Annotated in this window: 48 protein-coding genes and 1 riboswitch; of the genes, 19 read left to right on the forward strand and 29 right to left on the reverse strand. The window is 70.2% G+C overall.

The genetic code is table 11. The features are described from left to right. The first annotated feature begins 70 nt into the window (after nt 1-70). On the forward strand, nt 71-583 hold the full coding sequence (locus tag ACFO3J_RS29985; RefSeq protein ID WP_386436020.1) for an NUDIX domain-containing protein: 513 nt from the start codon (nt 71-73) through the stop codon (nt 581-583). Between the two features lie 122 nt (nt 584-705). Here the strand turns inward: ACFO3J_RS29985 and cutA are convergent, their stop codons facing one another. Next, nucleotides 706-1038 (reverse strand): divalent-cation tolerance protein CutA, encoded by a 333-nt coding sequence (gene cutA, locus ACFO3J_RS29990; RefSeq protein ID WP_386436023.1) that lies wholly within the window; start codon nt 1036-1038, stop codon nt 706-708. Nucleotides 1039-1143: 105 nt separating this feature from the next. Beyond that, complete coding sequence (locus ACFO3J_RS29995) at nt 1144-2073, reverse strand: pentapeptide repeat-containing protein (protein ID WP_386436025.1); 930 nt, start codon at nt 2071-2073, stop codon at nt 1144-1146. Nucleotides 2074-3341: 1268 nt separating this feature from the next. Here ACFO3J_RS29995 and ACFO3J_RS30000 point away from each other — a divergent pair. Further along, nucleotides 3342-3965, forward strand: a complete 624-nt coding sequence (locus tag ACFO3J_RS30000; RefSeq protein ID WP_386436028.1) for a hypothetical protein — start codon at nt 3342-3344, stop codon at nt 3963-3965. Between the two features lie 636 nt (nt 3966-4601). Here the strand turns inward: ACFO3J_RS30000 and ACFO3J_RS30005 are convergent. From ACFO3J_RS30005 to ACFO3J_RS30020, 4 genes are read right to left on the reverse strand one after another with little or no spacing between them, the layout of a single operon-like run. Continuing rightward, the gene (locus ACFO3J_RS30005; RefSeq protein ID WP_386436031.1) at nt 4602-4931 is read right to left on the reverse strand and encodes a MazG-like family protein; all 330 of its coding nucleotides are present in this window, start codon (nt 4929-4931) and stop codon (nt 4602-4604) included. Further along, complete coding sequence (gene tmk / locus ACFO3J_RS30010; protein ID WP_386436034.1) at nt 4928-5587, reverse strand: dTMP kinase; 660 nt, start codon at nt 5585-5587, stop codon at nt 4928-4930. Before tmk ends, ACFO3J_RS30005 begins: the two co-directional genes overlap by 4 nt. Further along, on the reverse strand, nt 5584-7077 hold the full coding sequence (locus ACFO3J_RS30015) for a B12-binding domain-containing radical SAM protein (protein WP_386436037.1): 1494 nt from the start codon (nt 7075-7077) through the stop codon (nt 5584-5586). The genes tmk and ACFO3J_RS30015 overlap by 4 nt, the downstream gene beginning before the upstream one ends. Further along, nucleotides 7046-7867: a hypothetical protein gene (locus tag ACFO3J_RS30020; protein WP_386436040.1), complete on the reverse strand. Its 822-nt coding sequence runs from the start codon at nt 7865-7867 to the stop codon at nt 7046-7048. Before ACFO3J_RS30020 ends, ACFO3J_RS30015 begins: the two co-directional genes overlap by 32 nt. Before the next feature lie 490 nt (nt 7868-8357). Here ACFO3J_RS30020 and ACFO3J_RS30025 point away from each other — a divergent pair, with 490 nt between their 5' ends. Continuing rightward, nucleotides 8358-9131 carry an aminotransferase class IV family protein gene (locus tag ACFO3J_RS30025; RefSeq protein WP_386436042.1) on the forward strand — a complete coding sequence of 258 codons (774 nt, stop codon included), beginning with the start codon at nt 8358-8360 and terminating at the stop codon, nt 9129-9131. 122 nt (nt 9132-9253) lie between these two features. Continuing rightward, nucleotides 9254-10159, forward strand: a complete 906-nt coding sequence (locus ACFO3J_RS30030) for an SUMF1/EgtB/PvdO family nonheme iron enzyme (RefSeq protein WP_386436044.1) — start codon at nt 9254-9256, stop codon at nt 10157-10159. 591 nt (nt 10160-10750) lie between these two features. Here the strand turns inward: ACFO3J_RS30030 and ACFO3J_RS30035 are convergent. The 5 genes from ACFO3J_RS30035 to ACFO3J_RS30055 form a co-directional block, all read right to left on the reverse strand. Continuing rightward, complete coding sequence (locus tag ACFO3J_RS30035) at nt 10751-10975, reverse strand: hypothetical protein (RefSeq protein ID WP_386436046.1); 225 nt, start codon at nt 10973-10975, stop codon at nt 10751-10753. Between the two features lie 661 nt (nt 10976-11636). Continuing rightward, nucleotides 11637-12041, reverse strand: a complete 405-nt coding sequence (locus ACFO3J_RS30040; RefSeq protein ID WP_386436049.1) for a hypothetical protein — start codon at nt 12039-12041, stop codon at nt 11637-11639. A gap of 396 nt (nt 12042-12437) precedes the next feature. Further along, on the reverse strand, nt 12438-12830 hold the full coding sequence (locus tag ACFO3J_RS30045; RefSeq protein ID WP_386436052.1) for a hypothetical protein: 393 nt from the start codon (nt 12828-12830) through the stop codon (nt 12438-12440). 484 nt (nt 12831-13314) lie between these two features. Further along, on the reverse strand, nt 13315-13860 hold the full coding sequence (locus ACFO3J_RS30050; RefSeq protein ID WP_386436054.1) for an NUDIX hydrolase: 546 nt from the start codon (nt 13858-13860) through the stop codon (nt 13315-13317). A gap of 7 nt (nt 13861-13867) precedes the next feature. Beyond that, a complete protein-coding gene (locus ACFO3J_RS30055) occupies nt 13868-14989 on the reverse strand; it encodes an adenosylhomocysteinase (RefSeq protein WP_386436057.1) in 1122 nt (373 codons plus the stop codon). A 438-nt stretch (nt 14990-15427) separates the two neighbouring features. On the opposite strand from ACFO3J_RS30055, the gene ACFO3J_RS30060 reads away from it, so the two are divergent. Both ACFO3J_RS30060 and ACFO3J_RS30065 read left to right on the forward strand, forming a co-directional pair. Further along, nucleotides 15428-15940: a DUF6879 family protein gene (locus ACFO3J_RS30060; RefSeq protein WP_386436404.1), complete on the forward strand. Its 513-nt coding sequence runs from the start codon at nt 15428-15430 to the stop codon at nt 15938-15940. 6 nt (nt 15941-15946) lie between these two features. Next, nucleotides 15947-16801 (forward strand): helix-turn-helix domain-containing protein, encoded by an 855-nt coding sequence (locus ACFO3J_RS30065; protein ID WP_386436059.1) that lies wholly within the window; start codon nt 15947-15949, stop codon nt 16799-16801. A gap of 182 nt (nt 16802-16983) precedes the next feature. On the opposite strand, the gene sigJ is transcribed toward ACFO3J_RS30065, so the two are convergent. Beyond that, the gene (sigJ, locus tag ACFO3J_RS30070) at nt 16984-17922 is read right to left on the reverse strand and encodes an RNA polymerase sigma factor SigJ (RefSeq protein WP_386436062.1); all 939 of its coding nucleotides are present in this window, start codon (nt 17920-17922) and stop codon (nt 16984-16986) included. 158 nt (nt 17923-18080) lie between these two features. On the opposite strand from sigJ, the gene ACFO3J_RS30075 reads away from it, so the two are divergent. After that, nucleotides 18081-18710, forward strand: a complete 630-nt coding sequence (locus ACFO3J_RS30075) for an LUD domain-containing protein (RefSeq protein WP_386436065.1) — start codon at nt 18081-18083, stop codon at nt 18708-18710. Between the two features lie 99 nt (nt 18711-18809). Here the strand turns inward: ACFO3J_RS30075 and ACFO3J_RS30080 are convergent, their stop codons facing one another. Further along, complete coding sequence (locus ACFO3J_RS30080) at nt 18810-19376, reverse strand: dihydrofolate reductase family protein (protein WP_386436068.1); 567 nt, start codon at nt 19374-19376, stop codon at nt 18810-18812. Between the two features lie 152 nt (nt 19377-19528). Between ACFO3J_RS30080 and ACFO3J_RS30085 the strand changes: the two genes are divergently transcribed. Next, nucleotides 19529-19714: a hypothetical protein gene (locus ACFO3J_RS30085; protein ID WP_386436071.1), complete on the forward strand. Its 186-nt coding sequence runs from the start codon at nt 19529-19531 to the stop codon at nt 19712-19714. Between the two features lie 19 nt (nt 19715-19733). On the opposite strand, the gene ACFO3J_RS30090 is transcribed toward ACFO3J_RS30085, so the two are convergent. Together ACFO3J_RS30090 and ACFO3J_RS30095 are read right to left on the reverse strand one after the other, a co-directional pair. Further along, entirely contained in the window at nt 19734-20909 is a 1176-nt protein-coding gene (locus tag ACFO3J_RS30090; protein WP_386436073.1) for a UDP-N-acetylglucosamine--N-acetylmuramyl-(pentapeptide) pyrophosphoryl-undecaprenol N-acetylglucosamine transferase, read from the reverse strand. A gap of 141 nt (nt 20910-21050) precedes the next feature. Next, nucleotides 21051-22097, reverse strand: a complete 1047-nt coding sequence (locus ACFO3J_RS30095; RefSeq protein WP_386436076.1) for an aldo/keto reductase — start codon at nt 22095-22097, stop codon at nt 21051-21053. 217 nt (nt 22098-22314) lie between these two features. Here ACFO3J_RS30095 and ACFO3J_RS30100 point away from each other — a divergent pair, with 217 nt between their 5' ends. Next, nucleotides 22315-22872, forward strand: a complete 558-nt coding sequence (locus tag ACFO3J_RS30100; protein WP_386436079.1) for a TetR/AcrR family transcriptional regulator — start codon at nt 22315-22317, stop codon at nt 22870-22872. A 44-nt stretch (nt 22873-22916) separates the two neighbouring features. Here the strand turns inward: ACFO3J_RS30100 and ACFO3J_RS30105 are convergent, their stop codons facing one another. Then, complete coding sequence (locus tag ACFO3J_RS30105) at nt 22917-23864, reverse strand: 2-deoxy-5-keto-D-gluconate 6-phosphate aldolase domain-containing protein (protein WP_386436082.1); 948 nt, start codon at nt 23862-23864, stop codon at nt 22917-22919. Between the two features lie 309 nt (nt 23865-24173). On the opposite strand from ACFO3J_RS30105, the gene ACFO3J_RS30110 reads away from it, so the two are divergent. Then, nucleotides 24174-24596: a hypothetical protein gene (locus tag ACFO3J_RS30110; RefSeq protein WP_386436084.1), complete on the forward strand. Its 423-nt coding sequence runs from the start codon at nt 24174-24176 to the stop codon at nt 24594-24596. 238 nt (nt 24597-24834) lie between these two features. Further along, nucleotides 24835-26478, forward strand: a complete 1644-nt coding sequence (gene tmpA, locus ACFO3J_RS30115) for a 2-trimethylaminoethylphosphonate dioxygenase (RefSeq protein WP_386436087.1) — start codon at nt 24835-24837, stop codon at nt 26476-26478. A 98-nt stretch (nt 26479-26576) separates the two neighbouring features. On the opposite strand, the gene ACFO3J_RS30120 is transcribed toward tmpA, so the two are convergent. The 5 genes from ACFO3J_RS30120 to ACFO3J_RS30140 all read right to left on the reverse strand — a co-directional run bounded on the left by ACFO3J_RS30120 (nt 26577) and on the right by ACFO3J_RS30140 (nt 34012). Beyond that, a complete protein-coding gene (locus tag ACFO3J_RS30120; RefSeq protein WP_386436090.1) occupies nt 26577-27347 on the reverse strand; it encodes a GntR family transcriptional regulator in 771 nt (256 codons plus the stop codon). Between the two features lie 182 nt (nt 27348-27529). Further along, nucleotides 27530-29560 carry a phosphocholine-specific phospholipase C gene (locus ACFO3J_RS30125; protein ID WP_386436093.1) on the reverse strand — a complete coding sequence of 677 codons (2031 nt, stop codon included), beginning with the start codon at nt 29558-29560 and terminating at the stop codon, nt 27530-27532. Nucleotides 29561-29588: 28 nt separating this feature from the next. After that, complete coding sequence (locus ACFO3J_RS30130) at nt 29589-31388, reverse strand: hypothetical protein (RefSeq protein ID WP_386436096.1); 1800 nt, start codon at nt 31386-31388, stop codon at nt 29589-29591. Nucleotides 31389-31565: 177 nt separating this feature from the next. Further along, nucleotides 31566-32321, reverse strand: a complete 756-nt coding sequence (locus ACFO3J_RS30135; RefSeq protein WP_386436099.1) for a YhjD/YihY/BrkB family envelope integrity protein — start codon at nt 32319-32321, stop codon at nt 31566-31568. A gap of 179 nt (nt 32322-32500) precedes the next feature. Further along, nucleotides 32501-34012, reverse strand: coding sequence for an alpha/beta hydrolase (locus ACFO3J_RS30140; RefSeq protein ID WP_386436102.1), 1512 nt, complete (start codon nt 34010-34012; stop codon nt 32501-32503). Between the two features lie 306 nt (nt 34013-34318). Here ACFO3J_RS30140 and ACFO3J_RS30145 point away from each other — a divergent pair, with 306 nt between their 5' ends. After that, nucleotides 34319-35218, forward strand: a complete 900-nt coding sequence (locus ACFO3J_RS30145; protein WP_386436105.1) for an alpha/beta fold hydrolase — start codon at nt 34319-34321, stop codon at nt 35216-35218. A 42-nt stretch (nt 35219-35260) separates the two neighbouring features. Here ACFO3J_RS30145 and fxsT read toward each other — a convergent pair whose 3' ends face one another. From fxsT to ACFO3J_RS30175, 6 genes are all read right to left on the reverse strand, one after another. Next, a complete protein-coding gene (gene fxsT / locus ACFO3J_RS30150) occupies nt 35261-39229 on the reverse strand; it encodes an FxSxx-COOH system tetratricopeptide repeat protein (protein ID WP_386436108.1) in 3969 nt (1322 codons plus the stop codon). After that, complete coding sequence (fsxC, locus tag ACFO3J_RS30155; RefSeq protein ID WP_386436111.1) at nt 39226-40557, reverse strand: FxsC protein; 1332 nt, start codon at nt 40555-40557, stop codon at nt 39226-39228. The genes fxsT and fsxC overlap by 4 nt, the downstream gene beginning before the upstream one ends. Nucleotides 40558-40564: 7 nt before the next feature. After that, entirely contained in the window at nt 40565-41218 is a 654-nt protein-coding gene (locus ACFO3J_RS30160; protein WP_386436114.1) for a TIR-like protein FxsC, read from the reverse strand. Further along, nucleotides 41211-42041 (reverse strand): aminoglycoside N(3)-acetyltransferase, encoded by an 831-nt coding sequence (locus ACFO3J_RS30165; protein ID WP_386436117.1) that lies wholly within the window; start codon nt 42039-42041, stop codon nt 41211-41213. Before ACFO3J_RS30165 ends, ACFO3J_RS30160 begins: the two co-directional genes overlap by 8 nt. 6 nt (nt 42042-42047) lie before the next feature. After that, a complete protein-coding gene (locus tag ACFO3J_RS30170; RefSeq protein ID WP_386436120.1) occupies nt 42048-44201 on the reverse strand; it encodes an FxsB family cyclophane-forming radical SAM/SPASM peptide maturase in 2154 nt (717 codons plus the stop codon). Between the two features lie 472 nt (nt 44202-44673). Then, nucleotides 44674-45069 (reverse strand): hypothetical protein, encoded by a 396-nt coding sequence (locus ACFO3J_RS30175; RefSeq protein ID WP_386436122.1) that lies wholly within the window; start codon nt 45067-45069, stop codon nt 44674-44676. A gap of 175 nt (nt 45070-45244) precedes the next feature. Between ACFO3J_RS30175 and ACFO3J_RS30180 the strand changes: the two genes are divergently transcribed. Beyond that, nucleotides 45245-45745, forward strand: coding sequence for a SigE family RNA polymerase sigma factor (locus ACFO3J_RS30180; RefSeq protein ID WP_386436125.1), 501 nt, complete (start codon nt 45245-45247; stop codon nt 45743-45745). Between the two features lie 112 nt (nt 45746-45857). Beyond that, complete coding sequence (locus ACFO3J_RS30185) at nt 45858-47120, forward strand: hypothetical protein (protein ID WP_386436127.1); 1263 nt, start codon at nt 45858-45860, stop codon at nt 47118-47120. A gap of 153 nt (nt 47121-47273) precedes the next feature. Here the strand turns inward: ACFO3J_RS30185 and ACFO3J_RS30190 are convergent, their stop codons facing one another. Beyond that, the gene (locus tag ACFO3J_RS30190; protein WP_386436130.1) at nt 47274-50480 is read right to left on the reverse strand and encodes a glycoside hydrolase family 2 TIM barrel-domain containing protein; all 3207 of its coding nucleotides are present in this window, start codon (nt 50478-50480) and stop codon (nt 47274-47276) included. Between the two features lie 361 nt (nt 50481-50841). Between ACFO3J_RS30190 and ACFO3J_RS30195 the strand changes: the two genes are divergently transcribed. The 3 genes from ACFO3J_RS30195 (at nt 50842) to ACFO3J_RS30205 (ending at nt 53686) form a co-directional block, all read left to right on the forward strand. After that, on the forward strand, nt 50842-51690 hold the full coding sequence (locus ACFO3J_RS30195) for an SDR family oxidoreductase (protein WP_386436133.1): 849 nt from the start codon (nt 50842-50844) through the stop codon (nt 51688-51690). A 98-nt stretch (nt 51691-51788) separates the two neighbouring features. Next, nucleotides 51789-52811: an alcohol dehydrogenase catalytic domain-containing protein gene (locus ACFO3J_RS30200; protein ID WP_386436136.1), complete on the forward strand. Its 1023-nt coding sequence runs from the start codon at nt 51789-51791 to the stop codon at nt 52809-52811. A gap of 197 nt (nt 52812-53008) precedes the next feature. Continuing rightward, the gene (locus ACFO3J_RS30205) at nt 53009-53686 is read left to right on the forward strand and encodes a DUF4240 domain-containing protein (RefSeq protein WP_386436139.1); all 678 of its coding nucleotides are present in this window, start codon (nt 53009-53011) and stop codon (nt 53684-53686) included. On the opposite strand, the gene ACFO3J_RS30210 is transcribed toward ACFO3J_RS30205, so the two are convergent. Beyond that, a complete protein-coding gene (locus ACFO3J_RS30210; RefSeq protein ID WP_386436406.1) occupies nt 53659-54264 on the reverse strand; it encodes an N-acetylmuramoyl-L-alanine amidase in 606 nt (201 codons plus the stop codon). The genes ACFO3J_RS30205 and ACFO3J_RS30210 overlap by 28 nt on opposite strands. A 602-nt stretch (nt 54265-54866) precedes the next feature. Next, a riboswitch (cyclic di-AMP (ydaO/yuaA leader) is annotated at nt 54867-55003 on the forward strand. A gap of 12 nt (nt 55004-55015) precedes the next feature. Between ACFO3J_RS30210 and ACFO3J_RS30215 the strand changes: the two genes are divergently transcribed. Next, a complete protein-coding gene (locus tag ACFO3J_RS30215) occupies nt 55016-56071 on the forward strand; it encodes a M23 family metallopeptidase (protein WP_386436141.1) in 1056 nt (351 codons plus the stop codon). 333 nt (nt 56072-56404) lie between these two features. Continuing rightward, a complete protein-coding gene (locus ACFO3J_RS30220) occupies nt 56405-56773 on the forward strand; it encodes a DUF488 domain-containing protein (RefSeq protein ID WP_386436144.1) in 369 nt (122 codons plus the stop codon). The last annotated feature ends 21 nt before the right edge of the window (nt 56774-56794 follow it).

The raw sequence follows: 56794 nt of genomic DNA on the forward strand, positions 1-56794 counted from the left end.
ATGACACGCGACGGGCCAGAATGCTGTTGCTCGCCGACATCATCCCGTCGCCCCGCGGAGGCACCCGGTCATGAGGCCCACCCCAGCCGACCCCGAAGCATGGAACGCCTACCTCGCCGAAGGCAACGCCACCCAGGCCCGCAAACGCGTCTCCGCCGACGTCCTCCTCCGCGACGAACAAGGCCGCGTCCTCCTGGTCAAGCCCACGTACAAACCCGGCTGGGACCTCCCCGGCGGCATGGCCGAAGCCAACGAAGCCCCCGACGACGCCGCCCGCCGCGAACTCCGCGAAGAACTCGGCCTCGACATCACCCTCCACGGCCTCCTCGTCATTGACTGGGTCCCACCCCACGGCCCCTGGGACGACCAACTCGCCTTCATCTTCAATGGCGGAACACTCAGCCGCGAGAAAGTCGCCTCCCTCCGGCCCCGTGACCAGGAGCTGTCCGAACTCACCTTCCTCGCACCCGACCAAGCCGTCCAGGCTCTCCACGATGGCCTCCGCCGCCGATTCCACGTCGCGATGGAGTCGTGGGGTGGCAACACACCTGTGTTTCTGCACGATGGAGCAACGACGAGTTAGCCGGCCGGCGCGGGCCTTCATCGACCGCCAGAGTCCCCCACGCGAGCTGCTGAAGCAGCTGGCCAGCGACCGGAGCCCGTGCGACGGAAGCCGTATCGGTTGCGGTCGGGGCGAGTTGACAACTACGAGGGCTCGGTCGGCTCCACGCTCTGCTCGACCCAGCGAAGGTACGCCGCCGACCCCGCCGCGATCGGTACGGCGGTCACCTCTGGCTTGTCCCACGGATGGTGCTCCACCAGGTGTGCCTCAAGCGCCGGATACCGCTCAGCGGTGGTCTTGAGCAGCAACTGCCATTCCTCCCCGGTCCCGAACTCCCCGAGATGCCAGAACACCGACGTCACCGGCCCCACCACCTGCGCCCCGGCCGCCAGCCGCGCCTGCACGACGGACTCCGCCAGCCGGACAGCCTGCTCCTGCGTTTCGGTAGCAGTGAACACCTGCACAAATTCGGCCATAATGCGATCTTACCTAACGATTGGACCGATTATCCCTCATTGAAAAATGAGACGGGAGCACATCTGCACTATCTGCAGATGAAAGATTGGTAGAGGAATCCGACATCAAGCCAGGCGCCTCCTCTGATCAGGTTCAGGAGGAGGGGCGCTTCCCATTTTAAATACTCCAGGTCGCACTTCGGTAGATACTCCGACGATCCACTCTTTCATTCCCGGTGGCCATTCTGTTTCAGAAGACCATTTTACGCCCTTAAGTCTACTGGAAATCCGGTGCTTATTGATCTTTGCTGTAGATAAGAGAGCTCCTGATAGGTCGGCTCCTTCCAGGTTTGAATTAACGAGAATCGATCCCTTCAGATCTGCGTTCCGAAGGTCCGCGTGGCTCAAGTCAGCGGCAGTCAAGTCTGCCTGAATGAGGATTGCGTTCGAAAGACGAACATGCCGCAGATTCGCGCATTTCAATGTGGCGTTGTTGAGAATTACGCCGGTGAGCGTTGCGTGAGTAGCAACTGCATGGGATAGATTTGCCCATGATAGACGAGCATCCGATAGTACGGCGCGCCTTAGATCTGAATTATCCAGAGCGACGTGTAGTAGGCTCGCGTCCATGAGTCCGGCGTTTGACAGATTGGCGTAGCTTGCCTTGGCTCCGTCAAGCAGGGAATGATTGAGGTTGGCTCTTCCTAGATTACAGTGAACTAGCTTAGCCCACCGCAGGTCAGCGCCGTGCAAGTATGCATCGCTCAGGTCTGAATTTGATAGATCAGATTTGCTGAGTCGTGTGTTCCTTAGATCCACTCTGGCTAGGTCACTGTTTGGGAGACTCGCAGATCGCAAGTCCAGGTTTCTAAGGTCATTCCTTTTGAGGTCGGTGAAGTCGAAATCGATAGTCCGAGGGTGATAGGCAAAAGTCGTACGTGCGAGAGCTGAGCGCACTTGCTCTAGATATCCCACCGGTGCAATCTGAATAGGTGGAGTGCTTGATAGTCCCGCGTGACTAAATGCGCTGAAATACTTGAAAATCTTAGAGCGCATGACTCTGCCCACCTGTTGCGTTGGCGGATTTCGACTGTGATGATTGGTCGCTCAGATGATCTGTCTCTGGGCGTAACGACTCGGCTAGGTCCAAATGGTGTTCGACAGTGGGGTGATTGAGGCCCCTGCGAGCTAACTGCTCCAGGATCTTGGGGGCCGCAACACCGGCGGCTACGGCGCCGACTGGGCCGGCAACCTGTTCGGAGGCGCCCAGTGCGGCAGCTAGACCGGCGCCAATGGCGAGACGGATCGCCACGGAGAGTATATAGGGGCCAAAGGGGATCTCTCCCTTCATTCTCCAGGGGTAGCTCTTCACACGACGGATAGCTGAATAAAGATCCAAGCCTTCAATGCAACCCGCCCCGGCTAACCCCCATAGCAGGGCAATCCACCAGTCCATGAGCCTCCGTCCGTGTAATACTCCAATCCTAGGTCCACACACCTCTTCTGGGGCCGGGTTGCACAAACGGAGTCCCACGCAAGCTGGGGCCGGTCGTGGAGCTGGTGCAGTGACGTCGTACAGGAGTTCCGCGCGTGAGAGGACGTGCCGGCACTCGGTGCTTCCCATCGGACCGGTCGACAACCCGCCACCCTGCGGCTTTCGAACGGCCGCCCACCGCTCACCACCGTCCGGCACGCTCTGACCAGGACTTCTAATCCCGAGTTGTGGGTTCGAGTCCGACACGGCCTACGAAGTTGACCCCTCTGCGGGGGGGGGCTGGACTGCGGGTTTGGGTACCCCGATCGCCTCACGGCAGCCGGGGCGCAGCGGTATCAGGCGGAGGTGCGTGAGCGCATGTATCCGGCCCAGACACTTGCGCGGGGGACAGTTGCTCGGCTGCGTATCTCAGCAGAAACGGGATCGGCGGCCGACTTCCTCTGCTTGCCAACTCTGCGCGTTGCATCTTGCCGGCCTCGTGTATGGCCCTGTTGACATTCACCTAACAGGGCATGGAAGGTCGCCGAGACGCGACTGGGCTCATGGACCGCTGGAGGTCTCCATCTCTACCGACTCTTCTGCGGGTGTTTCGCCAGACGATGGAGCGCCTGCATCGTCTGCCTCGCGTATGGCTCCTGACCCGGCATCAAGACGACGACGTCGCGTGTGGTGGCCTGGAGGGGCGCCCGCGGAGGCCGCCACCGTTACTTCACAGACACCTCGTGCAGTCGATACCTCTACAGAACCTTCAAGCAGCGCCTCACCCCGAGCGGCTTCCCACGAGTGGCTGTCATCACGCGGCACCTGGTTGGGTGGCCTGGCTGCGGCCGTGGGCCTGCTCTTCTCGGCAGCCTCGACCGCTTACACCGGCTTGGCGTTCAACGAGCAGACGACTCAGCAAAGACAACAAGCGACTGCTGATGCTAGCGCGCAAGCGGCTCAGGTTAACGTCTGGCTGGACGCACCCTTAGCCGCTCGTGCGGACGAGCGGGCCATCATCGACAACAACGCCACTCTTCCGCTGTATCAAGGGACCCTGTACTTCAAGGTAGGACTCCGTAACCCCAATGGGTCGAATAAATACGGGATAGTCAGACTGGCGTCTCTGGGGGTCATCGCACCTTGCACTCGAACGACGGTCAATCTTACCAAAGCCATATCAAAGGATGGGTACGGAAACCCGATTGGCACCCTCGACACTCTCGATGGCCTGCAGCTGAGCTTTTGGGATGCTGCTGGGCGTGACTGGCTGCGTGACACCGGCCTCGGACTGGCATCGATATATCAACCTAGATTGGTACGCGCTTCTTCGAAGCAGGCCAATTCCCTGAGCGGCAAGGACCGATGGGGTGGTGCGGAAATTCCCTCGGGTATAGATCAGTTGGCAAATTCATTGATTCTGGTGCAAGATGAGACCAGCACTACTAAGTCTACGCTGTGTGGGATGAACTAGACGCCTCGTCCATCCCCTTCACTGCGGTGGGTTGATCACTTGTCTGGGCTGGGTTATCTCGGTGGCCAGCGCGGCGGGTCCTCCTTACTGCCAGCCGTGCGTGAGCGATGCGTGAGCGGACGTGCTGGTACCTGGCCCCTTCCGATGGACAGGACGGCAACCTCGGCCCATCTGACCTGCGGCTTTCGGACGGACACCCACGGCTCACCACCCCCCGTCACGCCCTGACCAGGACTTTTAATCCATTGGTTGTGGGTTCGAGTCCCACACGGCCTACCGTCGGAGCCCTGGTCAGAGGACATGTGACCAGGGCTCCAGGTCTTTTCGGGGGCCGTAGAGATCGTTAGCTCGCACGCTGCTCGCACGAGTCCGGACCATCACGGGCGGGGGCGGCAAGGGTTTCGGCGTGAGCGAGACCCTTCGACCGGACCGGATTCTCAGACCTGCGGGCGAGACTGCTGTCCAACCCGGTCAGGGCGTCGCGCGGGATCCGGCGTACCTTACGGACCTCCACATCGGTGGAGATCACAGCGCCGGACGAGGTGGACCACTCGGATGGGATTCGCCGGACCCGCTGCCCCCGAACTGCGGCGCCCGGGGACGGGCACCGGCAGCGCCGCACCAGGGGTGTGGCCACTACGCAGATCCCTGTGGGGCCAGCGACCGCTCAGCGATGATGTCCACCCGCTTCTGGAATACGCCAGCCGCGTCGGGGGTGAGAGTCGCCAGCGCCACCATGCTGCTGAGGATGACGTCACACAGTTCGTTCTCGACGTCCGTCCACATGTGGCTGCGGCCTTTGCGGGGGTTGGCGGCCACCGCGCCCATTGCGGCTTGCGCGACCTCGCCCACCTCCTCCTGAATTTTCAGCAGACGCAGCAGACGGGCCTGCTCAGGCGTGGCGTTGTCCTTCTCGTCCAGCCACTGCCTCAGCTGCTCGATCGTCTTCCAGGTTTCGTCGGTCACGACGGGGACGCTCCTTGCCTACGGGCGGAATCCGGTTGCTGAGGGACAGTACCGAGGTCACTGATCACAAATCCGGCGATTCGCTCGGCTACCTCCTTGGGTGACGCCACACCGGTGTCGACCATGAGGACACGCACCCCCATGCCTCTCAGGATCGACACGGCCTCCTTGTACAGAGCCGTCTCACGGGTCGGCGCCTCAGGGTCGCGGTTGAACCGGTGGGTGGCCCCCCGCTGGGCGATGCGCCCGGCGATGTTGCGCGGATCCGCGGTGAGGATCACCGCGAGGTCCGGCATCCGCATGCCTGCGTTGAGGTCCACGAGGTACTGCTGCGGCACGCCGTCGAGGCGTTGCAGGACCAGCGAGGAGGCCACGTAGCGGTCGCAGACCACGGTGACCCCGGTGTCCAGGCGTGGCACGACGTCGCGGGCGAGGTGGTCGTGCCGGTCGGCGGCAACAAGGCACGCCAGCGTCGCCCCCTGGTACCGGTCGGCGTGCTCGCGCACGAACCGGCCGAGCTCGGAGTGAGACGGCTCGGCCGTCGTGTAGACCTGTTCCCCGTGGCTGGTGAGGAAGCCCGTAAGCGCCGCGGCGGTGGTGGACTTACCGACGCCGCCGGGCCCGTCGAGGGTTATGAACCGCCCGGAACCGGTCACGCGCGCACCGCCCCGGCGCCATTGCGGTCGTGCTGCTCGCGGGCGAGCTGTGCCAACGCAGCGCGCAATTCGGGTAGGGGCGTGCCGGAGAATTCGATGCCCACGCTGAAGTTGAACTCGTCGCGCTGCCGCATCGCCTCGCTGGCGCCCTGGTCGGTCAGGTCGACGTCGGCGTACGCGGTCATGGCGGCCGGATCGTAGCCGTCGGCGAGGAGCTTGTCCCAGATCGGCGACCCGGGGTACGGCCGGAACTCAAACACCGAGGCCCGGAACCGGCCGGGCAGACGGTCGGACAGCGCCCACAACTGCCGCACATGCGCCATCGTCGCCGCCAAGTCGTCGGGCTGCTCGCCCGGATACCCGAGGATGAAATAGCCCTTCACGCTGATTCCGCGCCGCATCAGCCGCTCGGCGACGCGCAGCGTCATCGCCGCGTCGATCCGCTTGTCCATCGACGCCAGGACCCGGTCACTGCCGGACTCGATGCCGAGAGCGACCTCGCGCATGCCGGACGCGGCCAGGGTGTCGAGCATCGTCTCGTCTTCGCGGTCCAGGACGTTGATCCGACCGGTGGCGTCCCAGACCCACCGCTCCCCGACCCGGTCGGCGGTGAACGCCTGCATCATCGGGTGGATGATGCGGCGGGCTCCGAGGAACAGGTCATCCACGAACCGGAACGCGCTGACGGCGTGGCCGTCGGCCAACTGGTGCATCTCGGCCAGGATGTTGTCCGGCGTGCGGGTGCGAATCGTCACGTCCGGGTTGGCGCTGACGGCCGCACCGCAGAACCAGCAGTCGTAGGGGCAGCCCCGCGCTCCGACGAGGTTCGCCTCGTGGCGGCCGTCGTCGGCCAGGTACGGGTCCTGCGGCAGGAACCTCCGGTCAACGAATGGCAGGGCGTTGATGTCCGGGCTCAGCCAGTGCCGGCGGGCCGCGTTGTCGTGCTCGACGCCCTCGGCGGTGGTGCCCAGAAGGCGGTCACGCCACATCACCCCGGGCAGGTCGGCCCGCCTGCCGGTGTCGCCGAGGAGCGCCGTGACGCGGGTCTCTCCCTCTCCGACGACCAGGGCCATCAGCCGGCGCATCCGCGGATCGGCGAGGACCGTCTCCGGCGCTGCCTTGGCGTGATGTCCGCCGACCATCAGCCGTACCCCCTCGTCGAGGCCTGCTGCGATCCGCGCGGACAGCTCGTACGTGGGGGCGAGGAGGTTCATCCCCACCCAGCGGGGCCGGGCTTCGTTCACGAGCTGCGTCGTCTCATCCACGCCCAGACCGTGGGCCTCGCCGTCGAGCACACCGACGTTGAAGCCCTCTTGGCGGGCGTAGCTGGCGATGTACCCCATGCCGATGACCGGCAGCGTGTAGTCGGTGAGCCGAGGGCGCAGGGAGTAGTCGCGAAGCGGCGCATTGACCAGAAGCAGGTCGAGGCCGCGGGCTCCGTCTGCTCCGGTGATGAGGTCAGGGGCGGTCGGTAAGTGGTGGTTGGGCATGGATCCCCCAGGCGAGTGTGTAGGTGGTGAGAGCGTGGATCTGGTGGCGGTCCGGTGCCCAGCGGCACCACAACGCCTCGAACTCCCGCGGTTCCTTGGGGAACGCAAGCTGCGGCGCGGCCTTGCGGGCCCAGGTGCGTACGGCCAGGTCGTCATGCGGGTACACGGAGTAGTCGCCGGTGAAGTCCGCAGCAGCGCAGGCGGCTGTCCACGGGCCGACGCCCGGGACTTCCTGAAGGGCCTTCACCAAGTCGTCGGCAGGCAGTTGGGCCCAGGTGTCGGCGTTGTCCAGGTAGGTGGTCGCGGCGGCCGGCAGCGCCCTTCGATGCAGCGCGGCACCGATCGCGGTGAACTGGGCATCGGTCAGGTCCAGGACTGCGCGAGGCGACGGCACGGTGTGCATCGGCCCCGTCGGCGTGGCGTAGACCGGGCCGTACGTCGTGGCCCACCGCTGGTAGAGGGCGCGGGCCTGCGGCGCGCGGATGATGCGGCGAAGCAGGCCGCTCGTGATCGCCTCCCACAGAGTGGGGCTCGACACCCGGCACACGGTGCCGAGGCCGGTGAGGGCTTCCGTCAGCTCGCCAGGTGCGGACGGCGGCAGGTCAGTGGTCTGGGTCTCGACCGGGATGGGAGCGGGCGTCAGGGTGCCCTCCAGGGCTGTGGCTGTCAGGCTGCCTCCGGTCCACGCCACGTGCCAGGCCCCGGTATCGGTGGTCACCAGCCGGGCCGGGGTGCCGTCGGGCTGCTCCGTCCACGCTGGGTGGTCGGTCAACAGGGTGATGGTGTTCATGGTGTCTCCGTCGTTGATCTGCGGCATAGCCCTACGGGTGTGCGTGGCGAACGAAGCCGCCGGTCGCGCACACCGCAGTTTGCTCGTTCCATGACGTGTCGCGAGGCATCTCGGCCGAAGCCGGAACCTGCCAGGACGACCCGGGAGCGGGAGCATCCGGGCCGCGACCCGTCGCCCGGATAATTCGACCCCTTCGCACAGCCAGCAATCACCGGTCACCCGCGGCTGTTCGTGCACGTCCCGTCATCTCCGGTCTTGGTTTGCAAGGTCTGCCCGCCGACCCTTAGCGGCAGCCGGGCTGTACCCGCCCCGGCAGCGTGCAGAGAACTGGAAGAATTCGCCGCTCTCAACGCCGAGTCACCAGAATGGCGCACAGGGTGACGTGCCGGGAATGTGGTTCCACTGAGGAGACCCTGAAGTTTCACCGCAGTTCGGGCGCATCGGCCGCCGATGAGCCGACCGGTCAGACGGCCGATGCCATGCTCGGCACATGGCCGAACTCAATGGACGTCCCGTCACCCTGGACGAACTCCAGACCCTCGCCCTCACCAACTACGGCTCCTTCACCAGCCTGCGGGTGGATGAGGGTCGTGTGCGGGGCCTGTCACTGCACATGGAGAGGCTGGTCCGTGACAGCCGTGCGCTTTTCGGCGTCGACCTGGACCCGGAGCGCATGAGGGGGTTCATCCGACGGGTCGCACCGATGTCCGGATCGGCCACGATCCGCGTCACTGTTTTTGATCCGGCAACTGACCTCGGCCACCCGGACCGTGCTGACGACCCTCACATCCTCGTCACTCAGCGGCCGGCCGGGGTGCTTCCCCTGCCTCCTCTTTCGGTCCAGTCCACCGTCTACCAGCGAGATCTGCCCGAGGTGAAGAGCGTGGGCCTCTTCGGCTCCCTCCACCACCGCAGAGCGGCCCAACTCGACGGCTATGACGACGCACTCTTCGTGGATGCTCAGGGCGTCATCAGTGAAGGCGGCACCTGGAACGTCGGCTTCTTCGACGGGGACCGGGTGATCTGGCCCGATGCCGAGGCGCTGCCCGGTGTGACCATGCTCCTTCTCCAAGAGGTCCATGAACACCGCATCGACAGGGTCGCGCTCGACGACCTGGGCGCCATGCAAGCCGCGTTCGCCACCAACGCCGCCATCGGGGTCCGTGGCATCGCGCGCATCGACGCCATCCGGTTCGCCGCGGACCACCAAGTGCTCGACGCCCTCCGCAAGGACTACACGGCCGTGCGGGGCGAGCCGATCTGAGCCGGAAGTCCGGGATGGCGCTCGTGGCTAGGGTTGAACGTGAGAAGGGCCGGTGGGGAGACGTGGCTACCGTAGAGCGCTGGACGGGCAGGGAAGCCAAGGCATTACGCACGGCCAAACGCATGAGCCTGGAAGCGTTCGCCGGTCATCTCGGCATCAGCGAACGCACCCTGTCCACCTGGGAGAGCCGCGGCGAGGACATCACCATCCGCGCGGTCAACCAAGCAGCCCTGGACACCTCCCTGCGGGCATCTGGCCCGGACGTCCACGAGCGGTTCCTCCGTCTGACCGACGCCTTCGAGACGGTTCTGCCCAGCCCGGACGGCGCAGCCGCGTACGGGCCTCCCGCTCAACGGCAGGCCCGCCACCCCCACGACGGCAAGCAGATGGCCCTCGTTGACGTCGGCGTCTTCCTCAGCGGGCCGCAGAACAAGCCCACCTGGGTCCCCGCCTTCTATATCGACATCTTCCCGGTCACGAACTCCGACTACGTCCGCTTCATCGCCGCCACAGGCCACCAGCCTCCGCAGCACTGGCCGAAGAGCAAATGCCCCGACGCTCTCTTCGACCATCCCGTCACCTTCGTCACCTGGCACGACGCCGCCTCGTACGCCTCCTGGGCAGGCAAGGGACTCCCCACCGCCCAGCAGTGGGAGAAGGCGGCTCGCGGTGTCCGAGGAGACGTCTATCCCTGGGGCAACCAGCCCACCCCGGCCAAGTGCAATTCCCGCGAGAGCGGCGTCGGCTCCACCAGCCCGGTCGGCCGCTACCACAGCGGCGTCAGCCCCTACGGCGTCTACGACCTGTGCGGCAACACCTGGGAATGGACCAGCACCCGCTCCACCCCGGGCCGCTACGAACTGAAGGCCGGCGCCTTCACCAGCCCCTTCGTCCGCGCCACGCCCTCGTCCTTCAACGATGCGGCCTCGACAATGCTCGACGACGACACGGGCTTCCGCTGCTGTACACCGGAGACCTCGATGCGAGATCTCCTGAAGCCGACCCTGGTCGTTGACACCGGTCAGTGACGGTGCGCCTGGCGGTCACGTCGGGCCTTGGAGATCGCTAGCTCGGCCGCGGCTCGGCCGAAATGCACATGATCATGGGCGCGCGACCAAGGGTTTGAGCGGGGCCCGGGCACGTGGGTTTGCCCAGAATGGCCTTCGGGTACACCAGGAAGGTCACGGATCGTTTGCCGCGGTGAACGAGACGCCATCCAGGGCGAACGAGGGAAGTGGCCTCCGTGACAAGTTTCTGGCGCACCGTGCGCCTTGCGCTCACCAGCAACGGCATGACCGCTCGACTGTGCATGATCCTGTTGACGCTCGCAGTCGTAGGACTGGCCTGGCGCTCATAACTCAACCGGCCCCGCCGGACCTTACGAACCTCCAGTCCCCAAGGGTGGGAGACGGCCCTACCGTTGGCCCGGGACGTGAAGCTTAGGGTGCGGCCAGCCGCCGTAACCCCTGCTTCCGCTGCGACCGAAGGCGGGTCGCAAGTGGGCGAGCGGGCAAGGGGCACCCGCAAAGCAGGTACCCGTGAGGTGTGGCCGAGTCGGACTCGGTCGCAACCACGTCCGTTGTGGCCGTGGTTGCCGAGGGCAGTGTGCTCTGGGCTTTTCAGCCTTGCCGTCGGCGCCGCCGCAGCATACCGGCAGTGCTGCCAAGGGCCACAGCCAGCGAGCCGCCCAGCACCCAAGGCAGGTTCGAGGTGACAGATGCTGCGGGGTGGTGCACGAAGACCATCAACGATCTTGCTTCCCCGAGTAGCCCGCCGGTCAGCGTGAACCCCCACATGATCAGAAGGATCGTCCAACCGTTCCGGGCACGCAGCCAGTCATTCACGCGGTCATCATGCACCCGGGAGACACAACTTCCGCAGCCCACCGGCCCGGATGACCGAGTCGGCTTCGGCCGCAACCGTGGGCGTTAACGACGCTGGCCAGCGACCCGGACTGCCACCATGGCAGTCCGCCGGCCATAACCGCCTCCCAGAGGGCGGCGGTACATCAAGGTCGGGCCAAGGGCGTCGGCACTCGTTACGCCCTTCTTCCGGTGATCCCACGAGAATGCAGGTCAGCGACCTGGACGTTCGTTACGAACGTCCAGGTCCCTGGGGCGATGATCGCTTTCGCGGCGCCGCGAAGCTGAAGACCGGGTCGTAGGCAGTCGTGGTCCAGAGGGCCGCGATTGGGTATCGCCGCAGGTCAGCCAAGTTACCCGACTGGATAAGCTCGCCCACCTGCGGAAACCTTCCCGGAGCCGGGAAAGTGGCGGGTCGAAGCTGGACCAGTAAGGCACATGCCCGTCTCCCGGGCGGAGGTTCTTACGGTTGCCCCGTGACAACCCAGGTCAGTCACCTGGAGGCGTGTCTCGCACCTTCAGGTCCAGGGGTCCGTATTGCTGAGGACCCTTTCTGTGCGGCACCGACCAGGCGGACCTTGCGGACCGCCAGCGCCGCAAGGGTGGGCGGCTGCGGCCCACCCCATGCCCCGGGGCGTGGTGGTCAGGGCAGGGCGGTGAAGGTGGCCTGGTAGAAGTAGCCGTACGAGGGCCCGGTCTGGTGGACGTTGTATGAGAAGCCGTGGCCGTAGCTGAGGACGCCCGAGAGCGGGTCGGGCTCCGTGACCACTCCGGACGGCGAGACCCAGGCGTAGCTGACGGTGTAGGCGGCGGGGACGGACCCGTCCCATGCGTAGCAGTAGAAGTCGATGGGATGTTCGGGAAGGTCCATCACGAAGCTCGGGGTGTCGGTGGTCAGGTAGACGTGATGCCGGTTCTGCGGATTGAAGTCGATGTCGTTGCAGGTGATGTCCGCCAGCTGTGTGTCCGCGGACGCGGCGGCCGCCGGTGCGACCAGCGGGACGGCGAGCGCGGCAGCGGCGGCGAGTAAGAAAACGGTCTTGCGCACAGGTACCCCCCAGGGACTGCGGACAGAACCTCCATCATCACGGGTGGACCGGACTGTCCGCACGGCGTCTTCCGGCCCATATCGGGGTGCCCGGCGACCGGCATCTCATCCGGCCGGCGGCTGTCCACCCTGCTGCCCGAGCCGCTCCCGCTCGGTCTCGGCGCTCTCCCCCGGATCCCGGTGCGCTCGGTCTCCGCGTCTCGTGGGTCGTCCGCACCGCATCGCAGATCGTGTCCGGCCGCCGCTGGGCCGAACCGCGCTTGCCGTGCGCGGCCGTTACCGGCCCGACAACCTGCGCCCACCCCGGCCGACCCCGAAGTCTGGAACGCCTACCTCGCCGAAGGCAAAGCCAGCCAGCCCCGCAAACGCGTCTCCGCGATGCCGCGCGGTGATCGGTCAGCTCTTCGGGCAGAGCGTGGCGCGCAAGGCGACATTGAGGAGCTTGCCCTGCTCGTCCGTCAGCGGGCTGGCATCGTTGCCGAACCGCTGCGCCGCAAGGTGATCGGGGTCGGCTGCGCCGCCGTTGAGGGACTGGCACTGGCTGCGGGCAGCGTCCACGGTCTTGTCCATATCTTCCGCCAGCCAGGGGTCGACCGATATGAGCGCGGAGAGGAGGAGCTTCCGTGCTTCGCCGTCGGGCGCGGACGGGATGCCGGCGGCGACCTTGATGCTGCTGATGTCAACCGAGGGCGCTGAGGCCACCGAGGCCTTGTCGTCGCCGGAGTCGCAGGCGGTCAGGGTCAGGAGCGCGGCAGCGGCAACAGCCGCGGCAGCGATACGGATACGCATGGGGCCAGCGTGGCGCACTGGATATCTCGGGGTGCTGCCTGTGACGAGGCTGTGACAGGACGACGGTCCCTGACTCACTGAGCGCGAGGCCTCACGGCCCTTTGTCCGGACATACGTCCGGTGTGCGCCGGGTGTCTCCGACGGGGGTCGTGTTCTGGCGGATTTCGCGGTGGAACCTCAGCCGGTTCCGGTTCGGGTTCCGGAACCAGGGGCGTCCGCCTCGACTTCCGGCTCGAACGAGAGGTGATCGTGGACACTGCGGCCGGCATCTGCGAGACGCTGGAGACTGAACTCGGAGAGCGGTGGTGGCGATGAGTGCGTACCGTGTCACGGCACGCCGCAGCGGCGATTGGTGGGCACTCGAAGTCTCCGACCTGCCCGGAGTCCACAGTCAGACGAAACGACCGGACCGCGCTGCCAGCGAACGACGAAGGGCCCGCACCGGACGCCTCGGGGGCGGGTGGTCCGGTGCGAGGGCGGGTCCTCAGGGCCGCAGAGTCATCAGCCGGCTCCGCAGCGCCCCGGGGGTGACCGCGTCAGCGGACAGCCACGAGGAGCCGGTGACCTCTTCCGCCTGGAGCTCGGTGACGTCGGCGGTGGTGCGGAACAGGAACCGGAAGTCGAAGTGCTGGTGGTCGGGTTCACCTTTCGCGGGGTTGTCGGGGATGGGATGGGTGTCGATGTGCAGCGGCACCACGCCGGCCGGCGCAACCTGATCGGGGCTGATCCCGGTCTCCTCGGCCAACTCCCGCAGCGCGGCTCCCATCAGCGTCGTGTCGGAGGCTTCGAGGTGGCCGCCCGGGAACAGCCATTTCTTCAGCGCCTTGTGCCTGATGGTGAGCAGCCGGCCGTCCGGGCGGAGCAGCACCGCCCCGGCGGTGACGTGGCCGCGGAAATCCTTACGGGAGGCGATCGAGTCGCCGGCCGCCTCGAGTACCTCGGTGAGAACGGCGAGCGAGTCCTTGTCCAGCGGGTGCTCCTCTACGTAGGCGGCGAGGGTCTCCCGTACGTGCTGGGCGGTGACGGGCATGGTTTCTTTACCGGTTGAAGTAGGTCAGCCAGGTGTCGGCGATCGCGCGGCGGTCCGCGGCGGTCGCCTCGTGCATACCGCTGGTCAGGCTGCCGTGGGCGAGCATGCGGATTCCGGCGAGTATCTCGGCCTGCACGAGGAGGATGAACGGCCCCACGCTCGCACCGTGCAGGAAGTTGACCGCGTTCCCGCCGTTGAGCAGGTAGAAGTAGTGGCCGGTGGTCTGGTACCGGGTGACATGTTCACCGTCTCGGGTGCGGGAGTACACGTCGGGCAGGCCGGCCAGGTCCAGCTCATCCTCGGACGAGGTCACCGTGGCGACGTAGGCGCCGTTGCGGAGCGCGGAGAAGTCCTCGTCGCGCAGGCTGATGGAGCCGGTGGCGCAGAGGACCAGGCCCGCGTTGTGCAGCGCGTCGTCCCGGTCCCGGGCGACGGTGAACCCCTGGCTCAGGGCCTGAGTGCGGCGGATCGGGTCGATGTCGAACACGGTGACCTGCACCCCCTTGGCGTGCAGCAGTCGGGCGATGGAGCCGCCGAGCTTGCCGAAGCCGATGACGAGTGCGGGCCGCCCGTGCATGATGTCGCCGCGCCCGCGCATGAGCGCCTCGGTGGAGAACACCACGGACTGACCCACCAGAAAGTCCTCCGGGTCCTTCAGCGGCGAGCGGGCGACCGATACGACGGGGCAGGGCAGTTTCTCGAACTCCGCGTAGCGCTTGTGGCCGTTCTCGGTGTCCTCGACCACGCCGAGGAGGCGGCCGGAGAACCGGTCGCACAGCTCGGCCAGCACCGGGGCGAAGTACCCGCCGACGTCCAGGAGGGCGACCTGCTCACCGCCGGCGCGGGATTCGAGGTATTCCAGGGCCCGTTCGGCGTCGGCGAACAGGTCGCGGGTGAGCGGGTCGCACTGGGTGAACCGTTCCACTTCGCGCCGCGCGGTGGGCGAAACCGACTTGGGCTTGGGCAGCACCGCGCGCAGGTCGGACGCGGAGGCCACGGCGCGGACGAATGCCGGGCGTTCGGGCAGCAGGTGCGTCACGAGTAACGACGCCGGGGGCCGCTCGGAGCGGAACTGTGCGGCGATCTTGTAGAAGTAGGCGTCCAGGCGGGCGCGCTCGAACGACTCCATGGATTCACCTCTGGGAGAGGGAACGGGGTGTGATGACCCTGCGGGTCCTGCCAGGCGCAGGCGATTCCGCTGTCCGCTCCGGACGGGGTACGCGGAAGGAGCGCACAGCCCTGTTGACGCTAGGCAGTGGCGTTCTCGCTGGCCATCAAGTTGCACAGAATTACATGGCAGTTGCTCCGGACAGGTCGTGGCCAGTACTCACTCTTGACCAGCGGACCAGGGAAGGGCGACGGTGGTGCAAATTACTGCAACTTGCCAGCGCAGGAGGTCAGCCGCTGTGAACATACGGTTCGTAGGGATCGACCCCGACACGGACGAAGACGGATGCCCAACGGTGTGGGTGGACACGGGCACGTCGGAATTACTCGTCCAGGGCTACACCGCCGACGAAGAGACCGCGGATGGCGCCGCTCATCAGGAAGGCGCTCGATGAACTCGATGAACTCGACCGACTTCAGTGAGCTGATCGCCGGCACCAGCTTGTCGGCCGTGCACCTGGAGACGCGGGACATCTACTTCAGCAATCCCCGCTTCGAGGCGTGGCGAGGCGGAGCGCGCATCGACTGGGAGGACCGCGGCGCCTGGTGGCGGCCCTTTCACCAGCAGATCGCCGATGCCGTCGCCCGAGGCGTCGTCGTACGCCGCGCCCGGGTCGTGTCCGAGCCGGTGACCGAGTACATCCGCTGGGAGCACTACCAGACCACTGCCAACGCGCTGGCCGGCGAACAGATCCGCTGGCTGCCCCGGGCGCAGGCACAGGGGCTGCTGCTGCCGGTGAATGACGGCTGGGTCTTCGATGACCGTCTCGTCAGGGTCCATCACTTCTCCGGGGACGGGGAGTGGACCCGGAGCGAAGTTCTTGACGACCAGGGGGTGGCTACCGCCTACGCGGATGCCTTCGAGAAGATCTGGGAACAGGCCACCCCACACGACGAGTACAGGATCAAGTAAGCGATCATGCCCCCATTCCCCACGTCCAGCGTGCAGGCGGCCCGTACGGCTCTGGCCGAACGCCTGCGGGAACTGCGGCTGGACGCGGGGATCACGGGCAAGCAACTGGCTGAGCGTTGCGGGTGGTCGGTGGCCAAGTCCTCCCGCATCGAGAATGCCCGGACGGCGCCGGCCGACGCCGATATCCGGGCCTGGTGCAGCGCCTGCGGGGCGGACGTCCACGCCGAAGACCTGATTGCCGTCAACCGCCAGGCCGGCTCCATGTATACGCAGTGGAGACGGCTCCAGCGCACTGGCATGAAGCATCTCCAGGAGGCGTCCACACCGCGCTACGAGCGGACCAAGCTCTTCCGCGTGTACGCGTCGCACGTCGTCCCCGGGTTCCTCCAGACGACCGGTTACGCCAGCGCCCTGATGGGCACTATTGCCGGGTTCCGAGGTACTCCCGACGATGTGAGCGAAGCTGTCGAAGCCCGGATGCGACGCTCCCGGGTCGTCCATGAGGGCGATCACCGCTTCGCAACGCTGATCGAGGAGAACACCTTGCTCCACCGCATCGGGGACGCGGAGGTGATGTCCGCTCAGCTCGGATCGCTTCTGGCCTCGATGGCCTTGCCTTCCGTGTCGTTGGGCATCATCCCGGCCGTCGCTCCGCGCGAAGAGGTCATGTGGCCGGTGGAACAGTTCATGGTCTTCGACGACGAGCGGGTCCACGTGGAGCTGCTGGCCGCCCGGGTCACCGTCACCGCGCCCGGTGAGGTGGATATCTACCTACGGGCGTTCGCCAAGCTCACCGAGTTGGCGGTGTACGGGGCGGAGGCGCGGCGCCTGATCGTGAACGCGATCGAGTCCCTGCGCTGAGCCTCAGGGCGCGCCCGGGGTTGTCTTCCCCGTGCCCCTTCGGGACGCTGGCCGCCGCGATTCGGTCGCGGCCAGCACCGGGGGTAGCCGGCGTCCATGAGGCCTGCGGGCCGCACGTCGGCGAGGCCGAGCCGATCGTGGCCAGCCGTTACGTGCGCCGCACGGTCGGGTCGGGACGCGCGTCAGCCCCTCGGCCAGTGGTGGAGTTTCTCGGGGTTGCGGATCACCCAGATGCGTCTGATCCGGGCGCCCGCGACGTCGAACGCGAACACCGTGACGGTGGCGCCGTTTTGGTGAGCCACCAGACCGGGCTGGCCGTTGACCGTACGTTCCAGGAAGGTCATGTCGGCGGGTCTGCGGCGGGCGATTTCGATCCAGGCGTGCGCGATTTGGTCGCCGCCCTCGATGGGGTGCGGGAAGGTCGTGGCGAGGCCGCCGCCGTCGGCGGTCGCTGTGGCGTCGGGGTCGAGCAGGGCGATGAGGGCGTCGATGTCCCTGGCTTCCCAGGCCCGCTTGAAGTCTCTTACGACGCTGGCGTGTTGGGCCGCGGGAGTCGCGGTAGGACGCGAGGCCCGGATGCGGCGGCGGGCCGAGGACGCCAGTTGGCGGCATGCCGCCGGGGTACGGCCGACGATCGCGGCCACTTCGGCGAAGGAGTGGCAGAAGACGTCGTGGAGGACGAAGGCGACGCGTTCGGCCGGGGTCATCGATTCGAGCACGACCAGGAAGGCCAGGCCGACCGACTCGTCCAGAGTGACCCGGTCGGCCGGGTCGACGGTGACGGCGTCCGGCCGCGCGGCGCTCCACTCCGTACGTTCGGGCAGCGGCTCGGGGATCCACGCGCCCACATAGGTCTCCCGCCGGGCCCGGGCGGAGCCGAGCAGGTTGAGGCAGATGCGGCTGGTGACCGTCGTGAGCCAGGCGCCGGGGGATTCGATGGCGTCCCGCCGCCGCGGGGTCATGGCGTACCAGCGGGCGTAGGCCTCCTGGACGGCGTCCTCGGCCTCGGCCAGGGAGCCCAGGAGCCGGTAGGCGATGTTGGTCAGCTGGCGCCGCTCGCCCATGATCGCGTCCAGGCCGGGATCGGGCCGGGCGGGTCCTGGCCCGGATCGGGTGGTCATGGTGCCGACGGCTCCCTCGGTCGCAGCTGCCCTCACCGGTCCGACAAAACAGGCCCCTGGATTGTGAGGCCGGGGCATCGCCTCACATTCCGGCGGGCTGTGGTGTCGAACCGACGAGACGAACACATCATCCGGCGAACAGGAAGCTCGGAGACATCATGACCACCCCACAGCTGGCCACACCCTTCGGCGACCCGGCGTCCGCCCAGCGCCTGGAGCGGGCTGCCGCCGCGCTGACCGCACACGGTTTCACGGTGGAGATCCTCGATGACGCGGGCGCCGCGCGTACCCGCGTCGGAGAGCTGCTACCGGAGGGCGCCAGCGTGTTCACCGCGGCCAGCGAGACCCTCCGCCTGTCCGGCATCGATGAGGACATCAACGCCGGCGGGCGCTACCAGGCCATCAAGCCACGCGTCCTGGCGATGGACCGCGGCACCGACGCCGACGACATCCGGCGGGTGCTCGCCGGCCCCGACGTCATCGTGGGCAGTGTCGCCGCGCTCACCGAGACCGGCTCCCTCGTCATCGCCTCGGGCAGCGGTAGCCAGTTGCCCGCCTACGCCGGCGGCGCCGCCCGCGCGATCTGGATCGTCGGGGCGCAGAAGGTGGTACCCGACCTGGGCACCGCGCTGCGTCGGGTCGACGAGCACTGCCTCCCCCTGGAAAGCGCCCGCACCCAGCAGGCCTACGGGTGGCCCAGCTCCGTCAACCGCCTGCTCATCCTCAACGCGGAACACCTGCCCGGCCGAGGCACCGTCCTGCTGCTCCGCGAAGCCATCGGGTTCTGAATCAACGGGGGGTGTCGGGCGCCGAGTCAGCGGGCCAGCGGTGGCGGGTGCCCCAGGGACGGTGCTCGGCCCGGCGGAATGCCGCCGGCCAGCCACCCCCTAGCGGGCCACGCGGTGGCGAAGGTACACGACTCCCGAGCGGAAGGTACGGGTCTCGACGAGTTCGAGGTCCACCCGGCGCTCGCGCCGGGGGAAGAACGGGATGCCGCCGCCGACCAGCACGGGGTAGACCCTGGCCCGGTACTCGTCGATCAGCCCCGACGCGGCGGCCTCGGCGGCGAGGGTCGCGCCGCCGATCGCGATGTCGCCCGCGCCGCCCGGCTCGGCTCGCAGACGCTCGATCTCCTCGGCCAGGCCGCCGGAAGCCAGCCGGGCATGGCCCCGCACCGCCGACAGGGTGGTGGAGAACACCACCTTCGGGAGCGGCTTCCAGAGCGCGGCCCATGCGAGCAGCGAGTCGTCGAGCGACGGGTCCTGGTCGGCGGTCTCCCAGTACAGCATCGTCTCGTACAGCCGTCGTCCCAGCAGGTGGACGCCGACCTCCTGGAACTGGTCGGTGACGAAGCGAAAGACCTCCTCGTCGGGCGCCGACCAGTCGAAATCGCCGTCCGGCCCGACGATGTAGCCGTCCAGGGAGACGCTCATCGAACAGGTCACGCCGCGCATCAGAAGTCCTCCTCGGAAACGGGACGGTCATCGAGGCCGACGGGGGGCGCGCCTGGTCTCGCTCGCCTGAACCCTGTCCACCGCACTGTCGCTGGAGCCGGTCATGCGTCCGCGTCCGTGTCCCCCTCCCTCCCCGGGGTAACCGGGCGGGTATGAGGCGGTGGGCGAAGAACACGGGCCTGGTGGCGGTGCTGTACGCGGTGGGGGTGCTGTCGGTGCATTGGCCGCGGCACAGCCGGCACGGGGCGTCGTGGCCGACGTCGTTCGCGATAGCGGCGGTGGTCCTGCCGGTGGTGCTCGCCTTCCAGTGGTGGAAGGACCGACCGCCGCGCGTATGACCAGGTGTCAGCGGCCCGCTCAGCCGGTTGCCGCGGACAGGATGACGTCCACGAGCCGGTCCGCCGCGTCCGGCCGGCCGTGCGCGCGGGCCTGCTGGGCCATCGCGGCCCGGCGCGCGGGGTCGGTCAGCAGCGGTCCGGCCGCGCCGCGCAGGTCGTCGGCGGTGACCGCGCCGAGCAGGGCGACAGCCGCGCCGGCGTCCTCCAAGTGCCGGGCGTTGTGGGCCTGTTCGTTGCCGGCCGAGGAGGCGAGCGGGATGAAGACGGCCGGTTTGCCGAGCGCGGTCAGCTCGGCGAGGGTGCCCGCGCCGCTGCGGGAGATCACGAGGTCGGCCAGCGCCAGGACGTCGGGAAGCTCCGGGCCGACGAATCCGGTCAGGTGGTAGCGCTGCGCCAGGCCCGGGTGCAGCAGGGCGCTGTTACGGCGCAGATCCTCGACGTTGGCGGGGCCGCACTGGTGGATGACGTTGGCGCGCTCCAGCAGCCAGGGGAGCGCGTCGCGGACGACGTCGTTGATCTGCTGCGAGCCCTGCGCGCCACCGGTGACGTACACGGTGGGAAGCCGCTGGTCGAAGCCTCGCAGCCCGAGGGCCTCGACCGCCTTGCCTGGGTGGCCGGTCAGCACCTCGGGGCGGATCGGGTTGCCGGTGACCACCGCGATGTCCCGTACGGACTCCGGCAGCAGCGGCAGCGACGACTCCGACGAGACGGCGATCCGGGTCGCCGAGCCGGCCAGTTTGCGGTTGGCCAGGCCCAGGCGGACGGTCTGCTCGTGCAGCACCAGCGGGCGGTGGCACAGCCGGGCCGCCAGCCCGGCGGGGACGGCGACGTAGCCGCCGGTGGCGAGTACGACGTCGGGCCGGAAGCCGGCCACGATCTTGCGGGCCTGCGCGACGCCGAGCGGCACCCGGGCCATGTCCCGTACGTTCGCCGGCGACACCATCTTGAGCGGGTTGCTGGACCGGCGGATCTTGCCCGTGACGACGGTCGCGAACGCGATGCCCTCGGCCGGGGCGACCCGGGCCTCCAGGCCGTCCTCGGTGCCGATCCACAGCACGTCCAGCGTGCCGCCGTTCCGGGCGAGCCGGGATTGCAGCGTCCGGATCGCGGTCAGGGCGGGATACGTATGGCCGCCGGTACCTCCCCCCGTGACGATGAGGCGGAAGGTACGCGGGAGAGGGGAGGCGTGGTCCATTTCGCGCACACTACTGGGTGCGCCCCCTTGCGCCCCTCTGCGCCCCGCCCGGACGGTGGTCGCGCCGGGCTCCGCCGGGTCCCGGTCGGCCTTCGGGCCTGGCGCGTCCCGGTCGGCCTTCCGCCCCGGCGCGGTGGTCGGCTACTCGTCGTCGTCCGCGGGCCGGATGCCGAAGCGGGCCGAGATGCGGGCGAGTTCGGCCGGGTCGGAGATGCCCTGGAAGTCGTTCCTGGGGGTGTACGGAGCCTCCAGCCGGGTGATCTCCTCGGCGGTCAGCTCGACATCGACCGAGGCGACCGCGTCGGCCAGGTGCGCCGCCTTCGTCGCGCCGACGATCGGCGCGGAGACGACCGGCTTGGACCGCAGCCAGGCGAGGGCGACCTGGGCCCGGGAGATGCCGCGTTCGGCGGCGACGGCGCCGACCGCGTCGATGATGGCGCGGTCGCTGGCGGCCTGGCTGTAGAGGAGGTCGGCGTAGGCCCCGTCGGTGCCCGAGCGGGTGGTCTCCTCGCCGGGCGGGCGGGTGAGCCGGCCACGGGCCAGCGGGCTCCAGGGGATGGTGCCGACACCCTCGTCGAGGCAGAGCGGCAGCATCTCCCGCTCCTCCTCGCGGGCCAGCAGGTTGTAGTGGTCCTGCATCGAGACGTATCTCGCCCAGCCGTTCTCCGTCTGGAGCCGCAGCGCCTTGGCGAACTCCCACGCCTTCATCGAGGACGCGCCGAGATAGCGGACCTTGCCGGCCTTCACCAGGTCGTGCAGTGCCTCCAGCGTCTCCTCCATCGGGGTCGTCGGATCGTGCCGGTGGATCTGGTAGAGGTCGACGTAGTCGGTGCCGAGGCGGCGCAGGCTGTGGTCGATCTCGGTGAAGACCTCCTTGCGGGACAGGCCCGATCCATTGGGCCCGGAGCGCATGACGTGCCGGAGCTTGGTCGCGATCACGACCTCGTCGCGGTTGGCGAAGTCCTTCAGCGCCCGGCCGGTGATCTTCTCGCTCGACCCTTGCGAGTACAGGTTCGCGGTGTCGAAGAAGTTGATGCCCGCGTCGAGGGCCTGCTTGATCATGGGGCGGCTGCGTTCCTCGTCCAGCGACCAGACGGGGTGGCCGCGATCCGGCTCGCCGAAGGACATGCAGCCCAGGGCTATCGGGGAGACATCGAGACCGGTGGTGCCGAGTTTGACGTAGTACAAGGTGGGTTCCTTACGGGGTGATGCCCTCCGTTACAATCGGAGAGGTCTCCTGATCGACATTAACGGAGACCTCTCCGGAAGACAAGTACGGTCACGGAGCGCCGCCGGGCGCCACCCGGTACCCCCGAGCCGACCGCCCGACCGCCCGACCGCCCGACCGCCAGCCCGACCACCCGGCCGACCACCCAGCCCGCCAGCGAACAGCACGGAGCAACCGATGCCCGACCCGAAACCGACCGAGATGCGGGTCGACGCCCGGCACAACCGCACCCGCATCCTCGACATCGCCCACGATCTGCTCGCCGTCTCCAGCGACGCCTCGCTGAACTCGATCGCCAAGGCGGCGGGCGTCGGGCCGGGCACGCTCTACCGGCACTTCCCCACCCGGGAGGCACTGGTCCTGGCGGTCTACCGGTACGACATCGACCGGCACATCGCCTCGGTGCCGGGACTGCTCGGCGAGCGGCCGCCGCTGGAGGCGCTGACCAGGTGGTTCGAGGACCTCTCCGCGCTGATCCGCATCAAGCACGGCCTCGGCGACGCCCTGGACGCCACCACCAAGGACACGATCACCCAGGAGACCACCGGGCCCGTCCTCGGAGCCATCACGCTCATGCTCAAGGCCGGGGAAGCCGACGGGACGATCAGAGCGGGACTCGACCCCGCCGATGTCCTGCTCCTCATGAGCTGCCTGTGGCGCACCCCGGACACGGCGGAGGGCCGGGAGCAGAGCCGGCGCCTTCTCGGGACCATCTCGCGCAGCCTGCGAGGCTGAACGGACGCGTGCACCCGACGGCGCCCACCGGGCCGCGCCCACCGTCAGCGGCGGGCCGCCCGCTCGTAGGCGGTGACGTAGTGGAGGTAGCGGTCGGCGATCGGCCGTACGGTCTCGCCCTCGGTGGCCTGGCCGGCCAGGTGGGCGGCGAGCGGGTCCTCCCAGATGCTCCGGCCGATCGCGAAGCCCTCGAATCCGGTCACGCCCGCCGCCAGCGACAGCCACCGGTCGAGCACGGGTGCGGGCGCGTCGCGGCCGAGGACGACGCAGCGCACCTGGTCGCGGCCGCCCTGCTGCGCGGTGGCCACGGCCCGGGCGGCGTCCTCGGCGCTGTCGAGGCCCTCGATCTTCCAGATGTCGGGTTCCACGCCCGCCTGTTGCATCTCGGTGATGACCTGCCGGGTCAGCCGTGGACGCAGCGCCGTGTCGTAGTCCTGTCCCTGGTCGGCGCTCTGCTCGGCGGTCGCCGGTACGAGCAGTTCGAGCAGCAGTGAGCGTCCGCGGTCGTGCAGCGCACTGGTGACGGCCGCCAGGTCGTCCTGCTGGGCGCGGCGCCGGCCGGGATCGAAGCCGGGGTTGTCGCGGACCAGGATCTTGACGTGGTCGGGGTCGAACGCCTCGACGTGCTCCAGCCAGCGGTCCTCGCCGAGGGTGCCGTACTCCAGGGTGAACCAGTCCTCCCCGGACCGTTCGATCGGCATGGCCAGGACGAGTCCGGCGTCGCGCGCCTGCCGGGCGACGGGGGCGCCGTACCGCTCGTCGACGAGTACTCCGGTCCTCGCCCGGTCGGCGCCGATGTCCAGGGCGGCGAGCAGGCCCTGGAAGACCAGCTGCTTGCCGGCGGAGATCAAGGCGGCCTGGGCGGAGGTGGGTTCGCCCTTGATGCCGTAGACGGTACGGGCCAGCGACGCGCGGTGGTCCATGGCCAGCAGGAACAGCGAGGCGGCACTGGACGGGGCGGGCGCTTCGGATACGCCGTTCGGGTCGGTCATCGAGCTGTCCTCTCCAGTGGCGGAGCGGCCCCCTGACCGGCCGCGGCCGGTCCCGCCCGGCGGCCGGTGCCCTGGCACGGTGCCGGTTGTGGCAGCCAAACACGGCGGAGGCACCGGCGCCACCGCGGCGCGCGGACACCGCGCCGATGCGGCGGGCCGGGGCCCGGCGGGTCGGGGAGGGGTCGGTCGGGGAGGGGCCGCCCGCCGCTCACGGCCGGTCGCCCGATGGCTGGAGTAGCGTGGTGTGAAAGGGTGCGGATCGGGACATATCCGCGCCGTGTGAGGACTTCGGAGGCGGAGGGATACCCGGTGGACGAAGAGCGAGTCGGCCGTCTGGTCTCGGAGCTGCAGGGGCGGCGCGTCATGGCGCATGTGGAGCGCACGGGCGTGTACGAGTGCGGGATCCGGGTGGTCCTCGACAAGAATGTCGAAGCCATCTGGGACCTGGCCGGGGCCGGCCTTGACGCGGAGATCGTCAGCGACGGCGTACTGATCGGCTTTGTGCCGCATGTCGAAGGGTCGGAGGAATTCACCGACGCGCAGATCGTGGACTGTATCGCGACCACCCGTTACTCCCTGGAGGGCCTGCACGCGTCGCCGCGCGTCGCGGCCGAGGGGAAGTCCGAGGGGATCGATACGGGCCCCCGCGCCCAGCCGGTCTCCCCGCCGGCGGATGCCCCGCATCACGGCTGGGCGGACCGCCTCCGGCGCGGCAGGGGACGGCACAGCTGAGCACGCGGCGCGGCTGAGCACGCGGCGCGGCTGAACATCCCCCACGGCTGAGCGCACGGCGCGGCTGAACGTCCCCGTACGGCTGATCGTCCGGCACGCCGGAACGCGCGCCGCCCCCGCCGTCCGGTGCCGAAGCGTCCCGTTCACTCACTCGACGTCCGCCCGTCGCCCGCCCGCTGCCTCGGGCTGCGACGGTCGGTGGAAGTTGGCTGTACAACTTTCACCGCGAGGAGAGAACATGCCCGACAGGTCCGGTCTGCTGATAGGCGAGATGCCGGTGATGTGGCTGCGGGACAACTGCCCGTGCGGCCTGTGCCGGGACCCCCGGTCCGGCCAGAAGCTGTTCCAGATCAACTCGCTGCCCGCCGGACTGCGGGTGGAGAGCGTGGTCGAGGGGATCGGCGGCGGGCAGCGGTCGGTGGAGGTGGTCTGGGGGCCCGACGGACACCGGTCGGCGTACGCGGTGGAGTGGCTGGAGGCGAACCGGCCCGGTGGGGGAGACGGCGGCGACCGGCGCAGCGAGCACGGCAAGGAGCTGTGGCGGGCCGCCGACCTCGCCGGCCGACTGCCGGAGGCACGGTGGGAGGCGTACGCCGGGGACCCCGGCGTACGGGCGCGGATGCTGGAGGCGGTGCTGCGGGTCGGCTTCATGCTGCTGCGCGGCGTGCCGGAGCGCGCGGGGCAGGTGCTCGCGGTGGCGGAGACCTTCGGCCATGTCCGGGAGACCAATTACGGCAAGCTGTTCGACGTACGGGTCGAGCCCGATCCGAACAACCTCGCCTTCACCTCGGCGCGCATCACCCCGCACACCGACAATCCCTACCGCGATCCGGTCCCGACGCTCCAACTGCTGCACTGCCTGGTCAACGACGCCGAGGGCGGCGAGTCCGGTCTGGTCGACGGTTTCGCGGCGGCGGCGGAGCTGCGGAAAGAGGACCCGGCGGCGTTCGACGTCCTCACCCGTACGCCCGTGCCGTTCGTCTTCCGGGACGCCGGGACCGAGTTGCGGGCCGACCGGCCGCTGATCGACACCGACCCGCTCGGGCGGGTGCGCGAGGTGCGGTTCAACAACCGTTCCATCGGCACCCTTCGGCTGCCCGCCGCCGAACTGGAGGCGTTCTACGCGGCCTACCGCGCCTTCGCCGAGCTACTGCTGCGCCCGGAACTCCAGTTGGACCTGCGGCTGGCGCCGGGCGACTGCCTGCTGTTCGACAACACCCGCCTGCTGCACGCCCGTACCGCCTTCGCGCAGGACGGGGCACGCCACCTCCAGGGCTGCTACGCCGATCTCGACGGCCTGGCGAGCAGCCTGGCGGTGCTGCGGCGCGCGGACAGCCTGGAACCGCTGGCCGAACTCTTCGCCGGGGCCGGGGCGGCGGAGTATCTGGGCGAGTCCGTCACGATGGCGGAGCACATGCTCCAGGCGGGCGCGCGGGCCGAGGCCGCCGGGGCCCCGCCGCACCTGGTGGCCGCCGCGCTGCTGCACGATGTCGGCCACTTCGAGGGCGCGGACGGCGGCGTCAGCGGCCAGGACCTGATGGCGGGCACCGACAACCGCCACAGCCACACCGGCGCCGACCTGCTCGGCCGCTGGTTCGGGCCCCGGGTCACCGAACCGGTACGGCTGCACGTGGCCGCCAAGCGCTATCTGTGCGCGGTGGAGCCCGGCTACCACGACCGGCTGTCCGAGGCGTCGCGGTACACGCTGCGGGTCCAGGGCGGCGCGATGACCGGGGCGCAGGCGGCCGAGTTCGCCGCGCTGCCGGGGGCGGCCGACGCGGTCGCGGTCCGGCGCTGGGACGAGGAGGCGAAGGAACCGGCGGCGGTCACCCCGCCGTTCGAGCACTTCCTCCCGCTGCTCGCGGCGCTGCTCCGGGGGTAGCCGGGGCCGGCCGGGGTGGACCGGGGTGGGCTGGGGTCAGCCGGCGTCAGTGCGCGCGGGACCGGCCGGCCCGGCCGCCGCGTGCGGTCGGGCCCCCGTTAACCCTGGGAGCTGTGCCGCCGCGCCAGCGTCGAAGCGGCCACCGAACTGTGCACCGTAAAAGCGATCGTGCCGGGCAGATAGCGGTCCTCGGACCACTCCACCGGCAGGCCGAGCGGATCGGTGCTGCGGCGGCTCACCCGCAGCAGGGCCTGGCCGACCGGGCAGTCGAGCAGCCGGGCGTCGTCGGCGTCGGCCTCCACCAGGTCGATGGTGTGGTCGGCGTCGGTGAAGAGCACCCCGTGCCGGACGAGGGCCTCGGTGTGCGAGACCGCGTCGGGCGGGAGTTCGGCCACCAGCGCGCCCACCCGGGCGGCGTACCGGGAGCGTTCGACCATGACCGGCTCGTCGGACAGGGTCCGCACCCGCCGCACCAGATACATCTCGGCGCCCGGCTCCAGGCCCAGTTGCTCGGCCTCGACAGGCTCGGCGGGGCGCCGGACGATGCCGTCCACCCGGGCGCCGGGCCGCTCGCCTATGGAGAGCGCCCAGTTGGTGAAGCTCATCAGCTCCGAGAAGCTCTGCGCCCGCTTGCCGGCCAGCACCGTGCGCCGGGCGCCGCGCCGCGAGGTGACCAGGCCGTCCGAGCGCAGTACGCCCAGCGCGTGCCGGACGGTGCCCCGCGAGACGCCGTAGCGCTCCGCCAGCACTCCCTCGGGAGGCAGCTTCGTACCCGACGCGTATTCCCCGGCGGCGATCGCCTCGCGCAGCGCGGCCGCCACCCTGCGGTAGCGCAGACCGCCGTCCGGAGCGTCCTGATCCTCCAGCAACGTGGCCCCTGCGCCCTTCTGTGGTCTTCCGTTCGCCCGACCGGCGTTCAGACCTTACCCGCCCCCGCGTCCGGAGCCGAAGCGGGACCGGGGTGCGGCCGGACGGGACCGGCCAGGGCCCCTGCGGCCCCGCCCCGATCCCGCCCGGCGCGCGTCGTGCGTCACGCGTCACCCGCGAGGGGTCACACGCTGTGCGCCGTCCCCGCGTACCGCTGTGCGAAGCGCGTGCCCGTCCCCGCCGTGACCGTGAGGTCGTAGCGGCCCTCGTCGGTCCGCCAGGTCGACTGGGACCGGCCGCCGCCCTTGACCCAGACGACCTGCTCCTGGCCGGCCGCCTCGGTGAAGTCGTTCGGCGTGATGGTGAAGGCCACGTCCGTCTCGCCGTCGTTGCGCAGGTCGAACTCGATCTGCGCGTCCTGCGGCTTGTTGCTCCGCCGCAGCGTCGCCTTCACCGCGGGCACCGCCACGTCGTCCTGGCTCTGGCGGACGACGGTGCCCGCGAAGCGGCGGACGAAGCCGTCGGCGCCGTGCACCGAGAAGTCGTAGCGGCCGTCGGTCGTCGAGGCGTCCCACACATAGGTGCGCGACGAGCGCGGCGGGACGGTGAACGGCGTGCCGGTGAAGGGCAGCACGGCATTCGGCAGCACGGTGAAGTGGTAGCCGACCGTGCCGTCGTTGGTGAGCGTGCAGGTCACCTTGCCGGTGGCGCGGTCGACCGCGACATCCGCCCACGGCAGGTAGGGGAGCGGGCGGTGCGGCCGGTCGCCCTTCTCCTGTACGGGCATGGCCTGCTGGGCCGGCACGGTGACCGCCGGCAGTGAACTGGCCGCGTCCGCCTTGGCCATCAGCGCGACTGTGTCCGGCAGCGCGGGGATGCTGTAGTCCGGCTTGGTGAAGTCGAAGCAGCTGGTGAGGTCGCCGCAGACCTCGCGGCGCCAGTCGGTGATGTTGGGCTCCTGCACACCGGTCACGCGCTCCAGGAAGCGCACCACCGAAGTGTGGTCGAAGACCTGGGAGTTGACGTAGCCGCCGCGCGACCACGGCGACACGGCCCACAGCGGCACCCGGCTGCCCAGGCCGATCGGCTTGCCGTCGACGAACTCGTCCTTCGTGCCCGGCTCGGGGAAGGGCGGGATGACGTGGTCGAAGTAGCCGTCGTTCTCGTCGTACATCACCAGGAAGACGGTGTGCTTCCACACCTCGGGGTTGGAGAACATCGACTGGAGGGCGGTGTCCACCCAGTGGGCGCCGTAGTCGGGGCTGGCGTTGGGGTGTTCGCAGAACAGGTAGGGCGCCACCAGCCAGGAGACGGTCGGCAGCGTGCCGTCCTTGCAGTGCTGGTCGAACGCGGTCAGGTCGAACTTCGTCATCGCGTTGACATAACGCGGGTCGTCCTTCGGGAACGCGTGGAACTGCTTGAAGTACGACAGCGCGTTGTCGTCGTAGTCGCCGTTGCGGTCGTCGGAGCCGTCCGGGTTGTGGTAGACGCGCCAGCTGACGCCGGCCTTCTCCAGCCGCTCGGCGTAGGTCGTCCAGTCGGCGACCGGGTTCTCGGTGACCACCGTGTTGTCGGTGAAGGGGCCGGTGGTGCCGTCGGTGCCGGGGCCGGCCGTACCGGTCCACAGGTAGAGGCGGTTGGGGTCGGTGGGCCCGTTCAGCGAGCAGAAGTAGCCGTCGCAGATGGTGAAGGCGTCGGCCAGCGCGTACTGGTAGGGGATGTCCTGGCGGGCGAAGTAGCCCATGGTCCGCTCGCCCTTGGCGGAGACCCACTTGTCCATGGCGCCGCCGTCGACGGCGGTGTGGCCGCTGTCCCAGCCGTGGTCCAGGCCGGCCGCGTTCTGGGCGTTGTACTTGGTGGTGTCCATCCGGAAGGGCTGCAGATAGCCCTCGGCGCGGTTGTGGTCGGGCTGGCGGAACACCGGGTCGCCGGTGGGGAAGACCACCGACTGGCGGTCGGAGAAGCCCCGTACGCCGCTCAGCGTGCCGAAGTAGTGGTCGAAGCTGCGGTTCTCCTGCATCAGGATCACGACGTGCTTGACGTCGGCGATGCTGCCGTGCGGGGCGTTGTGCGCACCGCCGGACGAACCGCCGTCGTGGTCCGAGGAGTTGGTGGCGGCGTCGGCCGTGCCGGTCATGCCGGGCAGTCCGACCGTGGCGGCCGCCCCGGCGGCCGCGGTGGCGCCGATGAAGGCGCGGCGGCTGATCTCAGTCATGGAATGAAGTCCTTCGGGTCGTTCGGAGTCAGCCGCGGGCGGACAGGGAGAAGGTGACGACGGCGGCGGCGTGGTCGGAGGGCCAGCCGTTGGCGGCGGTGCCGGGCACCACCTGGGGCCAGCCGGTGAACAGGCTGTGCGCCTCTTCCACCTTCAGCGGTCCGCTGTACTGGACCTGGTCGATCCGGTCCTGCGGCTCGGCGCCGCCGCCGGCGTGCTGCGGCGTCACGGGGGACCAGGTGATGCCGGGCGCCTTGGCCGGGTTGGGGTTGGCCTCGCGGAAGGCGTCGTCGAGGCGGGCCTGCTCCAGCAGCTCGGTGACCGGCCAGCGGACCCTGCCCACACCGCCGTGCGCGGCGGAGGTCTTGTCGGTCCAGTCGAGGTGCGACGGCGAGGCGAGGCCGGCCGCCAGCACGACGGGCACGTCCGAGGAGATGTCCCGCCGCATCGCGGCCACCAGCGCCTGCGCCTGCCGGTAGCGGAGCGTCAGCTTCTCCGCCGCCTCGATCTGCGCGGCGCTGCGGCCGGCCAGCACCGCGTAGGGACCGTAGCCGGCCTCGTCCAGCTGGGCCGTCCACAGCCGCAGCGTACGGCCGCCGGGCAGCCGGACGGTGGCGGCGGCGGCCGGCAGGGCGGCGGTCGGCGCGACGAGGTCGGTGAGCGGATAGCGGCTCACGATGCCGAGACCGGCCGCGCCCTGGTAGGCCTGCCAGCCCAGCGCCTGGGCCAGGTCCTTGGCCCCGGTGCCGCCGCTCTCCTGGATCGCGACGACGTCCAGGCCCTGGGTGAGCACCAGCCGCAGCTGCTTCTCCAGGAATCCGTCGATGTGCGTGCCGGCGTCCCACAGGTTCAGCGTGGCGATCTTGATCTGGAGCCGGTCGCGGGAGGAGCGCACCGGCACCTGGACGGTGACGGTGTCGCTGCCCACCGCGCTGTCGGTGACCGCCACGACCACGCGGCCCGGCTTCTTCGACCCGAAGGAGGGCGCCTTGCCGCTGACGGTGCCGTCCTTGGCCACCGCCAGCCAGGAGTCACCGATGACCCGCGTGAAGGCGGGGGCGCCGGCGGCGTTGCCCGCCGGCCTGATCCACAGTCCGCCGAGCGCTACGGAGAAGGCCGAGCCCGCCGTCTGCGCGGCGGTCGTCAGGGCGTCCACCACCGCGTGCGGGCGCGGGATGACCGGGCGCGGGACGAAGCTGAAGGGGGCGGTGCGGGCGAGGATGCCGTAGCCGTCCTTGGCCAGCAGATAGGCGGTGTACGGGCCGCCGGTCAGGCCGGAGGTGTCCAGGGTGAGGTCGCCGGAGGCGGCCGGGGTGTAGTCCCAGACGAGCGACGAGCCGACACCGGGCAGCCGGCTGCCGTCGTAGATCCCGATCCAGTTCGTGGCGTCGGGCGCGTCGGTCGTCCAGTGGAAGGTGAGCGGGTCGCCCTCGTAGTACGGGGCGGCCGTGGTGACGGCGACGCTGTCGCTGCCCGGCGTGCCCGTGCCGCCCGTGCCGCCGCTGCCGCCGGTGCTCGCGGCGAAGGTGAAGGGGTCGGTCTGGGCGAGGATGCCGTAGCCGTCCTTGGCCAGGAAGTAGGCGGTGTACGGGCCGCCGGTGAGCTTGGAGGTGTCGAGGGCGAGTTCACCGGAGGTGCCGGTGACGTACGCCCATACGAGGGCGCTGCCGGTCCCCGGCTGGCGGGTGCCGTCGTAGACGCCGATCCAGTTCTTGGGGTCGGGCGCGTCGGTCGCCCAGGTGAAGGTCAGCTTGTCGCCCTGCTGCGGGGTCGTCGAGCTGACGGTGACGGTGCTGCCGGTTGCGACGGCACGTGAGAGGGGTGACACGTTTCTGGTTCCTCTCCGCCCGGGCGCCGTCGAGGCGGCACCCGGATGAGCCAAGTTGTCTATATAACTTGGCTCCAGCAAGCCCTCCCCGGGCGACGAACCCGTGAACGAGGGATGGCCGCAGTCCGGGTGGGAAGCGGAAATCTGAAGTTTTACCTCGTACTGACACGTACCGGGTCAGCGGCGCTCGCGGATCGTGCGGCGCCGCACCTGGTGCTCGTGGAAGGCCCGGCCCAGCATCGCGCCGCCGTAGACGACGAAGCCGACGCCGACGAGCCACGACTGGAGGACCAGGACGGTGCCGAAGGGGCCATAGGTCACCGCGTTGGAGGCGAGCAGCGGCGAGAAGACAAGGATGGAGAAGATGTGCAGCCCGAGCAGCCCGAGGGCGGTGGCCACCGAACTCGGCAGCAGGGCCCGCCACAGCACCCGCTGGTTGAGCAGGAAGCGCTGGGACCACCAGAAGAACAGCAGTGAGAGCACGAGTTCGCCGGCGCCGGACCAGGTCTGCTCCGCGGTGTTCCCGGTCGGGGTGGTGATCTTGATGGACAGGATGAGGAAGCCGATCAGCACCGCCAGCCACAGCACATGACGCCAGGCGGAGCGCCACTTGGCCGGGGCCAGGCCCCACGCCTTCTCGTAGCCCGTCTTCAGCGTCGACCCGAAGGACAGGCCGAATACGGCGAGGGCGGCGATGCCGAAGGCGGTCGTACGCCGCAACGCCTCGGCCGGGTTGCCGAACAGCTCGGTGATGGGCCCGCGCGAGGACTCCGACACCCCGAGCACCCGCACCAGCCACTGCCCGGCCCCCAGCCCGCTGCCCGGGTCCACCGCCGCGATCAGCAGCAGCAGCGGTACGAGCGTCAGCAGCGCGAGGGCCGCGAAGCCCAGCGACCGCGACATCAGTTCCAGCTCGATGCCGCGCCGCACCACCAGCCCAGCGAACGAATCGGCCAGCGCGCGGCTCCGCTCTCTCCACCGATGCCATCGTGGCGACGCGCCTGGGTGTCTCCGATTCACATATCGCTTCATACCCGTACACAGCGTCCTGCCCAAACACCCGGCGGCGGAAGTCGCGGCGGGCCTGGGCGGGGGCGGCCGGGCGGCGGCTGTCAGGAGCGCAGGTGGGCCAGCACGGATCGGAACGCCGCCCGCACCGCCCGACGGGTCTCGTCGGTGTGGTCGAGGGTCTCGAAGCCGTGGTGGGCCAGCGGGACGTCGATCAGCTCGACGCCGGCCCCGGAGTCCTCGGCGGCGGTCAGGAACTCCTCGACCGTCGCGGCGATCTCTGGCGACTCCAGGCCCACCCGGGTCAGCACGATCGGGAGCCGGCCCGCGCCGCGCACCGCGGCCGAGGGGCGGAAGCGGGATTCGGCCAGACCCCAGTTCGGCGGCGGCGCGAGCACGGGATAGCTGGCAGCGAGGCAGCGCAGCCACGGCGGGGGAGCGGCGAGCCAGTCGGTGGCCAGCAGGCCGCCGGCCGAGAAGTGCCACAGCGCGATCCGGTCCGCGTCCACCCGGGGGTCGGCCCGCACCAGCTCCACCGCCTCGGCGAGATCCTCGGCGGCGCGCCCGAAGTCGCCGAGGCCGTGCAGCCGGTGGTCCAGCGTCACACCGAACACTCCCTGGCTCGCCGCGTAGCGGGCGTAGCCGACGAAGGCCGGCCAGTCGCGCGGGGTCGGCCGGCGGTCGGGGGGCACGGGCCCGCCGTGGACGAACAGCACGGCCGGGCGGGGCCCGTCGGTGCCGGCGTCGGGTGGATAGAGGTCGACCCGTCCGACCCGCTCGCGGGGCCGCTCGGGCACGTCCAGCAGGAACGGCCGGCCGCTCATGGTCTCCTCGCCCGCCCTGGCCGTCACCCGCTGACCCCGGCCGGCCGCGGCCCGCAGCAGTACGCCGGCCAGTTCGCCGGGGACGGAGAGCATCGGCCAGTGCCCGGCGCCGATCTCGATGAAGTCCACCCAGGGCTCGCCGAGCAGCCGGAAGCGCGGGTCCCCCAGCGCCATCACCGTCTCCACCATGCCGATGCTCGACCCGTTGCCCGTGCACAGGACGCCGGTCACCGGCACGCGGTCCGCCGCCCCGGACAGCCGCAGCGGCTGCTCGATCGTGCCGAGCGGCTGCGGTACGGCCAGGCCGGCCAACCGGTCCAGCGCGTCCTCGGTGAGATCGGCGGTGCTGCCCCAGAGCGGCCACTCCGCGCGGGACGGGGGCGGGATCAGCCGGTCCTTGTCCTCCTCGGCCCGTTTCAGCAGCCGGTCGCGGACGCCCTGATCGGGGATCTGGTCGAGTACCGACTCGCCGTCCCGCGGCAGCCCCGAGTCGAGGTAGACGATCCGCCCGATCCGCTCCGGCCGCCGGTCGGCGGCCCCCAGCACCGGGTGGACGCCGAGACCGTGCCCGACGAGCACCACCCGCGGCTCGTCCACCGCGTCGATCAGCCGCAGCAGGTCCCCGATGTGGGTGTCCAGATCCGTATCGGGCCCGGCCGCCGGGGCGGCCTCACCCATCCCGGTGAGCTCCGCCGGATACACCTCCGCCCCCGCCTCGCGCAGCTTCGCGGCCACCTCCCGCCACAGCGGGCCACCGGTCCAGGGACCCGAAACCAGTACGAACGCCGTCATGATCGCCTCCTGGTGCTCACCCCGGTTCGCACCGGTCCGGTACGTGCCGCTGTGCTCCCAACTCCCCCTGGGGGAAGTCAAGTCGCGCCCTACGACGGTAACCGCGGCGGCGCGCGGCGCGCACGGCCGCCCGGCAGCGACGCGGCGGTTTGCGCAGCGGCCCTGGGTGTCGGGCTGGCGGAAATCGGCCGTTCTGAGGTCACCCGTAGTGACGTCGGGACCGCAGAGGGGCATGCTGGCCCAAAGGAGCCTCCTGATCTGAGAGGATTCCGGCACCTACGACGGCGGGTTGACTGGAGGCGGGGAGTGGCGCGTATCGCGCGCGGCGCGGGCGGGCGGGAGCTCGTCTTCGACTCCTGGGGTGATCCGCGTGGGCACCCCGTCTTCCTGCTGCACGGAACGCCCGGCAGCCGGGAGGGGCCCCGGCCGCGCTCGCTGGTGCTCTATCAGCTAGGTATCCACCTGATCGCGTACGACCGTCCCGGCTACGGCGGTTCCACCCGTCTGCCGCAGCGCTCGGTGGCGCACGCAGCCGACGACGTGCTGGCCATCGCTGACTCCCTCGGGGTGGACGCCTTCTCGGTGGTCGGCCGGTCCGGAGGCGGCCCGCACGCCCTCGCCTGCGCGGCTCTCCACCCCGGTCGGGTCCGCAGCGCCGGAGTGCTGGTGAGTCTGGCGCCGCCGGATGCTCCGGAACTCGACTGGTTCGAAGGTATGACGGAGTCGAACGTCCGCGAATACCGCAACGCTCGGGAGAATCTGGAGGTTCTGCAGGCCACCTTGGTGCAGAACGCGGACGCCATGCGGGCTGATCCGATGGCCCTGCTGACGGACCTTGACCACGAGATGCCGGATGTCGACCGTCAGGTGGTGGCGGACGCTGGCATCCGGAACATGCTGCGGCAGAATTTCCTGACCGGCGTGGGGAAGAGCGCCGACGGGTGGATCGACGACGCGGTGTCCTTCTGCAAGCCGTGGGGCTTCGATCCGGGGGACATCACCGTTCCCACCCTGCTGTGGCACGGCGAGCGCGATGTGTTCTCGCCGGTCGGACACTTCCAGTGGCTGGCCCGCCGGATCCCGCGGGCCACGGTGGTCCTCCAGCCATCGGTGGCGCATTTCGCCGCCGTCCCGGTACTGCCGAAGGTGCTCGGCTGGCTGCGGGAACAGGCGAAGACGGCCGCGCCCGAGGCCACGACCGTGTGAAGCCGTTCCATTGGATCGGAGTTCGTCAAGACCGTGTGAGCCTCACACCGGATGCGGGTCGAGTTCCAGTCCGACCCGTTCCCCCCTCCTCAGCCGCACCACCCGCGGGTGCTTGCTCCCCAGCTTCAAGGCCAGGATGTCGAGACCGGTCTCGGCCAGTTCCCGGGCCTCGTCGGCCCGGCCCGCAGCAGCGAGCAGGATCGAGAGGTTGGCCGCGCAGATGAGGGTGGAGGGGTGGTCGGCCCCGAGGCTGGCGCGCAGCGCCGCGTACGCCTCGCGGTAGTGCCGCTCCGCCCGCTCGGTCTCGCCGAGGGCCGCGTTGGCGTTGGCGAGGTTCACCTGGCAGTTCATGCTGAACGGGTGCTCCGCGCCGAGCAGCCTCTTCAGTGAGGTCCTGGCCCGCTCCCCCAGTGCCTGCGCCTCGCTGAGCCGCCCGATGCTCAGCAGGTTGACCGCGTGGTTGACCGCGCAGGCCAGCGTATTGGGGTGGTTGTCGCCCAGCACGGTCCGGAACTTGTCGAGCAGTTCCGCGGTCTCGTCGTACGCCTCCTCGTGGCGCTCGGCCGCCGCGAGATGGCCGGCCAGACCCAGCCGGACCACCAGCGTCTCCGGTGAGTCGTCGCCGAGGCGCCGCCGGCAGTTGTCCAGTACGCCCTGGCTGAGTTCGATGGCCTCGGGAAGCCGCCCCAGCCGGCGCAGGGTGACCGCCAGTGCCTTGGCAGCCTCCTGTGCGGAGGGGGACTCCGGGCCCAGGTTGGGCAGTCGGCCCGCCAACTCGTAGGCGCCGCGGAGCGTTTCCTCCGACGCTTCGTAGTCGCCGCACGAACGCTGGTCGCGGCCGAGGTTGATGATGGACGACAACGTGTAGGGATGGTCGGAGCCCAGCGTCTCCGCCCGGTGGTCCCAGTTCTCCTTGTCCACGAACCGGGCGGCGAAGCAGTCCCCGGCCATCCGCATCGACACCGCCAGGTTGTTGGCGGCCACGAGGGTGCGCGGGTGGTCCTCGCCGAACAGATCGACCGACCGGTCGTATGTCTCACGGTCGATGTCGAGCGCCTCACGGACTCGACCGACCGCGCGCAGGTCGGCGGTGAGGCTGCCTGCCGTCATCAGGGTCTGCGAGTCGTCGTCGCCCAGCACGGCCCGCTGCCGGACGATGACGTCCTGGTCGATGTCCAGCGCGCTCTGGTACCAGCCCTGCGCGCGCAGCAGATTGGCGATCTGGAAGCGCAGGTGCAGCGTCCACCGGTCGTCGGGGCCTGCCCCCTTCTGCCAGCGGACCAGCAGGTCCTCGCCGAGTTCAACGGCCTCCTGGTACTCACCGCGGGCGCGCAGATAACGGAGCCATTCGGTCATCAGGCGGCGGATGCGGTCGTCCAGGGAATGCCTGGTCCACGGAGTTTTGAGATGCGGCCAGATGGTGTTGTAGCGCGGCCAGTTCTCCGGGCCCTCGACATCGCCCTCGGAGGGCCGGGCACCGCTGAGCACATTGCGTACGGTGCTGCGGGCGGCCTCCTGCTCCTCCTCGGTCATCGACGAGCGGACGGCGGCCTGGACGAGCCGGTGGACCTTGAGGCTTCGGCTCTTGCGGTCGACCTGAGCCAGTGCGTAGCGGCTGAGCTGCTGGGTGGCCCGGGAGACCAGCGCCGTGCCCTCGCTGGCCGGCTGGAGGGCGCTCAGCGACTCGCCCACCTCCTTGCCGTGCAGCAGGTCCAGGGCGATGGGGTCGGCACCGAAATGCGCGCAGAGCTGGAGCAGACGATGGGCGACCGGGGAGTTCAGCCGCTGGATGGAGATGTTCCAGGTGGCGGCCACCTGGAGCGGGTAGGCGTCGGTGGCCGGCCCCGGGACCAGATCGGCTAGTTGGCGTTCGAGTTGGCGCAGGTACTCGGCCGCCTCCTGACCGGTCTCGTTGAACCATGCGGCGGCCTGGTCGATGGCCAGCGGGAGGTCTCCCAGCGCCTCGGCGACCGCGTCGGCCTCCTCGGCGCTGATCGCGGACACCCGGTGCGAGAGGTGCTCGACGCTCTCGGCGCGGGTGAAGACCTCGACTTCGACGCGCGCGGCGATCTGGGCCCAGCCCTCGTTGCGCGTGGTGATCACCACATGGCCGCTCGGCCGGTTGACCAGCAGACGCTCGATCGACTCCGGGGTGGTCGCGTTGTCGAAGATCAGCAGCCATCGGTCGTACTTCGTGCCGCGGCGCAGGGCGTCGCGCACCGCGTCGGCGGTCGCGCTGATGCTGTCCCGCTCGGCGACATCGAGGTGCGCCGCCAATTCCGCGTACTGGCGCAGGGCGAGGTCGCCGAATTCCGACTCGATCCACCAGACGACGTCGTAATTGCCCTGATAGCGGTGGGCATACTCGGTGGCCAGCTGCGTCTTGCCGACGCCGCCCATGCCGTGCAGCAAGGTAGCGGTGCCGCTCTCCGCGAGCCGCTGGCGCAGGCTCTCCAGCATGTCGTCGCGCCCGGTGAAGGCGGCGTTGCGCACCGGGACCGACCATACGGGCGGTTCGGCCCCGGGGTAGCGCGGGCGGCCCTCGGCGGCGTCCGCGGGGTGTTCGAGCGGCGCCACCGGCGCGTCCATGGCGCGCAGCAGGGCGCTGCGGGCCGCCGCTTCGTTCAGGGCGCTCAGGTCCACCGGGGTGCGGTCGGAGAACGGATGGCCGAGCCGGACGTCGCCGACCCGGATCGGGACCAGGGTGCGGCGCGAGCCCATCGGGTCCGCGGCGGCCACCGCCTCCCACACCGCCCTGGCCTGGGGGGACTTCTGGTAGGCGGCCGAGAGCACCGCGACCGTGCGGGATGCGGCGCGTACCTTGCTGTCGGTGTCGTCCCGCAAGGGGACGCCGGCGCCGGCGCCGGCGTCGGACCGCGCGTCGCCCACGGTGAATCCGGCCTCGCTGAGTACCCGGGTGATCCAGTCCGCCCACATCCGGTCCTCCGGCACATGGCTGAGGAAGACGTGGGTGGGGTCCGGCGGGCGGCGCCGGACCACGGATTTCAGGTAGTTCTGGCGTTCCTCCTCGGTCATCGGGGCGAGCGAGGACACGTCGCCTTCGGTGATCACCTCGGTCAGCCGCTCGCAGGCGGCCAGCAGCGAGGCAGGGGTGCCCTGCTCGTCGCGGAAGGTGGCGAGGATCTCCTCGTAGGCGTACGTCGCCTTGTACGGGACCTCCACACTGCCCCAGTAGCGCCGCGCGTCGACATGCGGGGTGCGGGCCAGTAACTGGTCGAAGGTGAGCCGGACTTTGGCCCGGGCGGCCTCCAGCCGCTCCGCCTCCGAGTCCTCGACCCGCATCGGGACCGGCAGTATCCGGATCCGGCGGTCCCCGTAGGTGTCCTCCACCCGGCGGGCGACTGCCGCCGCGCCCTCGATGCTCTGGTCGTTGTGGGTGAAGCAGTTCACCAGGACATCGGGGAAGTGAATGGTGCAGATGTCGGAGATATCGCTCAGGCCGGTGCGGCTGTCGATGAGCACGTAGTCGTACGCCTGTCGGAACTGCGAGCACAGCGCGTCCAGGAACTCGCCGCCGAACTGTTCCTCGTAGAAGCGGTTCCAGTTGAATTGGGAGAAGATCGACGAGTAATTACGGTCCTGGCGGCCGGCCGAGATGTACTCCAGCCGCCCGCCCCCCGGGAAGCGCCAGTTCAGTGGGGACACCGCCTTGGCGATGTCGGCCTGACGGGTGATCCAGCCGCCGAGCCGGGCCGCCTCTTCGGGCCCCGGACGGCTGCCGCGCAGCGCGTCGGTCACCCGCAGCATGTAGTCGTTGATCAGGTCCAGCACACCGGGGCGGTCGCGCAGCGCGTTCGGTTCGAGGAAGGGGCGCAGGAAGCGGTCGAGTCCGGGCGCTTCCAGATCCCAGTCCACCACTAGCACGTGCTTGCCCTGCGAGGCGAGGATCCAGGCCGTGTTGGCCAGCGCCATGGTGCGGCCCGTGCCGCCCTTGTAGCTGTAGAAGGTGACGATCTTGCCGTTGTATGGGCGGGTCGGTACGCCGGTCACGGTCGGTCCTCCTGGTCACCGCGGGGCTCAGCCGGGTCCGGGACGGAGGTGACCGTTCCGTCGGGGCCGGTGTGGCGCCGCTCCGCGGCGGAAGCGGATGATCTGCTCGATCTGGTCGAGAATGCTATCGGAGCGCGGTTCAGATAGTGCTGGGCCGCACTGTCGGCGAGTTCCATGAAGCGGGAGTTGAACGCCTCGGAGTTCTCGATGCCGGCCGCCGCCATCCGCTGGATGAAGCGCCCGCCGGCCAGCCGCCGCGGCAGCGCCGAGCCGAGCAGGTCGCCCAGTTCCCGACGCCTCAGGTCGGTCTGGGGATCGTCGGCCAACGGCGTCAGCACCGTGACCCAGGGCAGATCCCGGGCGTCGAAGGCCCGGAGCCGCTCGACGGCCGCCGGGTCGTAGAGGATCCACGGATCGAGGATGAGCACCCAAGGGCTGGTGACCTCCTCCAGGCCCAGGAACACTGGTTCAGCCTGGTCGAAGGTGCGGACATCGGGCGCGAATCCGAGGTTGCGGGCAAGTCCGGCCGTGCGTTCGGCAAGCGAGGCGCCGAAGTTGTCGCTGAAGGGCTGCCAATCGCGCGGCCCCGGTCCGTACTTGGTGTCCGCGCGGTCCGGGGGCAGGTGGTCGAGGTCCGGGGCGAACACGGCGATGCCCAGCGGGTGCCAGGGCGAAGCGGCGAACGCGTCCGGGAGATCCCCCAGCGCCGCCGGTTCCGTCGCGGTCGGGGAGGTCTCGGGTATCTCCCGCGCGGCGGCCTGCACCACACACTGGGCGATCCGCCGTACACACTGCGCGTACGCCCAGGATCGGTCGGTGTCCTGGCGCAGGCCGTACAGCCCGTTCTCGGCGTAGAACTCCAGTGCCTTCGTGTCGACCGGGACCGCGGTGGCCGGCGCTTCGGGCACCGGCAGCTCCAGATCGACGATCACCGGGCGCGCGGTGATCGGTACCGGGGTCCACAGTACCGGCAGCAGGGCTCCCGGCGGGAACCGATGGGTGAAGGCGTGCCATTGCCGGCCGCAGGACGCGTCCGTGAAGTAGCGGCGGGAGACCAGCGGAATGAAGCTGCCGCAGCCGAGCAGAGCGCGTGCGGTGCGCTCCGCGCTGTGGCCCGGCTGTTCGACGTACCCGACCGGTGTCCGGGCGGACGCTCCCGACATCCGCGCCACCTCCGCGCTCAGGTCGGCGTAGAACTCGCCCACGTTCTTGTCCGGCAACGGCCGTCCGGGTGCCGCCTGCTCGCCCGGTGCTGGGGTGGCGGCGTAGCTGAGGAAGAAATACGGCGATGCGTCGTGGACGCTTGAGGCGGGACGGCTGCCATACATCAGGACATCAGTGCTCCTGCCCGGCCGAGCTGTCGAGTGAGTCGAAGAGGTCGTCGAAGAGCGCCGGATCGCAGGGTTCCAGGCGTGCGCTGACCGCCACCTCAACGATGTGCCGGGCGAGCTGGTAGATGACCCGATTGAACGTGGTGTGCCGGCCGTTGGAGAGCAGGCCGTACAGCCCGCTCCCCTCATAGCTGTGGCCCATCCCCTCGTGTGTGTACTGCACGTCCGCGTACGGGCTCGGTATCTCCTTGTGGTCCATTGGGATCCACAGCACGGGGACGATGGCATTGCGGGTGAACGCGCCCTTGTCGCGCTGCAGTTGCTGGCGCAGCTCGAAGCACTGCCATTCCACGGCGCACCACCTGCTCGCAAACAGCCGCGGGGACAGCACCGGTATGAGGACCTGGCACTCGGCGAGGTGCCTCTTCAGCTCGTCCTTCCACTGGCTTCCCAGCATGGTCCGCCGGTCCAGGTAGACAGCGGTGCGCCCCATCTGGAGATCGGTGAGCGCCATCACGTCCTCGGACAGCTTGTCGTGCAGGCGGATCAGTCCGCTGTCCGGCGGCCGGTGGGTGTCGGGCACTTGGGGAGTGCGGCCGTAGCTGAGGAACCCGTAGGGCGTCTGGACGGTGCGGCGCAGGGTGGAGTTCTCAGGCACGGTCGCCCTCCCCCGACAGCTGCCCCGCCGTGCTGCGGCAAGTGGTCATCCAGGAAGCCGCGGCGTCGACAGCGGGGACGAGGGGCAGCAGGCGGGCGTCGGCGTCGCCGACCCGGCCGCGTAGCACCAGCCCGTGGCCGCGGTGGGGCAAAGTCTCCACCCATTGCCCCACCTCCCCGAAGTCCCGGTCGTCGAGGTCCACATCGCTGAAGTCGATCCAGCGCGGGCCGTCCTCTGTGGCTACCTTGCAGTAGTAGGGACGGCGCACCGGAGCGGGCACCCGGTACTCCGACAGGTGGAAGGCCGAGCAGACCTCGAAGCCCACGCCCAGCAGCAGGATCTGCGCGCCGTTGTCGTAGAGCCGGCCGAGCGGCGAGCGCTCGCCCAGCAGGCAGTCCAGCGGATGCCCGGTCGTGACCCGGGCGGCCAGCGGGCCGATCGCCGCGAAGGAAGTCTGCGGGTGGCGGCTGCGCAGTGCTCCCGCGGTGGTGCGCACCTCCTCGGCGATCCGTCCCATCCCGTAGGAGGGGGTCGAGGCCGAGTCGAAGGGCTCCATCCGTTCACGGTAGGCCAGGGTTTGAGAGTCTGTCAGTCCGGCGGTCATTCTCCGATGAGTACGAGAGGTGAGGGAATTCCCCTCAGTGAAGGTCGGGACGACCAGCGTGCCGCCCGGACCGAGGGCTCTTCGCAGCGCGCGGACGACGGTGAGACTGCCGCCCCGCACCAGCCCGACGGATCGCAGGGACGAATGCATCAGCAGCGCTCTGGCCCCGCCCACGCCGAGTCGGCGCAGGTCGGCCGTGAGGGACTCCTCGGTGAACATTCCCGGTCAGCCCCGCAGGACGGCGGCCATACGGCGGCCGTACGCGGTGAGGCCGTGGTCGGGCGGCACGGCCCGGTGCGCGCGGTCGAGATACGCGGATCGAAGGCTTTCCCTGGCCTCGTCACCGTCGGCCAGATCGAACAGGTCCAACAGGGCGTTGAACTTCACCTGCTGTACTCCTTCTACGATCAACTCGGCCAGCCGCGCCGAATTTTCAGGCGGGGCCAGACCGAAGGCGCCGAAAGCAAGGGGGTTAGCCGTGCAGAACCCACCTGCTTTTTCCCCGCGCAGAGGAGTGCATGCGGTGAGAAGAGCACGGATTCCTGGCGCATGGCGGTCGTACCGATCGCCGAGATGGCGGCCGGCTTCGCCGAACAGCCGCTGCCAGTGGTGGAACTCCTCTTCATCGAGCATCGGCGAAGGCTCGGTAGTGAAGCCGTCCCGGTAGGGATCACCGTCTTCCAGCAGAAAACGGAATTCACCCGCGATGATTCGGCGGGCCGGTTCCCAGCGGAATCCGCGACCGGTCGCACCGGCAACCGGAAGCGGCGGTCGGTGATCGCCGAACGCGAGCAGCAGCGCCTTGCGCCGGGTGCCCAGCGCGACCGGTTCCACGCACCCGGGCAGGATCAGCCGGCCCAGAGCCGGCAGGTGGACCGTCGTCGTCCCTGGGGGCAGTTCCAGCCGGAGGTCGGTGCCGGCCGCGAGGGCAGCGGCTGTCGCGATCTCCCCGAGCCGCAGGCGGACGGCGGCCGGCTCCAGATGCCCTTCCAGGCTCCGTATCGCCCACGCCCCGAGATAAGGGTGGCGCAGCACCTCGGCCACCTCCTGGGGCTGGCGCCGGTCGAGCTCGGTGAGCGCCTCCGCCTCGGGCCCCGGATACCGGCCGCACACCGCGCCCACCAGCAGCCGGCGAGCACTGAACTCGGCGGCCACCAGGGCTCGCAGCGCTTCGTCGTCGTTCCGGCCTGCGGCGAGCGAGTCGAAGCCCGAGGCACTGAGGGTGTGCGGGCGGGCGATCGGTTCCGGACGCGGTGCCTCCAGGACGTGCGAGATCAGCGCGAAAAGGTCGTCGCAGTAGACCGATGGATTGTCGAAGCCGTCGCCGGGGCCCTTGCCCGAGCTCCAGCGGTGCCCGTAGAGCCCGCCCCCGCACACCCGCACGACATCGCAGCCGCGGCATTTCTCGGACAGTCCGCCGAGCCCGGTCCGGCGGGCCAGGAAACCCGGGTGAGCGGCGGCCCGGTCGAAGGAGTGCCGACGGACGTCGAAGCCGGTACTCGGTGCGCCCTGCTCCACGGTCTTGAGCCAGTCCGCCTGCTCGATCTCGCCGTCGGTCTCCACCACCACCAGATCGGGACTGCCCAGCCCGAGTGCCTCGGTGAAGGACTCCCGTCCTTCGCGTCCCTGCTCCAGAGAGTCGAACAAGCGGACAGGAAAGGGCCGACCGTCGGCGGTCCACCGGTCGTACACCGTGGTCAACCACTGCGCGTAGGGGACCGTCCCAAGGCCCGGATCCCGCTCCGGGGGACGGTCCCAAGTGGCGTGCGGCAGCAGGAAGTCGACTCGCGGCGGTTCGAGTGCGGTCAGCGCCTCGTACACGGCCAGCGGGTCGTTCTGGACATCGACGGTGCACAGCAGGCCGGCGAAGGATGGGCGATAGGGCGGGGAGCCGATAAGCCGCACGGCGCGGACGACGGCGTCGTACGATCCAGCGCCATTGCTCCGCTTGCGATGTCGGTCGTTGGCGGTGCGATCGCCGTCGAGGGAGATCCCGGTGCTGATCCGTTCGCGGACCAGCATGGCGCAGAACTCCTCGTCCAGCCGCAGCCCGTTGGTCTGCATCCGCAGGTCGAGGTCGCAGACGCCGTCCAGCGCGGACCGCAGCGTCGAGGCGATCCGGGCCAGCCGCTCGCGCCCGGCGAGCAGGGGCTCGCCGCCGTGCAGGATGACGTGGACACGCGGGAGTTCGGGGTGAGCCCTGGCATGTTCGGCGATCCGCGACGCCGTCGCCCGCACGGTCGCGTCGGAGATCACCCGCGGCCGGCGGGCCCAACTCTGGTCCGCGTGCTCGTAGATGTAGCAGTGGTCGCAGGCCAGGTCGCACCGGCTGTGCACCTTGAGGACGAACTGACGGAAAGCTCTGGCCTTGACGGTCATGAGCGGCTGCGGTGGGCCGGCCCGGTCAGATACTGGAATTGAAGCCCGGTCCCTGCGAGCCTCGGGAAGGCAGCAGCCGATTAACCGTCCTCGGGTCGCCTTTGGCCAGCGCGTCCAAAGGGGTGGCCGCGCGGTCCGGAATCTCGGTGATCAGAGGCCCCTCGGCTGTCTCGGCCGTTGACGGTGAATTCCCGCACGATCGTGTGCCGGACATCCCCCCGGCATCATTCATGGCAGTCTCCTTGCCCGGTTCACGGAATCACGCGTCCCGGATCGCTGAGGCAGCGGCGTGTCATCAGTGCCCGACATCATCGCCTGACCATCATCGGGGCCGGTCAGCTCAGTGACAAGAGCGGCAAAGGGTGGTTACGAGCCAGAGTCGATGCGATCACGGCCAAATCCACCGCGGTTACGCCGAGGTGGATTTGGCCGTGCGGCTGCCAGGACCGGGCGGACCGACCGGCCGGGTGGGTCAGGAGGCGGGGGCGGTGGCGGGGGCCGCCGGGGCGGCGGGGGGTGTGGCCGGGGGTATGACCGGTGTGGCCGGGACCTTGGCGGTCACCTGGGTGCGGGTCCACATGGCGACGATGGCCGAGGCGAGGCTGAGCACGGTGGCCTGCTGCTCGGGCGACCAGTGCAGACCGAAGCCGACCGCGAGGGACAGGCCCGCCTGGACGAGGCCGATGACGGCGGCGCCGATGCCGTCGTGCACGCTGATCGCGACGATGAGCCCGGTCAGCGCGGCGGCGACCGCGTTGATCACGGCCTGCTGGTCATTGGTCAGGTCCAGGCCGAACGCCGTGCTGAGCTTGACGATGATCGCGACGAGGGCGACCCACAGCGCGGGCTCTCTGCCGAAGATCTTCATGTGATTCCGTTTCTGTCGAGGGGACTTCAGGCAGGTTGCCCCGAGGAAGGCTTCCTAGGCCAGGACTTCGGGGGCCGGGACCCGACCGAAAGCCAATCCGCGCGCATCCGTAACGCGTTCGTGTCCGACCGCGTGTGAAGGGGTGACGGACGGCGTCATCGGAGGGGGATCAGGCATGAGGGAACCACCGGCGGACTTCCTGGAGTTCGCCGCCGCGCGCAGCCGGCATCTGTTCCGCACCGCGTGCCTGCTGACCGGGGACTGGCATCTCGCCGAGGACCTGGTGCAGGAGACGCTGGCCAAGATGTACCGCTCCTGGTGGCGGATCAACCGCAAGGAGGCGCCGGTGGCTTACGCCCATACGGTGCTGGTGCGCACCTTCCTCTCGCAGCGGCGGCGGCGCAGTTCGCGGGAGTATCCGAGCGACCGGCTGCCGGACACGGCGGGGCCGGCGCAGGACGCCGAGTTGCGGCTGACGCTGCTGGAGGCGCTGGCCAGGATGTCCGCCAGGGACCGGGCGGTGCTGGTGCTCCGCTACTGGGAGGACCGCTCGGTCGAGCAGACCGCCCAGACCCTCCAGCTGTCACCGGAGGCGGTACGCGCCCAGTGCATGCGGGCGTTGCAGCGGCTGCGCGGGCTGCTGGGCGACCAGTTCACCGATTTCGTGCCCCGGTAGGGCCCGTCAGGGCTCGCGGGCGCGCAGTCGGCGCGCACGGCACGTCCCGGTCGGCCCAGACGCTGGCCGGCCCCCCACCCTTCACCACCTCCCGTACGGATGGAGCTCAGCCATGCCTTCCGACCAGCGTTTCGAGGACCGGTTGCCCGACGCCCTGCGCCTGGCCGCCGACCATTTCCCGCCCCCCGCCCCGGACTTGGTGCGCGGCGCCACCGCCCGCGCCCAGCGGCAGCGCCGAGTCCGTACCGCGCAGGCCGGCGCCGCGGCGGCGCTGACGCTCGTCGCGATCGGTACGACGCTGCTCGTCGGCGGCTCGCTCGGCGGGCACCGGGGGGCGCCCCAGGCGGCCGCGATCGATGCCGAGCAGACCGTCCCGGTGCCCGGTGAGCCCCGCTCACCCGGCCCGCCGGTGAGCGCGAAGGAGCTGGTCGAGACGTTCAAGAGCCTGCTGCCGCCCGGCCAGGTCACCGTGGAATCCCCGCCGGTGATGCCGGGCTACCGCACCGCGCAGATCACCTACACCAACGGCCAGGGCACCTCCGACCTGCGGCTCTGGCTCAGCCGGCTGACCCCCGGCATCCCGCTGGACGAGCAGGGGCAGGGCAACTGCGTCCCGATCGAGGACCGGCCCTACGACGTGTGCCGGACCGTGCCGCTGCCCGGCGGCTCGACGCTGACCACGAACCAGTCGCACGCCCGGCCGGACGACAGCGCCTCGCAAAAGGTCTGGTCCGCGGTCGTCACCAGCAAGGAGGGCGCCCAGGTCAACGTCGAGGAGTTCGCCGGCGGCAACCCGGACAAGGTGGCCGCGACCGGCGTCCTTCCGGTGCTGTCCACCGACCAGCTGGCCGTGATCGCCCGGAGCCCCGCCTGGCACAAGGCCCTCGACTCGATCCCCACGCCCGCCACCGAGACCCGGCGGCCCTCGCACATCATGCAAGGCCCGCCCGAGGCCCGGATGCGTTCCGCGCTGGTCGCGCTGCTGCCCAGGGGCGGCACCGTGTCCGACCTCTATGCCGGCTCGGGTGCCGCGGAGGCGGTCTTCGACGACGGCCACGGGAAGAACATGTTCGAGGTGAACGTGCAGACGGACATGGCCGGTCAGCTCCAGATGAACTGTGCCGACCGGAACGTCTACTTCTGCCGGGCCAGTCAGCTGCCGGACGGTACGAAGGTGGTGGACACCAAGGCGAACACGGACTCGGACGCCGTGCTCTGGACCGCCGACGTGCTGTATCCGGACGGTCACCGGGTGGCCGTCCAGGAAGCCAACTCCTACTCCGCGATCGGCCCGGTCACCCGGCCGCAGCCCGTACTCGACCTCGACCGGCTCCAGGCGATGGCCCTCAGCCCGAAGTGGGACCCGAAGCACTGAGGCTGCCGCCGACCGGCCGCGCTCCCTGCGGTGCTCGCGCGCGTGCCCCGGCCGGAAACCACCGGCCGGGGCACGGGCGCGTCGTACGTGTTGAAGGTGTACGCGCCGAAGTCGTACGCGCTGAAGTCGTACGTGCGGAAGGCTTCGGCCCGACTACACCGTGCCCGCCGTCAGCTCGGTGATCCGCTGCGCGCCGGCCGCCGTGTCGGGGGCCGCGCTGGTCAGGTCCAGCCGGACGGCGGCCGTGTGGACGCCGGAGAAGGTGATGACCGTGGGCGTGCCGGTGGCGGTCGCCCAGGTGATCACCGGCTTGCGGACCGGGACCCAGCGGTCGCCGTCCAGATAGGAGACCGCGATGGTGGCCGGCAGCGAGTGGGTGGCGTCGACGGTGAAGGTGACCGACAGGGTGCTGACGCTCTGGGCGCTGGCCCAGGTGACCGAGACCCAGTCGGCGGGACGGGCGCCGCTGAAGGCGGGCAGCAGCGCGGTCGCGCTCTTCTTGAACGCGTTGGACCAGCCGGTGGCGGGGTTGCCGTCCAGCATGGCGGCCGGCAGCGAGCTGGTGGCGCCGGAGTAACTGGCGTCGGCCAGCGGGTAGACCGGGGCGCCGGGGCCCGGGTCCGGTGCGAAGCGGGCCGGGGGCGTGGTGGCCACCGGGCCGGACGCGCGGGTGGTGCGGATCGAGGTGGAGCCGCTGTGCAGGCCGTGCGCGGTGGCGGTCACGGTCAGGTGGCCGGCGTCGGTGCCGGACCGGACGATGGCGAGCGCCTTGCCGTGGAAGGCGGTCCGGGTGGTGGCCTGATAGCGCTCGGCGCTCTCCTGCTGGCCGTTGTCGAGCCCGGCCAGCGAACCGCCGGTGGCCTTGAAGGTGATCAGGTGGTCCGCGCCGGGCACCACGACGCCGCGCGAGTCGATGACCTCGGCGGTGACGTAGACCAGCGAACTCCCGTCGGCCACCAGCGAATCGCGGTCGGGGGTGAGCCGGACGGCGTGCGGGTCGCCGGCCGTGCGCAGGATGTCGGTGGCGACCGTCTGCCCGTGCCGGCGGGCCACCGCCTTCAACTCACCGGTGGCGAAGGGCACTTTCCAGGTCAGGTGCAGCTTGCCCGCGCTGCCGTTCGGGCTGGTGTAACTGCCTTGGTAGGGACCGGTGGTGACCGTCTTGTCGTCGCCGGTGGCCTCGGTGGTCTCCAGATACGTCCGTCCGTCGACGGTCTTCTTGACGTCGAAGCTCCGCACACCCAGCGAGCGTCCGTTGAGGAACAGCTCCACCGTCTCCACGTTGGAGTAGGCCCACACCTCGACGGTGTCGCCCGACTTGTGGTCGGTCCAGTCCATCGGCAGCAGGTGGACCATCGGCTCGCTCGTCCACTGGCTGCGGAAGAGGTGGTACATGTCCTTCGGGAAGCCGGCCGTGTCGACCGCGCCGAAGAAGGACGCCTTCACCGGGAAGACGCCGTACGGGGTCGGCTCGCCGATGTAGTCGGTGCCCGACCACAGGAACTCCCCGGCGAAGAAGGCGCGGTCGCGGTCCTTCTTCAGGCCGTACTCGCCGCTCATCGTCCAGGACGCGAGGTTGTTGTCGAAGCTGGAGGCGGCCCGCTTGCCCCGGGTGTAGTTCTCACCGGTGTTGAGGTGCTCGGGCTCCTGGTACGTGCCGCGGGTCGAGGTCTCCGACGACGACTCGGACTCGAAGAGGAACAGGTGCGGATAGCGGGCGTGCAGGGCGTCCACCGAGGCCGCGGTGTTGTAGTTCAGGCCGAGGCCGTCGAGTTTGGCGAGCATCAGGTCGGCCGCCGAGCCGACCGTGGGCAGGCCGCGGTACTTGTCGGAGCCGATGACGATCGGCCGGCTGGTGTCCAGCGCGCGGATCGCGGTGATCAGCCCGTCGGCCATGGCGAGTCCGGCGGTGCTGGTCGAGTCGGGGATCTCGTTCCCGATCGACCACATCATCACCGCGGGCGAGTTGCGGTTGGCGCCCACCATCTCGGCTATGTCGGAGGCGCTGTTGGCGTCGAAGAACCGGCCGTAGTCGTAGGTGTTCTTGCCGTTGTGCCAGCAGTCGAAGGCCTCGACCATCATGACGATGCCGAGCTCCTCGCAGACCCGGACCATCTCGGGCGACGGCGGGTTGTGCGAGGTGCGGAAGGCGTTGACGCCCATGGACTTCATGATGGTCATCTGCCGCAGCACCGCGTCGTAGTTGATCGCGGAGCCGAGCGCGCCCTGGTCGTGGTGGAGGTCGACGCCCTGGATCTTGGCCCGCTCGCCGTTGACGAACAGCCCCTGGTCCGGGTCGATGCTGATGTACCGGAAACCGAAGCCGGTGCTGTACGTGTCCACCGTCCTGCCGTGCTGCTGGATCTCGGTGTCGAGGCGGTAGCGGTTCTCCGGGGTGTCGAACGACCACAGGCCCGGCCGGTCGACGCGCAGCTCGACCGTCACCTGCTGCGCGGTGGCGCCGGCCGGCAGGTCGAGCCGTGAACTCGACTGCGCCACGGCGCGGTTGTCCGCGTCGCGGACGGTGTTGAGCACGGTGACCGAGGTGGCGGCGGCGGATTCGTTGACGACGCCGATCTGCGCGTGCACGGTCCCGTAGCCGTGGCTGCTGCCCTTGGTCTTGCCCTTGCCGCTGCCGCTCCCGCCTCCGCCGATCGTGTCGGCGAGGCCGGGTGTGGTCACATACGTGCCCCAGCGCGCCACGTGCACCGGGTCGGTGATCACCAGGCGGGCGTGCCGGTAGACGCCGCTGCCCGAGTACCAGCGGCTGCTGGGCAGTTGGTTGCGGACCTCGACGGCGATGACATTGGCGGTGCGGCCGTCGGTGTGCAGCAGATCGGTGAGGTCGAAGGCGAACCCCGTGTAGCCGTAGGGGTGGTTACCGACCAGCGTGCCGTTGCAGTAGATGTACGAGTCCATGTAGACGCCGTCGAACTCGACCGAGACGCGGCGGCCGGCCACGGTGGGCGGCAGGGTGAAGGCCTTGCGGTACCAGCCCAGGCCGCCGGGCAGATAGCCGGTGCCGCCGGAGGTGCCGTTGGCGGTACTGGGCGTCTGCTCGATGCTCCAGTCGTGCGGGATCCGGACGGCCCGCCAGCGCGAGTCGTCGTAGCCGGGGTCGGCCGCGTCGGCGTACGCGCCGGTCGGGTCGGTGATCCCGGCCGGGTTGACGAGGGCGAAGCGCCAGTCGTCGGCGAGGTCGACGGTTCTGGGGATGGGAGTTTTTGTTGAGGTGGGTGATGTGGGCGACGACGAAGGCCCGGAGTGGGCGCTCGCGATTCCGCTGAGACCCGGAAGCGTGGGAACGGCGGTAGCCCCTGCGGCTCCTGCGATCAGGAACGACCTGCGGTTGACCGGCATGTGGGATCCCTCCTCTTTGAGGCATGCACCAGCTGGCGTCCCGATGAAGGACGCCATAAGTGACCAGCAATGAACAGAATCAACCAATGGCACACGGATTCTTGCAGGATCGCACTGCCGGAGGTCAAGGGTCGCGTCGCAGGTTTCGCGCCCCGAGCTGGGAGTTCCCCAGGGCGGTCGCGCCGTCGGACGCCTCCCCCGCCGCACCCGCCCATCGGCCCCCCGGCCCCGGCGCCGAGCCTGGCCCGCCCCATGTTGGATAAATCGGACGAATGGGGCATCGGAGAGTGGGCACCCGCACCTGAGGAACCGGTCAGGGACACCCGGCACCCGGAGCCGGCCCCGTAGGAGGCTGCACATCATGGACGCGCCCATCCTGGTCACCGGCGGCACCGGCCTGCTCGGGCGGCTGCTCGTACCGCGGCTGCTGGCCGCCGACCGCCGGGTGCGGGTGCTGAGCCGGCGCCCGCACGACGACGAGGACGGCGTCGAATACGTCCTCGGCGATCTGAGCACCGGCGGCACCCGGGTCGCCCAGGCGGTCGAGGGCGTCTCCGCGATCGTGCACCTGGCCAGCCGGAGCAAGGGGGACGCCGAGGCCACCCGCAATCTGGTGCGGGCCGCGGCGCGGGCCACCGGGGCCGGCGGGGCCCGTGACGAGCAGCCGGGCCCCGGCGGCACGGACCCGGCCGCGGGGCCGGCCGCGGGCCCGCCGCACCTCGTCTTCATCTCGGTGGTCGGCGCGGACACCGTCTCGCAGGCCTACATGCGGTCGAAGTACGACGCCGAGCGGGTGATCACCGACTCGGAGCTGCCGTGGACGATCATCCGCGTCACCCAGTTCTACGACCTGGTGCTGGACAGCCTGCGCACGGGTTCGCGCTCGCCGTTGCTGCCCATGCCCGCCGGTGTCCCGCTCCAGCCGGTGGACGCCGATGAGACCGCCGCCCGGCTGGTGGAACTCGCGCTCGGCGAGCCGGCCGGGCACGTACCGGACCTGGCCGGGCCGCAGCGGACGGACGCCGGCACGCTGACCCGCGCGTACCTGCGGGCGGCGGGGCGGCGGCGCCTGCTGCTGCCGGTCCCGCTGCCCGGGGTGCTGCCCGGCGCGCGGGCGATCAAGCGCGGGGCGCTGGCCCCGGCGCCGGGCGCGCCCTACACGGCTGGCTCGACGACCTGGGAGGAGTTCCTGAGCACGGCGGAACTGTGACGGCGGGCGCCCCGGCGGAGGCCCCCGACGCGGGGGCGGGCCGCCGGCCGGGGCCCGGCGAAGACCCGACCGAAGACCCGACCGAAAAGAGAGCACTCATGAGCGTGACCTCCCGAGCCGTCCAGGTGTCCGAGCCCGGCGGCGACCTCGTCCTCGGCGAGACGGAAATCCCCGAGCCCGGCTTCGGGGAGGTGCGGGTGGCCGTCGAGGCCTGCGGGATCTGCCACTCCGACGTCCCGATCATCGAGGGCTACCTCCCCGGCAGCAGCTTCCCGATGACACCCGGCCACGAGATCGCGGGCCGGGTCCAGGCGGTCGGCCCCGGGGTGACCGAGTGGACGGTCGGACAGCGGGTCGCCTCCGGCTACATCGCCGGTACCGACGGCACCTGCGAGGCATGCCGGGCCGGCGACGGCATCAACTGCCCCGAGGCCAAGATCCCCGGCGTCTCGTACCCCGGCGGCTTCGCCGACACGGTCGTCATCCCGGCCAACGGGCTGGCCCGCGTCCCGGACGAACTCCGCTCCGCCGACGCGGCCGCGCTGGCCTGCGCCGGACTCACCGCCTTCAACGCGCTCCGCAACAGCTCCGCCCGGCCCGGTGACACGATCGCCGTGATGGGCCTGGGCGGCGTGGGGCACCTGGGCGTCCAGGTCGCCTCGATGATGGGCTTCGACACCGTGGCGGTCGCCCGCGGCGGCGAGAAGGGCGACCTCGCCCGGGACCTGGGCGCCGACCACTACATCGACAGCATCAGGGAGGACGTCCCGAAGGCGTTGCGGGAACTCGGCGGCGCCAAGGTCGTCCTGGCCACCGTCACCGACGCCGAGGCGATGTCCTCGGCCGTCGACGGGCTCGGCCGCCGCGGTGAACTCGTCGTCATCGGTCTGCCCCAGGAAGAGCTGTCGCTCGGCGCGCTGCAACTGATCGTCGGCACCAAGAGGGTCTACGGGATCATCTCCGGCACTCCTCTCGACCGTGAGGAGGTCTTCGGCTTCGCGGTCCGGCAGGGCCTGCGGCCGATGATCGAGGAGGTTCCGCTGGAGGAGGCGGGCGCCGCCTACGCGAAGATGCTGTCGGGCCGGGCGCGCTTCCGGATGGTGCTGACGACCGGGACATGAGGACCCGTCAGGCGACTTGTCCGCCGGGCGTCCACACTCCCGCACCGCCAGGTGACGGTCATCCAGGCGGCCCTCGGGGATGGCCCGCGGCCGCCGCGGAACGTGTAGCGGACAGGCTTCCCCGCTGACCGCCGACCGAACGTCCAGCAGCTGAAATTGGGGATGCTTTGTCTCAGTCCCCTGGCATAGTCGCCGGTATGGAGACCGATCCCTTCTGGACTCTCATCGCCGACTGCAAACGCCAGGGGCTCAGCGGTGACAAGCGGGACGCGTGGCTCCGCGCCGTGCTCTGCCGGCTCTCGCCGCCGGAGCTCATACGCTTCCAGGCGTGCCTCGACCACCTCACCGGCGAGGCCTTCACCTGGAATCTGTGGGCGGCCGCCGACCGCATCCTCGGCGGCTGGTGCTCCGACGAGGCCTTCTGCTACTTCCAGCGCTGGATGGTGGGCCTCGGCCGCCCGGTCTTCGAGGCCGCCCTCACCGACGCCGACGTGCTCGCCTACGCCCCCGAGGTGCTGCGGCTGTCCGGCCGCCCCCGCGCCGCCTGGCCGGAGGACGCCTGGCCGCAGTGGGAATCCCTGGCGTATCTGGCCCGGGAGGCGTACGAGCAGGTGACCGGCGGCTCGGGCGGCGGCTCCTCCGCCTCCTCCGCCTCCTCCGGCGGCGCGGGCTCCGGGGGCGACTCCTTCGACGCCGCCACCCGCGCCCTGCTCGACTCCGTCACCCGCAACCGCCCCGGCATGACCCCCTCGGGCCGGCGCTGGTCGGTGCTGGACGAGCCCGAATCCGCGCGCCGCCTGCCCCGGCTCACCGCGATGTTCCCGCTGGGCGGCGCGGGCCCGGAGGATCAGACGCCGTTGACCAGGCGGAGGTAGCGGACCCAGTCCCAGTTGACGCCCGGGTCGGTGTGGTCGGTGCCCGGGACCTCGTAGTGCCCGATGATGTGGTCGCGGTCCTTGGGGATGCCGTACTTGTCGCACAGGGCGGCGGTCAGCCGGGCGGAGGCCCCGTAGAGGGCGGCGGTGAAGTAGGCCGGCTGGTCCACCCAGCCCTCGTGCTCGATGCCGATGCTGCGGGTGTTGTAGTCCCACTCGCCGGCGTGCCAGGCGATGTCGCGTTCGCGGACGCACTGGTCGATCGCGCCGTCGGCCGAGCGGACCACATAGTGGGCGGAGGCCGCGTGCGCGGGGTCCTGGAAGAGGCTGATGGTGTCGGCGAAGGTCTCCTGGGTCACATGGATCACCACCAGCTCGACCGGGTAGGTGGTGGGGCGGCTGGAGGCGCTGTAGTTGCCGCTGCTGGCGGGCGCCCAGGTGGCGGTGGGGTAGTCGACGGTCGTGGCGGCGGCCCGGCCCGCGCCGCCCCAGACCTCGGCGCCGAGGACCGCCCCGGCGGTGGCGCTCAGGGCGAGGCCGCCGCGCAGCAGCTGGCGGCGGGTGAGGGAGGGGTTCAGCGCGGCGGGGTTGTCGGCGCGGGCCTTGGCGGTGCGGCCGGGCGCGGTGCCGACGGTGGCCGCGCTCACGGTGTCCGGCCGGCTGGGGGCGGCGCGGTCGGAGGCGGGGCGGTCGTCGGCCCGGCGGCCGGTGGCGGGGAGGTCGGACAGGCCTCGTTCGTAGGGGAGTCGGGGAAGGCTGGGACGTACCATGGCGGGCTCCCGTGGGTGTCGTGAGGGGACGACTGCTTGAGCGGGTCCATGACAAGAACGTGCGGCGTGCCCGTGGTGGTGCCGGTGCCGGTGCCGGGGACTGGGATCACGGTCGCGGTCGGGGCCGCCGCGCGCGTTTCCGGTCGTACGCCCACCTGGTCCACGCCCTCCGCCGTATCGTTTCGTCGACGCCCGCTCACCGAACGTAGCCGACCGGTCCCGTTCGCATAACAACTGACACACGCTCACATCACCTCGTGAACACATCGGCTGACCGTTTTGCCCTCGCCCGGCAGGTGATGACCGATTGCTGACTCCCCCCAACTCTCCGATTCGGCTTGGAAAACCTGCCCGCCTCTATTAACGTTTGATAACGCAGCGCGGTTGTCACCACCGCCGTAAGAGGCGGCACCGTGCGCTTGCCGAATCCCGTCCGCGGGAACCGGGGACCCAACACCTGGGGTGAATCGGGCAGCCGTCAGGCCCGTAGGAGACCTTCCTGCTCCGAACCCGTCAGCTAACCCGGTAGGCGAGAGGGAAGGAAAGGAGTGCGCCCGCCGTGGCGTCGAACCAACCTGCCTACGCACCTGCCCGGCCGGAGACCGAACCCGCCCGGGAGTGGGACGAGTTCCCCGCCGCCGAGCCGGCCGCGCCCGAGCCCCGGCAGCTGCCGCAGCCGTTGCCGCTCCCGCAGCCCCTTCCGCTCCCCGCCTCCGCCCCGGCCCCGCTGCCCCGGCAGCGGACCCTGGCCCGCGGTTCCGCCGTCCTCGGCATGGCGGCGATGGCCGCCGTCGGAGCGAGCGGGGTGGCCGCGGCCGTCGCGGCGCCCGGCGTCCCGGCCGGACCCGCGCCCGTACCGGTGTCCGTACCGGATCTGCTGCCGGACGCGCTGACCGGCCCGTCGTCCGGCCAGGCGGCCCGGCCCGTGGCGGACGAGACGCAGGCATCCGCGCCGGGGCCGGCCGGTACGGCACGCCTCGCCGACCCCGGTGAGGCGCTGCGCGCCCGGATCGTCAGCCAGGCCACTCAGGCCCGTGAGGCCGCCGCCCGCGCCGAGCGCGAGGCCGCCGAGCGTGCCGCCGCCCTCCAGGCCGCCCGCGACGACGCGGCCCGCAAGGTACGCGAGCAGGCCGCCGCCGCGAAGGCCGCCGCCGAGGCGAAGGTGCGGGACGAGGCCGAGGCCGCCGCCCGCGCCGAGGCCGACCGCGTCACCCGCCTCGCGGCCTCCTACATCAAGCCGGTCGCCTCCTACACCCTCACCGCCGGCTACGGCGAGGCCGACCTGTGGGGCAATTCCCACGTCGGCCAGGACTTCGACGCCCCGACCGGCACCCCGGTCCATGCCGTCCACGGCGGTACGGTCACCTCGGCCGGCTGGGCGGGCGCGTACGGCTACCGGGTGGTGGTCGCGCTCCAGGACGGTACGGAGCTCTGGTACTGCCACCTCTCGACGATGGTCGTCAACTCGGGACCGGTCACCACCGGTGACACGATCGGCCGCGTCGGCGCGACCGGCAACGTCCCGGCGCCCCACCTCCACCTGGAGGTCCGTCCGGGCGGCGGCGACGCGGTGGACCCGGTAGCGTGGCTGGCCGGGCACGATGTCGAGGTCTGAGCGGCGGTTGCGGGTAACCTCGGGTAGTGCGGTGTCGCTGCGCGGGCGTCGAGCTGGTGCGGCTGGCGCGGCTGAAACGCTCGGCCCGAGCGGGGCCGGGCGCCTCGGGGTCCTGACCTCCCCGGCGGTCTGACCGCTTCTGACCTGCCGCTTCGGCGCTGGACCCGCCCCTCATACGCCGGCGGCCCTGGCTACTCCCCCCCAGCCAGGGCCGCCGGTCCTTTTCCGCTCCGGGCGGGGCGAACCCCGGGCGGGTGACGCCGCACGGCGTGCCGACCCCCGGGACGGCAGACTGAGGACGTACGGGTTCCTGCCGCCTTCAGGAGGTCCGCCATGGCCGCGCACGCGACCGGCTTCCGGGTCCGCCGCGCCTACGATCCGCCCGAGGCCGCCGACGGCCTGCGGGTGCTGGTCGACCGCCTCTGGCCGCGGGGCCTTTCCAAGGAGCGGGCCGAGGTGGCGCAGTGGCCGAAGGAGCTGACGCCTTCGCGTGAGCTGCGCTCCTGGTACCACGCCCACCTGGACCAGTACGAGGATTTCGAACGCCGCTTCCACGCGGAACTGCTGGCGGCCCCGGCCGCCGAGGAAGCCGCGACCTCGCTGCGCGCCCGCGCCCGGAAGGGCCGCGTCACCCTGCTGACAGCGGTGAAGGAACCGGACCACAGCCACTTGCCGGTGCTGCTGGACTACCTACGGAGGTAGGCCTCCCGCCTGGGGCGGGAG

Origin of the sequence: Streptomyces polygonati, from assembly GCF_042650325.1 — a bacterium.
Classification (GTDB): domain Bacteria; phylum Actinomycetota; class Actinomycetes; order Streptomycetales; family Streptomycetaceae; genus Actinacidiphila; species Actinacidiphila polygonati.

Coding starts and splice junctions, on each gene's coding strand:
- ACFO3J_RS29985 (WP_386436020.1), top strand. CDS start 71: ATGAGGCCCACCCCAGCCGACCCCGAAGCATGGAACGCCTACCTCGCC.
- cutA (WP_386436023.1), bottom strand. CDS start 1,038: ATGGCCGAATTTGTGCAGGTGTTCACTGCTACCGAAACGCAGGAGCAG.
- ACFO3J_RS29995 (WP_386436025.1), bottom strand. CDS start 2,073: ATGCGCTCTAAGATTTTCAAGTATTTCAGCGCATTTAGTCACGCGGGA.
- ACFO3J_RS30015 (WP_386436037.1), bottom strand. CDS start 7,077: ATGCCCAACCACCACTTACCGACCGCCCCTGACCTCATCACCGGAGCA.
- ACFO3J_RS30020 (WP_386436040.1), bottom strand. CDS start 7,867: ATGAACACCATCACCCTGTTGACCGACCACCCAGCGTGGACGGAGCAG.
- ACFO3J_RS30025 (WP_386436042.1), top strand. CDS start 8,358: ATGGCCGAACTCAATGGACGTCCCGTCACCCTGGACGAACTCCAGACC.
- ACFO3J_RS30030 (WP_386436044.1), top strand. CDS start 9,254: ATGAGCCTGGAAGCGTTCGCCGGTCATCTCGGCATCAGCGAACGCACC.
- ACFO3J_RS30045 (WP_386436052.1), bottom strand. CDS start 12,830: ATGCGTATCCGTATCGCTGCCGCGGCTGTTGCCGCTGCCGCGCTCCTG.
- ACFO3J_RS30050 (WP_386436054.1), bottom strand. CDS start 13,860: ATGCCCGTCACCGCCCAGCACGTACGGGAGACCCTCGCCGCCTACGTA.
- ACFO3J_RS30055 (WP_386436057.1), bottom strand. CDS start 14,989: ATGGAGTCGTTCGAGCGCGCCCGCCTGGACGCCTACTTCTACAAGATC.
- ACFO3J_RS30060 (WP_386436404.1), top strand. CDS start 15,428: ATGAACTCGACCGACTTCAGTGAGCTGATCGCCGGCACCAGCTTGTCG.
- ACFO3J_RS30065 (WP_386436059.1), top strand. CDS start 15,947: ATGCCCCCATTCCCCACGTCCAGCGTGCAGGCGGCCCGTACGGCTCTG.
- sigJ (WP_386436062.1), bottom strand. CDS start 17,922: ATGACCACCCGATCCGGGCCAGGACCCGCCCGGCCCGATCCCGGCCTG.
- ACFO3J_RS30075 (WP_386436065.1), top strand. CDS start 18,081: ATGACCACCCCACAGCTGGCCACACCCTTCGGCGACCCGGCGTCCGCC.
- ACFO3J_RS30080 (WP_386436068.1), bottom strand. CDS start 19,376: ATGCGCGGCGTGACCTGTTCGATGAGCGTCTCCCTGGACGGCTACATC.
- ACFO3J_RS30085 (WP_386436071.1), top strand. CDS start 19,529: ATGAGGCGGTGGGCGAAGAACACGGGCCTGGTGGCGGTGCTGTACGCG.
- ACFO3J_RS30090 (WP_386436073.1), bottom strand. CDS start 20,909: ATGGACCACGCCTCCCCTCTCCCGCGTACCTTCCGCCTCATCGTCACG.
- ACFO3J_RS30100 (WP_386436079.1), top strand. CDS start 22,315: ATGCCCGACCCGAAACCGACCGAGATGCGGGTCGACGCCCGGCACAAC.
- ACFO3J_RS30105 (WP_386436082.1), bottom strand. CDS start 23,864: ATGACCGACCCGAACGGCGTATCCGAAGCGCCCGCCCCGTCCAGTGCC.
- tmpA (WP_386436087.1), top strand. CDS start 24,835: ATGCCCGACAGGTCCGGTCTGCTGATAGGCGAGATGCCGGTGATGTGG.
- ACFO3J_RS30125 (WP_386436093.1), bottom strand. CDS start 29,560: ATGACTGAGATCAGCCGCCGCGCCTTCATCGGCGCCACCGCGGCCGCC.
- ACFO3J_RS30140 (WP_386436102.1), bottom strand. CDS start 34,012: ATGACGGCGTTCGTACTGGTTTCGGGTCCCTGGACCGGTGGCCCGCTG.
- fsxC (WP_386436111.1), bottom strand. CDS start 40,557: ATGTATGGCAGCCGTCCCGCCTCAAGCGTCCACGACGCATCGCCGTAT.
- ACFO3J_RS30165 (WP_386436117.1), bottom strand. CDS start 42,041: ATGTTCACCGAGGAGTCCCTCACGGCCGACCTGCGCCGACTCGGCGTG.
- ACFO3J_RS30170 (WP_386436120.1), bottom strand. CDS start 44,201: ATGACCGTCAAGGCCAGAGCTTTCCGTCAGTTCGTCCTCAAGGTGCAC.
- ACFO3J_RS30175 (WP_386436122.1), bottom strand. CDS start 45,069: ATGAAGATCTTCGGCAGAGAGCCCGCGCTGTGGGTCGCCCTCGTCGCG.
- ACFO3J_RS30180 (WP_386436125.1), top strand. CDS start 45,245: ATGAGGGAACCACCGGCGGACTTCCTGGAGTTCGCCGCCGCGCGCAGC.
- ACFO3J_RS30185 (WP_386436127.1), top strand. CDS start 45,858: ATGCCTTCCGACCAGCGTTTCGAGGACCGGTTGCCCGACGCCCTGCGC.
- ACFO3J_RS30190 (WP_386436130.1), bottom strand. CDS start 50,480: ATGCCGGTCAACCGCAGGTCGTTCCTGATCGCAGGAGCCGCAGGGGCT.
- ACFO3J_RS30195 (WP_386436133.1), top strand. CDS start 50,842: ATGGACGCGCCCATCCTGGTCACCGGCGGCACCGGCCTGCTCGGGCGG.
- ACFO3J_RS30200 (WP_386436136.1), top strand. CDS start 51,789: ATGAGCGTGACCTCCCGAGCCGTCCAGGTGTCCGAGCCCGGCGGCGAC.
- ACFO3J_RS30205 (WP_386436139.1), top strand. CDS start 53,009: ATGGAGACCGATCCCTTCTGGACTCTCATCGCCGACTGCAAACGCCAG.
- ACFO3J_RS30220 (WP_386436144.1), top strand. CDS start 56,405: ATGGCCGCGCACGCGACCGGCTTCCGGGTCCGCCGCGCCTACGATCCG.